The following is a 45,358-nucleotide window of genomic DNA, read 5'->3' on the forward strand; positions in this document are numbered from 1 at the left end:
CGGCCGCGACGAAGTCGTCGAAGGTGTGCTGCTTGTCTTCCAGCATGCCGGCCTCGTGCCACGGCTCGCCGTACTCGTACCCGCCGCGGGCGCACACGGCCGCGAACGCGCCGCCGTCCGCGAGGAACGGGAGCCGGAACCGCCCGAACGAGGGCGTGATGCTGTTGCGGAACCCGCCGTAGCCGTACAGCATGGTCGGACGGGCCCCGTCGACGGCGACGTCCTCGCGGTAGCAGACGAACACCGGTACCTCGGCGCCGCCCGTCGAGTCGACGAACCGCTGTTCGACGACGAGGTCGTCGGGGACGGGGAGGTCCACCGAGTCGATCTCCGTCGACGAGAGCGCGGGCGCGTCGCCGTCCTCGTCAACCGCGTCGCCCTCGCCCGCCGGTTCGTCGGCGAGGTCGAGTTCTCGGACCGCCGAGGGGCGGTCGAAGCCGGTCAGACCGAAAAACGCCTCGGGCGCGTCGCGGTTCCCGGAGACCCACGTGACCGAGCAGTACGACGGCAGCGAGACGTCGCGCAGATGGGTCCCGTCGCGGTCGTGGACCGAGAGTCGGGAGTGGGCGTCCCGCTGGCGGTGGACGAGGAGCCGCTCTGGCGTCGGCACGACCGACTGGAGGATCCCCTCGCCGCCGGGGATGACCTCGCGGCACTCCGCGAACGAGAGGTCCCCCTCGCGGAAGCGGTCGACGGAGCAGGCGAGCAGCCGCCGTCGAGGCGCGCCGTGGTCGGTCGAGACGAACGCCGTCCCGTCGTGGAACTGGACGGACGTCTCGGCGTCGGTGTCGGTTAGGACCGGCCGGAGGTCGCCGTCGACGTGGACGTACCACTCGGTCCCGCCGACCATCTCGGAGAAGGCGACCGCGAGCAGCCCCGAGTCGGGGTCGACGGTCACCCGCGGCCAGACGTGCTGGTCATCGTGTTCGAGCAGGACGGACTCCTCGTCGGGACCGTCGGCGAGCCGGAACCGACGGATCTCCTTGTCCATCTGCGCGCCGTCGGCCGCGCCGCCGGTGGCGACGTAGGCGAACCCGTCGCCGTCGGCCGTCCACGCGAGGCTCCCCGCGTTGACGCGGCCGCGCTCGGGGAGGACCGCGACCTCCTCGACGCCCGGGCCGTACCCTTCGGCCTCCGGTGACTCGACTCCGGAGTCGCTCGGATCGGGGACCGACAGCACCCGCACGTCGTAGTTCTCGTCGCCGCCCTCGGTGACGCCGACCGCGACGCGGTCGCCGTCGTGGGACGGGACGTACCACGCCATCGACCGAGGTGGCCGGTCGTCGTCGCGGTTCGCGGGCCACGCGTTCGGGTCGACGAGGACGCGGTCCTCGCCGTCGGGCGCGTCGCGGACGACGAGCCGGGCGTGGTCCGCGCCGGGTTCGCGGACCGTCGCGAAGTACCGCCCCTCGCGGACCGTGATCGGCCCGTAGTCGGCCACCTCGACGAGGTCCGCGAAGCGCGGCCGGAGCCGGTCGCGGAGCCCGTCGTCGAGCGCGGCGTCGACGTGGGCGTTCTGCTCGGCGGTCCACTCGCGGACCGCGTCGTCGTCGGCTTCGAGCCAGCGGTACGGGTCGTCGACGTCGACCCCGTGGAGGGTCTCCGTCACGACCTCGCGTCGGGTCTCCGGCGGCGACGGGGCCGGAGCGGATTGGCGCGACATACGTTCGACTGTGACCGATGACGCAAAACGGCTGGGGTCGCGGCGGCCGCGGCCGCCGCTCGGCTCACCTCGCGTCGGACGGATCGGCCGCTCCCGGCGACGCGAGCGTCACGGCCACAGCCCGGCGACGAACAGGAGGTTCCGCGCGGCGACCAAAAGCGAGAGGACGCCGACGCCGGCGCACATCAGCGTCGCGACGAACCGCCGCGTGCCGCCGGCGACCGCGACCGGGACCCCGATGACGGCCATGCCGACGACCTTCGTGAGGAGCATCCCGCCGAGGAGGCCGAACTGGGAGATGAACAGCCGGCCGACGGGCGACCCCTCGACGTACTCGCTCCCGGAGAGCGCGACGTACGTCGTCCCCACGTCGGCGGCGATGCCGACGAGCAGGAGACATCCGGCGACGGCGAGACGGGAAGGCACTGACCGGGCGAACGCGGTACGGAAGGATAAATCACCGGGCGCGCGGTCGGGCCGCGGCGATACCGCGACTCCGCACCGAGCGACCGGGGACCGACTGTGCTGGCTGGCCGGCGACCGCGCACAACACGCTTCAATTTAAACCGTCGGGAGCCGTATCGCTAGTAATGAGCTTGTCCGACGACGAGTACGAGATCGCAGTGGTCGGTGGCGGGCCGGCGGGGCTGACGACCGCGCTGTACGGTGCCCGCCTAGGGCACGAGACGGTGCTGATCGACCGCGGCGGGGGCCGCGCCGCGATGATGGCCGACACGCACAACGTGATCGGCGTCACGGAGGAGGTGTCCGGCAACGAACTGCTCGCGACCGGTCGCGAACAGGTCCAGTCGTACGGGGGCACCTTCGAGCGCGGCTTCGTCACCGACGTCGAGCGCACCGACGACGACCGGTTCCGTCTGTCGACGAACGACAACGAGATCCTCGCGGACCGCGTCGTCCTCGCCACCGGATTCTCCGACGAGCGCCCGGAGCCGCCGCTCCCGCGGAACGCGAAGGGGCTCCACTGGTGTCTCCACTGCGACGCCTACATGTTCGTCGACGAGCCGGTGTACGTGATGGGTCACGGCGAGGCCGCCGCCCACGTCGCGATGATCATGCTGAACATGACCGACGACGTGGACCTCCTGACGCGCGGCGCGGAGCCGACGTGGAGCGAGGAGACGGCGGCGCAGCTGGAGGCGCACCCCGTCGACGTGATCCACGAGGACGTGAGCGGGATCGAGAACGACCCCGACTCCGGCTGGCTCGACGCGATGGAGTTCGAGGACGGAAGCCGCCGCGAGTACCGGGGCGGCTTCCCGATGTACGGCTCGGACTACAACACCGCGCTCGCCGAGGGACTCGGCTGCGACCTGACCGACGGCGGGGAGATCGACGTCGACGACCACGGCCGCACCAGCGAGGACGGCGTGTTCGCTATCGGCGACATCACGCCCGGCCACAACCAGGTGCCCGTCGCGATGGGGCAGGGTGCGAAGGCCGGCATCGCGGTCCACAAGGAGCTCCGCGAGTTCCCACGCTCGAGCGAGGACATCGCTCAAGACGGGCCGGTCGAGGCGGACGAAGTACCCGCCATCCCGCCGCACCTCATGGCGACCGCCGTCGCCCACGAGGGGCACGCGGGCGGGCCGCGTGAGCCGCCGGAAACCGAGGGAACGGAGGCGCCGGCCGCGGACGACGACTAGGGTTCGCGTACGTTCGCGATCTTTCTCGCCTCAATCACCTCCATGCTGAGGGGAGCCAACGCTAACTGACGAGCTGAGTCAGAAGATGCGCCGGCCGGGACTCCCGCGAGCGAGCGCAGCGAGCGAGTGGGAGTACGGGCGGCGCACGAACGAAGTGAGTGCGCCGGCCGGGATTTGAATCAAAATCAGACGTGCTCGCTCACTCCGTTCGCTGCGCGCGACTGATAGGGTTCAAACCCGGCGGCGATTTCTCTCACTGCGTTCGAGAGTCAAGAGAGCGAAGCGGACGCTGAGTGACGGGGCCAGTCAGAAAATACGCCGGCCGGGACTCCCGCGAGCGAACGGAGTGAGCGAGTGGGAGTACGGGCGGCGCACGAACGAAGTGAGTGCGCCGGCCGGGATTTGAACCGAAATCAGACGTGCTCGCTCACTCCGTTCGCTGCGCGCGACTGATAGGGTTCAAATCCTCGGCGCATCCTCCCGCACGAACTCACTCGTCGCTATCGCTCCTCGTTCGTAGTGTGCGGGAGGATGCGCCGGCCGGGATTTGAACCCGGGCCATGAGCTTGGAAGGCTCAGGTCCTACCACTAGACCACCGGCGCTCGCGTCGGTTGATGACGCATCTACACGTAGGCGGAACGAGTTTCATAAGCGTTCCGTGTTCCGACAGATGACCGGGCGACGGCCCGACCGAGGCGGCAATCTGAAGGGCACGTGTATATAAAACGCCACGATACTGCGGGCGTCTCCCAACGCGTTAGAACGCTTTTCAGGCGGTTAGAACCCGCTACGGTACATATGTGTGTAGGCACCCGAGGTACATCTGTGAGGTGACACCGATGTCATACCAATCGAGCAATCCACTGGTCGGCGAGGTCGAGTTCGCCCTGGAGGGGCCGTGGGCGACGTACTGGATCGCGTTCCTGCGCGTCGTGACCGGGTGGTGGTTCTTCCACGCCGGGTTCACGAAGCTCCTGACAGACGGGCTCGCGTTCAGCTACGGCCCGGCGTACATGCAACAGATGAGCGGGACCGTCCTCGGCGGCATCCCGGTCTGGATGGGGAACAACCTCGCGTGGCTCATCGCGCCTGGGGTGCCCCTGTTCGAGACCCTCATCGGGCTCGCGCTCATCGCCGGCGCGCTGACCCGGCTCGCCGCGTTCGGCGGGGTCATCTTCATGTCCCTGTTCTGGATCGGCAACGCCGGGTTCGGGCACGGCGTCGTCAACAGCGACCTGATGGGACTCCTGCTGTTCCTGACGGTGATGGTGCTCGCAGCTGGTCGGTACTACGGCCTCGACGCGCTCATCGAACAGACGGAGCTCGTCAAGCAACACCCCAAGCTGCGGTACCTACTCGGCTGAGAGGTGACTCACAATGACTGACATCATCGACAAGGCGGCACGGGCGCTGAGCGCGGGACTGATGCTGTTCGGCATCGTGGTCCTCGGACTGATCGAGACGCTGGCCGGACAGCCGTTCGCTCCGGTCCCGATGACGAACGAGGCCGGCGACGTGGTCGCGACGCCGCTGATCTCCCCCGAGATCCGCACCGGCTTCGTGCTGGCGGGGATCGCCGTGATGGGCCTGTACGCGGCGTACCGGCTCGTGACGCCGATGCCCGAGGACAGCGACGTCCGCCACGAGACGATGGCGGACTGAACCGCACGGGAACCTCGGACTGCGACGCGACCGGTGCGACGCGTCGTCGCGAGCGACCACGACCACCCTTCTGTCGCGTGTCTACTCGTCGCGTGAGTGACTCGTATCGCTCTCGCCGTCGGCGTCCGAACTCACTGACTCGACCGCTCGGTCCGCGGTGCCGCCGTCCGTGCTGGCGGGGGCGGCCGAGTCGGAATCTGCGTCGGTGCCGAACGAGAACGCCGACCCGGTCGCGTCGGCGTCCGCCTCATCCGCCGAACCGACCTCGTCGGCCGCGTCTCCCTGCGCGTCGACCTCGAACTCCTCGGTCGTCTCTCGCAGACCGCGGGCGCGCTCGTGGAGGTCGTGCGCCTGGTCGGAGACCTCGTTGAGCGTGGCGGCCTGCTCCTCGGCGGCGGAGGCGACGGTGGTCGCCTCGGCGGTGGTCTCCTCGCTCACGCCGGCGAGGTCGTCGACCGCGCCCGTCACCTCGTTGACGGACTCCGCCTGAGCGTCCATCGCGCCGGAGATCTCCTGGACGCCGTCATCGGCCTCGCTCACGCGGTCGGCGACGTCCGCGAGCGCGTCCTCGGCGTCCTCGACGACGTCGACGCCGTCGTCGACGCCCGTCCGGATCGCGGCCATCTCGTCGACGCTCTCGTCGGTGCGCTCGCGCAGGCTCTCGATCAACGACTCCACCTCGGCGGCGGACTCCTGGGTCTCCTCGGCGAGCGACTTGACCTCCTCGGCCACGACCGCGAAGCCGGAGCCGGCCTCGCCGGCGCGGGCGGCCTCGATCGAGGCGTTGAGCGCGAGCAGGTTGGTCTGGTCGGCGATCTCCGAGATGGTCTCGACGATCTCGTCGACCTCGGCCATCTCGGCCTCGAGCCGCTCGATCGTCTCCGCGGCGGACTCGGAGCGCGCCTCGATGCCGTGGAGCTCCTCGACGGCGTCGGCGGCGGCCTCGCGGCCCTCCTCCGTGAGCGCGTCGGCCCGCCGGGAGGTGGTCGCCACCTCGTCCGCGGAGGCGGCGACCTCCTCGACGGTCGCCGACATGTCCTCCATCTCGCCGGCCACCTCCGCGAGCTGGCGGCTCTGTCGCTCCGCGCCGGCCGATATCTCGTCGACCGCGTCGCTCGTCTCCCGGCCGGCGGCCGCGGCCTCGTCGGTGCCGTCGGTGACCGCGTCGCTCCGCTCGGCCACCTCGACGGCGAAGGCGTCGACCTCCGCGATCGCGGCCTCCAGCTCGTCCATCGCGTCGTTGAACTCGTGGGCGATCGTACGGAGCGCCTCGGGGTCCTCGGGGTCGGCGCGCAGCCGGGCGGTGAGGTCGCCGTCGGCGCAGGCGGCCATCGTCCGCCCGAAGTCGTCCGCGCGGGACTCCAGCCGGTCGGCGAACGCCTCGCTCTCGGCCTTCGCCTCCTCGGCGCGCTCGCGCTGGTCCTCCACCGTCCGTATCTGTTCGCGCAGCGAGTCGCGCATGGTGGCGAACGCGCCGGAGAGGTCGCCGAACTCGTCGCGCCGGTCCGTGTGGAAGTCGACGTCGAGGTCGCCGTCGGCCAGCGCCGCGGCCCGCGCGCGGAGCTGGTTCAGTTCGACGACGGTCCCCCGGCCGAGCGTCACGCCGACGAGCCCGAGCCCGACGACCGCGACCCCGACGATGAGGAGCAGGTTCCGCCCGATCATCCCCGACAGGGCGTACGCCTCGGAGAGTGGGACCTGCGTGGCGACGTACCACTCCTCGGTCTCCAGCGGCGCGTACGCGACGAGGTACTCACCGCCGTCGGCGAACGTGAACGTCGCGGACGGGAGGAAGCCGACGGCGCGCTCCTCGCCGAACAGCGTCGACCGGACATCGGTGTCGTAGCGCACGCCGGCGACGTACTCGCCGTTGCTCGCGGCGATCCGCCCGTCGGGCTCGACGACGGTGGTGAACGCGCTCTCGGTCGGCTGCCGGAAGTCGGCGGCGGCCGGCACGAGCGAGACCTCCATCACGAGGTAGTCGCGCAGCGGCGTCGAGGTGATGTACGCGAACCGCCGCTCCCCGTTGACGGTGTACGTCTTGCTGGTGTACACCTCGTCGGAGAACAGGAGATCCTCACCGAACCAGGCTTGGGAGGTCACCGTCTCGCCCCCGTCCTCGTCGTCCGTGGTGGCGACGACGGCCCCCGTATCTCGGTCGACGAAGTGGAAGGCGGCGACGCCCTCGGGGGCCCGCGAGAGGTGCGACGCGAGGTAGCTGTCGACCTGGTCGGGCTCTTGCGAGAACGCGTGGTTGTCGGCGACGTCGCTGACGAACGTGCGACGTTCGCTCAGCCAGCCGTCGAGCTCCGTCGCGCTCAGCTCGGCGACGGCCGTGTAGTCGCCCTGAGCGTTCGATTCGAGCTGCTCCGTCGTCTCAGCGTAGGTGACCGCCCCGACGGCGCCGATCGCGATCACGACGACGACGAGGGCGACGACGAACTTCGCGAGGTAGCTCCGCGCCACGGCGTCGGGCGTGACGCGCCGCAACGCCCGTTCCAGAAGGGTATCGGCCATTACCATCAGGCGGTCGACACTGACTCTTTAATCCACCCCCGTCGATATCTCGCGTGATAATCAGCGCTCCCCGGACGCGACGACCGCGTAACAGTTGCCGCTCGAAATCTCCGAGCGGCGGAGTTCGAGAGCGCTCGCCGAGAGCTCCGCCGCGAACTCCGCGGGCGAGTAGATGTGATAGTAGCGCGGGACGGTCTCGCCGCCCGGCAGCGTCCAGTCGACGGTCGTGTCGAACCCCTCGTCGCGGTCGAACCGGTCGTGGGCCGTGCTCCACGCGCTGACGAGCGCGACGCCGCCGGGCGCGAGGACGCGCGCCAGCTCGTTCAGGCTCTCGACGCGGGCCGCCCGAGGCGAGAGGTGATGGAGCGTGGCGACGTACACGCCCAAATCGACGGCGTCGTCGGGCACCGGCAGCGCGGCCGCGTCCCCGTGGACGAACGCGCTCGCGTCGGCGACCCCCCGGTCACGAGCGCGCGCCGCCGCCTCGTCGAGCAGCCCGCGGCTGAGGTCCACTCCGACCGCGACCTCGGCGCGGGCCGCGAGCGCCTCCGTGTGGCGACCGTTCCCGCAGCCGACGTCGAGGGCGACCGTCCCCGACCGGTCCTCCAAGAACGACTCGACCTCGGGCCACGCGTACTCCCGCGTCTTCGAGAAGTGCGTCGCGATGCGGTCGTAGGTGCGCCGCGGGTCGCCCGACGGCGGATCGCCGCCCGCCGACCCCGACTCGCCTCCCGGATCCGAGTCCATACGCGACGGTCGACCGCGACCGGTTTAGCTCGTGCGACCGAGCCGGCAAGCGGTCGGGACCCTCGCGTCCCGGTCGGCCGCGTCACGCCAGCCCGATCCCGACGAACGCGAGGACGGTGAGCGTCAACAGCACCACGACGTGTTTTATGCCGTCGCGCACCGACCCCTCCCCGAGCTGTCCCGCGACGAGGCCGGAGCAGACCGCCTGGATCGACGCGGCGTGGAAGAACAGCTGCTCGTAGGCGACGACGTCGATGTCGCCGATCCCGTCGGTGATGCCGCCGGGACCGACGGGGGCGCCGCCGCCGGTCTCCGGGAGGCCCCCGCCGGTCCCCGGGACCCCGGCCGCCTCGATGGCCGGGATGAACGACACGGAGAGGGCCGCGATGATCCCGAGGAACACGAGGAAGGAGATGTAGATGACGATGAGGTACGTCAACATTACCTGCCGCCGCTCGCGCCGGAGCGACCACGTCGCGCGCGACTCGTCGGCCGCGATCCGGAGGACCGGCCCGACGTCGCCGCTCGCCCCGATCGCGTTGGTGACGAGCGCGACCGCCCGGGAGGTCATCGGCGACCTGACCCGGCGCTCCAGCCGGCGCAGCGCGGTGGAGACGTCTGCGCCCCAGTCGATATCGCGCTTGGTCCGACGGAGGTCCGCCGTCAGCGCCTCTAAGTTCGAGTCGGCGACGCGGCGGACGCTGCCGACCACGGCGGTTCCGGCCTCGTTAACGCTGGCGAGGCGGTCGAGGAAGTCCGGCACCGCGGACTCGACGCGCCGGAGCCGGCGCTTGTCGAACTCGTAGGCGACCGCGTAGCTCGCGAGCACGAAGGCAACCGCGACCACGATCGGGCGGTCGATCTGGTCGACCATCTCCACCGGCGTCCCGAGCGTGATCGGGAACGCGAAGATGAGCAGTCCGGCCACCGCGAGCGGGACTGCGACGAGGAGGACCGTCCGCGGCGAGGCCAACACCATCTCGGCCGGCGACGCGATCAGCCGTCGCACCCAACGGAGGCGGTCGTGGACCCGGAGCCGCTCGCGGCTCTCCGCCCAGCGGTCCGCGCCGCCTCTGGTCGCGCCGCCGTCGAACCGCGGGGCGTCGCTCTCGGCGCCTGCCTCGTCGCCCGCGTGTCGCACGCCGGTGACGGACGGGGTGTCCGGGTCGGCGAGCGACGACTCCGCGACTGCCTCCGTGCCGCCGACGCCCTGCGTCACGCTGTCGACGTAGACGACGAACCCGAAGGTGGCGAGCGGGACGCCGAGGTAGACGACGACGCGGAGGAGCGGGAGCGTGTCCTGTAAGACAAGCCCGATGACGACGAGGATGGTGATGAAGAACAGCGGGCCGGCGACCAGCGCCGTCACGTACGCCTCGGCGAACGTCGAGAGGAGTTCGAGGTACTGCTCCTGTTTCGCCTCCGCCTCCGCCTGGTACCGCTCGTACTGGTCGTTGAGGAACGTCGACACCGGCTGCCCGGTCCCAAGGACCGAGGCGAGGTTCTCCGAGAAGTCCGCCAGGTCGTCGCTGGGCGTCCGGCGGGAGATGCGCTGGAGCGCGGTGAGCGCGTCGGTGCCGAACGCGTTCATGTCGCGGACGGCCACCGACAGCTCGGTGGCGGCCTCGCCGTACACCGCCTCGTTCTCCGCGAGCGTGTCCATCACGCGCGGGAACGCCATGCCCGAGCGCGAGAGCGCGTACATGAACGCGACCGTCCGCGGCAGGGTGGCGTCGATCTCGGCCGCCCGCGCCGCGGCCCGCTGGTCGAGCAGCTGCCACCGGGCGACGTACGCGCCGAGCGCGAGCCCCGCGCCGACCGTCGCGGAGACGACCGCGAGGAGGACGAACAGCCGGAGGAGCCCGAGGTCGGCGAGCCGCGCGACGACCGCGACGAACTCGACCGCGCTGGGGAGCGCCCCGCGGATCGCCGCCTCGCCGACGTCGAGCGCGGCGAGCAGCCCGGCGGCCCCACACACGCCGATGACGCTGCCGGCGACGCCGAGGACCGCGGCGTACAGCAGCGTTCGGGAAGCGTACACGCGGTGCGTCGTCCCGGCAACGTGGGCCGCGCGCATCCGGTCGCGCTGGCTCCGCCGCCGCGCCTCGTTCTCGCCAACGTAGTCCCCGAACGCCGACAGCGCGACGCGGGTGACGAACAGGTCCGCCCGGTCGTCGACGAGCGGGAGCGCGAGGGCCAGACAGACCGCGACCGCGGCGACGAGCGGGAGGTACTCGATCATCGATCCGGCGCGTCGGATCCCCCGCTTCCGACGCCCGAACCGTCGGAGGCGGCGGGACCGCGGTCGGTTCGGCCGCCCTCGTCGGCGGCGAGGTCGGCGGCGGCGACGCCGTCGGCCGCGGCAGCGCGCTCGTCGAGCCGGTCCATCACGCGGTCGGGGTCCGCGTAGTACTCGTTGACGAGGGCGGTGAACGTGCGGTAGTCGTTGATGCCGAGCGCGGAGAGGAGCTCGAGGAAGCGCTCGCGCCGCCGGACCTCCTGGAGGAGCTCCGACCGCGACCAGCCGCGCTCGTCGGCGATCTCCTCCAGCAGCGACGAGTCGTTCCGCCGGAACGTGTCCGAGTCCGGCCGCCACTCGAACGCCGAGGAGTAGTCGAGCTCGCCGGTCCGCTGGTCGATGCCGCCGATCTCGCCGACCGTCTTCGCGCGGCGGACGCGCTCGTCGTCAGCGCGCGTGAGCGTCTGGACCGAGAGCATGTCGAGCGACTGGACCATCGCGCGCGGCACGTTGATCGGCTCGTTCTCCAGCCGGTTGATCACCGTCTCGATCGAGTCGGCGTGCATCGTCGAGAACGTAGTGTGACCCGTGTTCATCGCCTGGAACAGGGTGATCGCCTCCTCGCCGCGGACCTCGCCGACGATGATGTACTCGGGCCGGTGGCGCAGCGCCGAGCGCAGCAGGTCGTACATGTCGATGTCCGTCCCCTCGTACCGGCGCTCGCGGGTGACCGCGGAGAGCCAGTTGTCGTGGTACAAGGAGAGCTCGCGGGTGTCCTCGATGGTGAGCACCTTCGCCTGCGGCGGGACGAACATCGACACCGCGTTCATCGAGGTGGTCTTCCCGGAGGCGGTGCCGCCCGCGAAGATGAGACTCTTGTTGTGCTCGATACAGAGCCAGAAGTATGCCATCTGCTCGACGGAGAAGGTGCCGTACTCCACGAGGTCGACGGGCGTGAACGGGTCCTCCGCGTACTGGCGGATGGTGAACGCCGAGCCGCGGGGGGTCACCTCCTCGCCGAGTGCGAGCTCGGCGCGCGACCCGTCGGGGAGGGTCGTCTCGACGATGGGGTCGCCGACCGAGACGTGCCGGCCGGACTGCTGGGCGAGCCGGATCACGTAGCTGTCGAGCGCCTCCTGCCCGAAGGAGACGTTCGTCTCGATGTCGGTGTACTCGTCGTGGTAGACGAAGATCGGCAGGTCGTAGCCGTCACAGGAGACGTCCTCGATGTGCCGGTCGTTGAGCAGGGGGTCGACCTTCCCGTAGCCGCGGAAGTCGCGGTAGAGGTAGTACGCGAGCGCGTGGAACGTGTCCATTCCGACCTCGACGCCGTACCCCTCTAACAGCGTCTCCAGCTCGGCCCGGAGCGTCTCCTCGTCGGTCTTCCCGGCCCCTTCGCGGTACAGCAGCGGGTCGCGGATGTCTTCGACGACCCGGTTGAGGAGCTCGCGCTCGAACGCGTCGAGCCCGGGCTCGACCGCGTAGTAGCGGTGTTCGCTCTCGGGCTCGTCGTAGGTGATCACGACATACGCGTACGGCGCGTTCACCCAGTACCGGTCGACCTCGCGCTCGTCGGCCGGCACGCTGAACGACGCGAGCGGACCGTCGTCGCCCGGGCGGAACGGGCGGACGTCGAGCGTCGACCCTTGGAGCAGCTCCCACGCGTGGGAGAGTCGCCGCTGGAAGGCCTCGATCCGGTCGCCGAGGTCGCTCCCGCCGGCGTCACTCGCCATGGATACCGACGTGTAGAGCCGGGGGGAATTTAAACTACCCCCGACGATTATCACGAGCGACATCGACGGCGCCGGCGGCGCGGCCGCCCCGGACGCTCAGGTGTCGCGTCCATCTACGCGTCGCATCCGCCGGGGAGTCGTGCCGCTGCGCCGCCGATCCGCCCGTTACGTTGATACGGCCGGGCCGCAAAGCAGTGAATACGAAATGCGGCGTGACTACTTCGATTTGGCCGTCGAGGGCGTCGGAGACGGTGCCGACACCCGGTCGCCCCCGCTCGTGCGGATCGACTTCCACGGGCCGGAAGAGCTCCTCCGCGAGCGACTCTCGAGAGGCGAGAGCGACGGGGCCGACGATGGCGACCTGCTCGGTGCCGACCAGATAGACGTCGCCTTCCGGCTCCGCGAGCCGCTCGGCGAGGCGGACGATCCAGAGGGCGTCGTCGGCGTCACCAACCGGTTCACCGGCGACTTCGTCCTCGAACTCAACGAGACGGCGACGGACGTCCTCCCGTTCATCCACGCCGCGCGCGACGCGACCGACGATGGCGACGCGCAGTATCGCGTCGAGATCGACGTCGACGGCGCGCGTCTCGTCGACTACGACAAGGATACCTTCCTCGTGTACGACCACGAGGGGAACCTGCTCCGCAGCGAGAGCCTGATCCCCTCCGGCGTCGAACTGTAGCGGCCGTCCGCCGCGGGCGGGCCGTCTGCGGGACGCTCAGAGGCTGACGCTGTCGGGCACGAACCGCACCGCGTCGCCCGGCCGGAGGTCGAACGCGCCGTCGCCGCGGCCGTCGTTCACGTCACACTCCGCGTAGCCGTGGCTCCCGACGGTGACGAGCCGCTCCCCGGGGTCGACCGCGCCGAACGTCTCCGCGACCGGCGTGAGGTCGCCGTTCACGCGGAGCCAGTCGCGGTCGCGGACCAGGTCGCCGGGCACGTTGGTGATCACGTTCCCGAACCGGTCGATCGCGAGCACCTCGCCGTCGATGGCGATCGCGTCGCCGTCGTCGCGCTCGACCGAGGGCTCTGGAAAGTGGATGTCCACGGGATCGCTCGCGGGCGCGAGGTCGTCGAGCCCCGAGAGCGCCGCGGCGATCGCGTCGGCGTCGAGCGACCCGTCTCCCGCGGAATCGGCCGCTCCTGCTTCCGCCGACGCCGCCTCGTCGAGCGCCGTCCGGACGCGGGCCGCGGCCGGCGCGAACACGTCGCGGCCGTGGAACGTCTCGCTCGCGGGGTCGTCGACGGCGAGGGTCCAGACCTCGAAGTCCGACTCGTCGGTCGCCAATGCCCGCGCCGGCGGCATCGCGAGGCCGTTGTCCGGGGCGACGATGACGTGTTCGCCGGCGCGGACGACGAGGGCGTCACGGTCGGTCCCGACGCCGGGATCGACGACGGCGCAGTGGACCGCCGGAGGGAACTCCGGGAGGACGAATCGGAGCCAGAAGGCGGCGGCCCGGGGGTCCCCGCGCGGGAGGTCGTGCGCGACGTCGATCAGCTCGGCGTCCGTGTGCCGGCGGATCACTCCCTTCATCGCTGCGGGGTACGGCGAGCCGAAGTCCGAGGTGAGCGTGATCATGGCCGGAAAGGCGGTCGGCGGGCTGTTAAAACGACCGGGCGGCGACCGCGCGCTACGCGTCCGAGGGCTCTTTGCCTATCGAGTCGGTCTCGGCGATGCGGCGGATGCGGTCGACGCCGTCGACCTCCCGGATCACGTCGACGACGGCATCGGGGACGAGGCTCTCCCACTCGCGCCCCCGGATCATCCGCTCGCGGAGCTCGGTCCCCTCCAGCACGTCGCGGCGGAACATCGGGGACTGGCGCACCTCGACGCCCGCCTCCTCGAACAGGCGGACGACGAGCGGGTTGTTCGAGTAGGCGACGTCGAACCGCGGGGTCATGCTCCGGACGTGGCTCACCCACACCGAGTTCCGGTCGAGGTCCTCGATGGGGACCACGTAGGTAGTGACGTCGAGGTCCTCGACCGCCTTCGTCACCATCATCACGCGCTCGCCGGCGGTAAAGGGGTTCCGCGTGGTGTGCGAGTCGCCGGCGGAGCCGATCCCCAAGACCAGCTCGTCGACGTCCGCCGCGATCTCTTCCACCATGTGCTGGTGGCCGTCGTGGAACGGCTGATACCGGCCGATGTAAAACCCCCGCATGGATCCACGTACCGTCGCCGTCATTTATAAACCCCGTGGGAACGCTCGTGCGCCGAGATCGGCGACTATACGCCTTCTCGACCGCTTTTACTGCCACCGTGGTGGTGCCGCTGGGGGGAGAAAGTATATCAGTAGCCGACCCTTCGTTTTCGATAGCGAAACCCGATTCTATGAGCAACGAGAAGGATACGAACGACCCCACGGCCGACGACCCCGACGAACCGTCTCACGGCGGCGTCGACGACTCGAGTCCGGCGGGGAACGGCGAGGACGCCGCGCACGGCGACCCCGAGCCCGACGACGGTCCGCCGAACGAGCCCGGCGTCGACGAGAACCCGGCCACGGACTCCGGCGCGGAGTCAGCCGCGGACTCCGGCGACGAGCCCTGGGACGACGGCGTGGTGGTGGACGACGGGTTCGACGAGGCCGAGATCGTCGGTGACGGTCCCGACGAGGGCCGGAACGGCGACGGCGTCGGTCCGGCCGACGACGGCGGGATCGACGAGCTCGGCAGCACCGTCGAGGTCGAGGGAGCCGAGATAGACGAGGACCCCGACGAGGACGACCTCCTCGGCGGGCTCAAGATCGACACGACGGCCGAACTGGAGATCCCGGACCGGCTCGTCGACCAGGTTATCGGGCAGGAACACGCCCGCGACGTGATCATCAAGGCGGCGAAGCAGCGCCGCCACGTGATGATGATCGGCTCACCCGGGACCGGGAAGTCGATGCTCGCGAAGGCGATGTCCGAACTGCTCCCCAAGGAGGAGCTTCAGGACGTCCTGGTGTACCACAACCCCGAGGACGGCAACAAGCCGAAGACCCGGACGGTGCCGGCCGGCAAGGGCGACCAGATTGTCGAGGCGCACCGCGAGGAGGCGCGCAAGCGCAACCAGATGCGGTCGCTGCTGATGTGGATCATCATCGCCGTCGTGCTGGGCTACGCGCTCATCATCGTCGGCCAGATCCTCGTCGGCATCATCGCGGCCGGCGTGGTGTACCTCGTCTTCCGTTACCTCAACCGCGGGTCGGACGCGATGATCCCGAACCTGCTGGTGAACAACGGCGACACCAAGACCGCGCCGTTCCGCGACGCGACCGGTGCGCACGCCGGCGCGCTGCTCGGCGACGTGCGGCACGACCCGTTCCAGTCCGGCGGGATGGAGACGCCCAGCCACGACCGCGTCGAGGCGGGGGCCATCCACAAGGCGAACAAGGGCGTGCTGTTCATCGACGAGATCAACACGCTGGACATCCGCAGCCAGCAGCACCTCATGACGGCGATCCAGGAGGGCGAGTTCTCGATCACGGGCCAGTCCGAGCGCTCCTCGGGCGCGATGGTCCAGACCGAGCCCGTCCCGACGGACTTCGTCATGATCGCGGCCGGGAACCTCGACGCGATGGAGAACATGCACCCGGCGCTCCGGAGCCGTATCAAGGGGTACGGCTACGAGGTGTACATGGAGGACACCATCGAGGACACGCCGGAGATGCGCCGGAAGTACGTCCGGTTCATCGCTCAGGAGGTCGCGAAGGACGGCCGCCTGCCCGAGTTCTCGGCGGAGGCCGTCGAGGAGATCATCCTCGAGGCCAAGCGCCGCTCGGGCCGCAAGGGCCACCTCACCCTGAAGATGCGGAACCTCGGTGGGATGGTCCGCGTCGCGGGCGACATCGCCCGCGGCGAGGACGCGGACATCACGACCCGCGAGCACGTCCTTCAAGCGAAGGGCCGCTCCCGGTCCATCGAACAGCAGCTCGCCGACGACTACATCGAGCGCCGCAAGGACTACGAGCTCCAGGTCTCCGACGGCTACGTCGCCGGTCGCGTCAACGGCCTCGCCGTGATGGGCGAAGACTCCGGGATCATGCTCCCGGTGATGGCCGAGGTGACGCCGACCCAGGGCGGCGGGCAGGTGATCGCCACCGGCCAGCTCAAGGAGATGGCCGAGGAGTCGGTCCAGAACGTCTCGGCGATCATCAAGAAGTTCTCCGACGAGAACATCTCGGAGAAGGACATCCACATCCAGTTCATCCAGACGGGCCAGCAGGGCGTCGACGGCGACTCCGCGTCCATCACGGTCGCGACCGCCGTCATCTCCGCGCTGGAGAACGTCGGGGTCGACCAGAGCCTCGCGATGACGGGCTCGCTGTCGGTCCGCGGCGACGTGCTCCCCGTCGGCGGGGTCACCCACAAGATCGAGGCGGCCGCGAAGGCCGGCTGCGACCGGGTGATCATCCCCGCGGCCAACGAGCAGGACGTGATGATCGAAGACGAGTACGAGGAGATGATCGAGGTCATCCCGGTCTCGCACATCAGCGAGGTCCTGGACATCGCCCTCGAGGGCGAGGCCGAGAAGGACTCGCTCGTCTCCCGGCTGAAGTCGATCACGGGCTCCGCACTGAAGGACGGAAACGTCTCGAGCCCGTCCAACCCGAGCCCGCAGTAGGCGGCTCCGGGCTCCGCCGCCCGGGTTCTTTCACTTTTCGCTCCCCCCGAGCTACCGCACCGCGAGCAGTCGCGGGATTTCTGCCCGCCGCTCGGCGGCTAATTCGGTCTCGGCCGTTCGCCGGAGAGACTGTGTGGGTGCGTACCCTGTATTGCTAAATTACCACAATACCAACTCGCTAAATGGCAGCACAATCTGGTGAGCAGGGAGAAAGACGGCATAACGTCTACCGCTCTTCATACGCGTTAAATATCTCAAGAACCATCACATCCACTCCGCGTGTGGCGACAACCGTCAGTTCAGAGGAACTGAGAGGGTCGGAATACATAAGTTAGTATAGTGCGTACTGCGCAATACAGATGTCAGGAATCGCTATCATCGGCGGGGGACCGACCGGACTGAACGCCGCCATCTACACCGCCCGGGCGGACAGGCGAACGCTCGTGTTCGACGACGGCGGCGGGACCACCCGCGACGTCAACACGATGGAGAACATCTACGGGTTCCCGGACGGTGTCACGGGTCCGGAGCTCGTCGATCTGGGGCGAGAGCACGCGCGGAAGTACGGCGCCGAGATCGTCGAGGAGGAGGTCGTTCGGCTCGAATCCGACGGCGACCGCTACCGCGTCGAGACGACCGTCGACGAGTACGCCGTCGACGGGGTGATCATCGCGACGGGCGCGGACTACGAGCGGCCGGCCATCGCGGACGTCGAGGCGTACGAGGGCCACGGCGTCTCCTACTGCGTCGAGTGCGACGCGTACTTCTACCGCGACAGCCCAGTCGCGGTCGTCGGCGACGACAACTACGCCGCGACCGAGGCGCTGATGCTCCTCGATTACACCGACGACGTCCGGGTCCTCACTAACGGGTCGCCGTTCGAGCCCGACGAGGAGTTGCGGGACCGGGTCGACGAGGCGGGGATCCCGGTGATCACCGACGACCTCGACCGACTCGCCGGCGAGGAGGTCCTCGAAGCCGTCGTCACCCGAGAGGGCGACGAGATCCCGGTTGACGGGCTGTTCGTCGCGCTGGGTACGGCCGGCGGCACCGACCTCGCGGAGATGCTGGGCGTCCCCGTCGACGGGGGCGACATCGTCACCGACGGGGCGCAGTCGACGCCGGTGGACCGCGTGTACGCGGCGGGCGACGTCACCGGCGGCCACCAGCAGATCGCGACCTCCGTCGGAGAGGGGGCCCGCGCGGCCATCAACCTGCTTGAGGAGCTCCGCGGGGCGGACTACATCGACTACAAGAAGTTGGACTCGCAGCCGGCCTGATCGGCCGACCACCGACCGACGCCGGGGTCCTGGAGAGCGCAGTCGAGAGACGGTCCGGCGGTCGCGGATCAGTTCGTGTGCGGGCGTTTAGCGCGTCGCGAGCAGTTAGCCCGGACGGCGATCAAGAAGTCCGCTCGCCGACGCGTGTGCGAAGCCCGAGATAGACGAGCGAACTGATCCGCGCCGTTCGCTCCACCGGGGGTTATATAGGACCACATAATTTGCCGTGTCGCACAATACGCCCGTTGTTTTAGGTAGACCTAAATGATGGTCGCGCTGTCCGAGGTCCCGTCGGACGAGCGGGTCGAACTGGTAGACGTGCCGGACGACGAGTGCCGCGCTCGGCTGCTTCGGCTCGGCCTCCTAGACGGCAGCGTCGAGTGTCGCCGACGGATCCGCAACGGCCCGGTCGTCGTCCGGCGTCGCGGGACGGAGGTGGCGCTCGGGCGCTCGCTGGCCCGGGAGATCACCGTCGAGCGAGCGCCCCGTGGCGACGCGCCGCGATGAGGGCGACCGAGGGCGCGGACGGCGGGCTCGCGTCCGGCGACGCCGAGACATCGGTGGCGCTGGTCGGCGCGCCCAACGCGGGCAAGAGCGCGCTGTTCGGGAGACTTACGGCGGAGTACGCCGATGTGTCGAACTACCCCGGCACCACGGTCGAGACGACCGCGGCGGCCCTCGGGTCGCTCCGCCTGACCGACACTCCCGGAGTCCACGGGATCTCGTCGTTCGCCGAGGCGGAGCGGGTCACGAGGGCGGCGGTCCTCGAGGCGGACGCGGTCGTGAACGTCGTCGACGCCACGCGGCTCAGCCGGGACCTGTTCGTGACGCTCCAACTGTTGGACATGGGCGTCCCGACCGTCGTCGTGCTGAACATGATGGACGAGGTCGAGGCCGATGGCGTCGCGATCGACGTCGACGGGCTGGAGGCGGCCCTCGGTGTCCCCGTCGTGCCGACCGTCACCGTCACCGGCGCGGGCGTCGACGAACTGCGCGACCGCCTCCCGGAGGCGTCCGCCCCGGAGTCGACGCCGATCGACTCGTACTACGACGCGCTCCCCGACGGGGTCGACGCCACCCGAGCGGAGAAGACCCTCCTCGTCGAGGGCGACGAACCGACGGCCCGCCGCGTCGGCGCCTCCGGCCTCGCGGCCGACGGGGGCGACGCGCCGCTCGCCGCGGTCGAGGAGCGGGAGGCCGTCTACCGCGAGCGACGGACGCGCGTCCGGTCGATCGTCGACGATGTCGAACGCGTCGCCGCGTCCGAGCGGGCCCCCGAGGAGCGGCTCGGCGACCTGTTGCTGCGGCCGGCGACCGGGATCCCGATCGCGCTCGCGCTCCTCGCGGCGGTCTTCTACGTCATGGGGGTCGTCGTCGCGCAGCGGGTCGTCGGCTACGCGGAAGGGGTGCTCTTCGCCCGGTACTACACCCCCGCCGTCGAGGGGGTCGTCGCGGACCTGCTGCCGGCGAGCGGGTGGGCCGCCCCCGTCGAGTTCCTACTCGTCAACGACAACCTGGGGCTGGCGACGGTCACCGTTCGGTACACGCTCGGCGTCCTGCTCCCGCTGGTGGTCGCGTTCTACCTCGTGATCGGGACGCTCGAGGACGCCGGCGTCCTCCCGCGACTCGCAGTGGTGACCGACAGGGGGCTCGGCCGGATCGGGCTCAGCGGTCGCGCGGTCGTCCCGTTGATCGTCGGGATGGGCTGCGTGACGATGGCGGTCGTCTCCACGCGAATGGTCGGCTCGCGCCGAGAGCGGCTCATCACGACGGCCCTACTGGGGCTCGCGATCCCCTGTTCGGCGCAGATCGGCGTCATCGCGGGGGTGCTCGCCGAACTCGGCGTCGTCTGGTGGGGCGGCTACCTAGCGGTGCTGCTCGGGGTCCTCGGGACTGCCGGCATCGCCCTCGACCGGACGCTCCCCGGTCGACGGGACGCGCTGATCGAGCAACTGCCGCGACTCCGCCTCCCGCGTCCGACGAACGTCGCCCGGAAGACGGCGAACCGGACCGCCGCGTTCCTCGGGGAGGCGGCCCCGCTGTTCGGGGCCACCGCCGCGGCAGTGTCGACGCTCGACTACGTCGGCGCGCTCGACGCGGTGATCGGGGCGCTCCGGCCGCTGACCGCGGCGCTGGGCCTCCCGGCGTCGTTCGGCCGGGTGCTCGTGTTGGGGCTGATCCGCCGCGACTTCGCCGCCACCGGGATGACGGACCTGGCGCTGTCGGCGTCACAGACCTTCGTCGGACTGGTCGTCGTCACGCTGTTCGTCCCGTGCATCCTCACGATGGCGATGGTCCTCAGGGAGCGCGGCGCGCGGAGCGCGCTCCTCGTGTGGGTCGGCTCCTGGGCCACGGCGTTCGCCGTCGGCGGCGGCGTCGCGGCCGTCTTGGAGGTGATCGCGTGATCTGCCCCTGGTGTGAGTACGAGTTCGACCCGGCGAACGGGCTCGCGTGTCCGCGCTGCGGCGCCCCGGTGTCCTGTTCGGGGCGCTCCTGTGCCGAGTGCGGGGCCTGTTCCTCGCCCGTCGAACGCCTCCGGCGGCGGCTCGCGGAGCGACTGGCCGGCGAGCGGGGATCGGACGAGGACGGCGAAGCTTCTGACGAGTCCTGACGAACGTCGGCGCGAGACGACGCGGAGCGGGCCCGCCGCCTCACCCGACCGCCTCCCAGTTGCGGTACAGTCCCACGCCGAACGCGAGGACGACCCCGCCGACGCCGACCTGCCGGCCGACCGTCCCGAAGTCGCGTCGAGGCCGGCGACGACCGCTCTGCCGGCCATCACCAGCGTGACGAGCGCGACGAGCGCCAGCACGGCGTGTCGTGTCTCCATGGGTGAGCGGAGCCGCCGCGCCGCCCAAAGGCCTGGGTTGGCGCAGGCCAATCCGGCTCGACGCCGGGCGGCGGCGGACGCTCGCTCGTCGCTTGTCCTATGCCAACTCCGGGGTTATGCCGGAGCGGACCGCAGCGTTACACAGAGACCGCGACGGCGGCGCGCGCCGAAGCGACGCGCCGCTCCAACCCCACAACGACATGATCGATCCAGTACTCGCGAGCCGGTTCCAGTTCGCCCTAACGACCGTCGTCCACATCATCTTCCCGGTGATGAGCATGGGGCTCGCGCCCTTCCTCATCTACTTCACGTGGCGGGACGTGCGGGGCGGCGACCCGGTGTACGAGCAGCTGCGTCGCTTCTGGACGAAGGTCTTCGCCATCTCGTTCGTCGTCGGGACGGTCACCGGAATCGTCCTCGAGTTCGAGTTCGGGACGAACTTCGCGGCGTTCTCGACGACCGCCGGAGAGCTGTTCGGCGGTCCGCTCGCCGTCGAGGGGATGATGGCGTTCATGCTGGAGGCGACGTTCCTCGGTATCTTCGTGTTCGGTCGCGAGCGCGTCTCCGACCGCCTGTACCTGGTGTCCAGCCTCGCCGTCGGCGTCGGGACGTGGCTGTCGGCCATCTGGATCCTGATCGCGAACTCGTGGATGCAGATGCCGCGCGGCTACGAGCTGGTGAGCGAGAACGGCGACGAGGTGGTCCACCTCGTCGACCCGCTCGCGGCGTACCTGACCCCGCGGTTCGGCTACATGTACGTCCATATGCAAAACGCCGCCGTCGAGTCGGTGGCGCTGTTCATGGCCGCCGTCTCCGCTTACTACGTCTACCGACACCACGTCCGGGGCGAGGAGACGGAACACATCGCGTTCTGGCACAAGACGCTGAAGATCGCGTTAGTCGCGCTGCTGATCACGGCCCCGCTCCAGGTGCTCCAGGGCGACCTGTACGCGCGGCACGTCTACGAGACGCAGCCGCAGAAGTTCGCCGCCATGGAGGCGGTCTGGGACACCGAGGCGTACGTCCCGGAGTACATCTTCGCGATCCCGACCGACCTGAGCCAGTTCACCGACCCGCGCGCGAAGGAGCTGTTCGGCATCGGCATCCCGGGCGGGGCGTCGTGGCTCGCGAGCGGGGGCGACGCGACCGCGGAGATTCGGGGGCTGAACACGTTCGAGGCGGAGGCGCCCCCCGTCGCCGTCGTGTTCTGGTCGTTCCGCGCGATGGTCGGGATGGGGTTCTGGTTCATCCTGCTCGCGTTCTGGGGCGGCTACCGGTGGTACACCGGCGAGCTGTTCGAGGACGGACTGCTGCATAAGGCGCTGATGGCGTCCGGCCTGCTCGGCTTCGTCGCGGTCGAGCTCGGGTGGGTTGTCACGGAGGTCGGCCGCCAGCCCTGGGTGATCCAGGGCGTGTTGAAAACGAGCGAGGGGGTGTCGCCCGGCCTCACCGGCGCGGAGGCGCTGGTCACGCTCGCGGGGTTCGTCGGGGTCTACGCCGGCATCCTCGCGCTGTACGTGTACGTCGTCTCGCGGGTGATCCGGGACGGCCCCCCGAGCGGGCGCGAGCTGCGGTCCACCGCCGAGCGCGACGCCGCGCCGACGGAGGTGCCCGACGATGACTAACGCCGTCGACGCGCTCGCGGCGGGCCCGGTGCTCGGCCTGCCGCTCCCGGAGCTGTGGTTCGCGCTCGTGTTCGCCCTGCTCGGGACGTTCCTGTTCCTCGACGGCTTCGACTTCGGCGCGGGCGCCATCTTCGCGAGGCTCCCCGACGACGAGGGCCGCGAGGCGGTGCTGTCGGCGATCGGGCCGTTCTGGGACGGCAACGAGGTGTGGCTCGTCGTCTTCGGCGGGGCGCTGTTCGCCGCGTTCCCATCGGTGTACGCGGGGCTGTTCAGCCGCCACTACCTGCTGATGTTCGGCATCCTCGGCGCCCTCATCCTCCGGGGGCTGGCCCCGGAGATGTACGAGCAGCGCCACGACGCGCGGTGGCAGCGGTGGTGGGGTCGGTCGTTCGTCGCCGGCAGCGTCCTCGCCCCCTTCCTCCTCGGCGCGTTCGCGGGGAACTGGCTCGTCGGGAGCCCCCGGTCGCTCACGCTCGTCGGCGTCGTCACCGGGGTCGCCGTCACGGCGCTGACGGTCGTCTCGGGCGCCGCGTTCCTCCGACTGAAGGCCCGGGAGGCGCTCCCCGAGACGGTGACGGAGATCGGCGTCGCGGCCGTCGCGGCGTACCTCCTCGCGGTCGTTGCGACCCTCGGCGTCCTGGCGACTCGCCTCCCGGCCGGCGTCGACGCGCTGCTGTCGCCGCCGGTGACCGTGCTGGTCGCCGCCTCCGTCGGGCTCGGAGCCGGCTACGCCGCGGCGCTTCGGCGCGGGGCGAACCTCGTCGCGCTCGCGGCGGCCGGGGGGCTGACCTACGGCCTGATCGCCGTGGTCGGGCTGCTCATGTACCCGCGCATCGACCCGGCGACGGGGACGACGGTCGGGGAGGCCGCCGTCTCGACGCTGCCGCTGAATCTCATGTCGATCGGCGCGGCCCTGCTGTTGCCGCTGGTCGTCACGTACTTCGCCGTCCTGTACTCGGCGTTCAGCGGCCCGATCACGGCCGAGGAGGCGTACTGAGATGAGCGAGGGTTCCGAGGCGAGCGCCCCGGCTCGGCGCTCGGCGGTCGGGACGTCGCTGCTCTCGCGCGTGCTCGTCACGTGGGCGGAGCTCGTCGCCGTCGGGTTCGGCGGGGCGGTCGCGGGCGGGGCCGCGTCCGGGCCGCCGCAGCTCGTCGTATACTTCGCGACGGTCCTCGCCGCAGTCGCCGTGTTCATGTTCAATGTCGACCGGCTCGTCGCGGCCCGCGTTCGGGAGGCGACGTGAGCGGAGCGCGTCGCGCGATGCGTCAGTCCGGTCCTCGGCGCGACGGTCCGAACGGGCCGACACCGCGGCGCTTGGCGGCGATGCCGAACAGCAGCGCGGCGCTCGGGAGGAACAGCAGCGCGCCGAGCGCGGTGACGGTATCGTCGTGGGCGAGTCCGAAGGCGATCCCTCCGATCCCGGCGGCAAGCGCGACGGCCGCCGGGATCAGGAGCCGGTTTCGGAGCGCGGTCGGCACCCCGCGCCCGGAACGTGAGGTTCCCATACGAGACAAGGTAAGTGCGTCGCGCCCGTATCAGACGCGTTGTCGAAGGACAAGATCCCGCCGCGCCGCGACCGGCCGCGACCGCTCGGGCGGCTCCGGAGCCGCCGACCCCGCGAACCGCGACCCCACGACCGAACCAGTCCACCGCCAGATGTACGACTTCAGCTTCGAGATAACGTACGAACCCGGCGTCGACGAGTACGTCGACCTGTTCATCGACCACGGCTCCCTCCAGTCGGAGGCGACCTACTCGTGTCTCGACCCGGCGGAGCTGTGGAAGCTCGAATCGGTCACCGGCGACGCGGCCGACCTCGCGGCCGTCGACGAGCTGCTCTTGGACGAGTCCGTGGACCGCGAGTCGATCAGCGGTCGGACGTGTCGCGCGGCCCGCACGACGAGCCTGCTCACCGACGAGCGCCGGCGGCGGGTGACGTACACCTACCTCACCGACGTGGACTACTGCGAGTCCGTCCCGCTCATCGCGGCGAAGTACGTCGACGGCGGCGCGCTCTTCGAGCAGACGCGCTCGGGAGACACCGTCCGATGGCGCGTGCTGGTCCAGGACGACTCGAAGATCGGGCTGTTGTACGACACGCTGTCCGCGCGGCTCGGCGAGGGGCGCTCGTTCTCCTTCGAGCACCTGACGGAGGTCGACCGCTGGGAGAGCGAGCTGCTCTCCCGACCGGACGTCCGCGCCGAACAGCGCGAGACGCTGTTGCTCGCGGTCGAGCGCGGCTACTTCGAGACGCCGCGCGAGGCGACGCTCGACGAGCTCGCGGCGGAGCTCGACGAGCCGCGTTCGACGGTGTCGTACCGGCTCCGACGCGCGACCGCGGAGCTCGCGAAGCAGTTCGCCGACCAACGATCATGACCCCCGACACTCCCACCGACGACGAGCAGCGAACGCCGGCGGACGCCGCCGGAGGCGACGGGTATCCGACCGACGTGCTCGTCGGGCCCAACTGGGTGGAGGCACGGCTCGACCGGTTCCGCGCCGACGCGCCCGACCTGCGGCTCCTCGAGGTCGACGTCAACGCCTCGTTCTACGAGGAGGGTCACGCGCCCGGTGCCGTCGGCGTCGACTGGCGCACCGAACTCCGGTCGACGGAGGTACACGACATCCTCTCCCCGGACGAGATGACCGCCTTCCTCGAATCGAGCGGGATCACCGAAGAGACGACCGTCGTCATCTACGGCGACAACCGGAACTGGTTCGCGGCCCACCTGTACTGGCAGCTCACCTACTACGGCCACCTGGACGTCCGGATCATGGACGGCGGCCGCGAGTACTGGACGGAACACGACTACCCGACCACGACCGAGCCCGTCGACCCGCCCGCGGTGACGTACGGCGACGCGCCGGACGCCCCGGCCAGGCCGGAGGTCCGAGCCGACCGCACCGAGGTGCGGGCGGCGATCGGCGGCGACACGGAGTTCGTCGACGTGCGCCTGCCCGAGGAGTTCCGTGGGGAAGTCACGAAGCCGCCCGGCAGCGACGAGGGGGCGATGCGGGGCGGCCACGTCCCCGGGGCGACGAACGTGTTCTGGGCCGAGAACGTGCGTCCCAGCGGCCTGTTCAAACCGCCCGCAGAGCTCGCCGACGTGTACGAGTCACAGGGAATCGCCGACGACGAAGACGTGATCGTCTATTGTCGGATCGGGGAGCGGTCCTCGGTCACGTGGTTCGTCCTCGAGGAACTGCTCGGGTACGACCACGTGCGGCACTACGACGGCTCCTGGACCGAGTGGGGGAACATGATCGGCGTCCCCATCGAGGTCGGCGAGGCGGACGGCGGCGACTGAGTCCGCCCCCGAAATCGAGGCCGAACGCCGGCGGTTGTACCACGACAAACGGGCACACTAGCTGCTGTGCCCGCAATCGTGCGTAATGAGCGGTCCTCACGCCGAACTGGCGGCGAAACGCACGGGAGACCGAAACGGAGGCCGGCGCGGCGACCTCGCGCCACCGGACGGTCGCGATGAGTGACGCCGGCTCGACGGTCGACGGGTCGCGGTTCGCCCGGCGGCTCCTCGACGCCCTGAGCGAGGAGACGAACCGGACGATCCTGTCGCTGCTCGACGAGCCGGCCTCGGTCGCCGAGGTCGTCGAGCGGTGCGACATCCCGATGTCGACGGTGTATCGGCGCCTGGACACGCTCAGCGAGCTGGACCTGGTGACGGAACACGTCGCGATAGACGCTGAGCGGGGGAAGTACCGGCGCTACGAGCGGAACGTGCGCCGCGTCTCGGTCTCCGTCGGCGAGGATGGCCGACTCAGGGCCCGAGTCGAGCGCGCGAAGGGGGAGCCCGACGAGGAGGTGACGTGGGAGCCGACCGGGAGGTAGCGCCGGTCGCCCGCCGGACGCGGCTCCCGCTCTCCCGCCCTCTTTTATCCCGGGGGCGTCTACGGCGAACGATGAGCGGGAAACCGACGGTCGGGGAGTACATGACCCGCGAAGTGGAGACGGTCAGCCCGGACGAGACGGTGGCGACCGTCGCGCGGCGGATGGCCGACAGCGACGGGCACAACGGGTTCCCGGTGACGCAGGGCCGCACCGTCGAGGGGTTCGTCTCGGCCGGGGACCTGCTGCTCGCGGACGACGACGCCCCCGTGTTCACGGTGATGACGGAGGACCTGATCGTCGCGCACCCGGACATGAAGGTGACCGACGCCGCGCGGGTGATCCTCCGGTCGGGCATCCAGCGGCTCCCCGTCGTCGACGACGCCGACAACCTCGTCGGGATCATCTCGAACACCGACGTGGTCCGCTCGCAGATCGAGCGGGCGACGCCGGGCAAGGTCGGGAAGCTGATGCGCACCCTCTCGCAGATCCACGGCGTCAACCTCGACGAGGAGCGCCGCGAGGTGGAGATCGCGGCCCTGACGCCGACGCAGGCGCGGGTGTACGCGGACGAGCTGGAGGGCCGACAGTACGAGCTCCAACACGGCCTCGCCGAGCCCCTCGTCGTTATCGACAACGGCGGCACCCTCTACCTCGCCGACGGCCACCACCGTGCGATGGCCGCCCGCGAGGCCGGCATCGAGACGATGGACGCCTACGTGATCGTCCCGCGGACGCCGGTCGAGCTGGGGATGGCGAAGACCGCCGAGAAGGAGGGGCTCCGCGTCGTCGACGACATCGAGATCGTCGACTACGCGCGACACCCCCTGATGGAGACGACCAAGCGGCTCCAGTGACGGAACGGCGCGCCGCCGTCGAGCGGTCGTCGGGGTCGAGCGCGGGAGGTAAGTTTTTGTGAACTGACAGAGATCGGGCGCCCATGGGATCACGCATACGACGCGCACTCTCTCGGGCGGTACTCGCCGCGGTCGGCGCGGCCGCCGGGGCCGCGGTCGGCGGACTGATCAGCCGGCAGGCCGCCTCCAGCGGCGGCGCGCTTGGCGCGCTCGCGGGGGCGACGCTCGCGGACGTGCGCTCGGAGTCCGACAGCTTCTTCGACGCGCTCCGGTCCGGCGGGGACGACGACGCGCCCGAAGGAGCGGAGGAGGCGTCGGCCGCCGAGTGAGGCGTTCCCCCGGCCGTCGACCCCGCGTCGGCGTTCGGGAACGCCTATACGACGGGGCCGAGTAGCGACGGCCAATGACCGACACCGACGCCGACGCGGGCTGGTTCTCCCCGCTCGCCGCGGACGAGGAGGCCGGACGCGACGGAACGGACACCGCCCGCGAACGGATCGCGGACGGGGAGGCCGACCGACCGCTGGACTGGCCGCGCCGCGCCGTCGAGGCCGGCTTCGCCGACTCGACCGAGGACTACTACGACCGACTCAAGGACGCGACGACGCGCGCCACCCGCAAGGCGGTCCGGGAGCGCGAGCGCGCCGACGACGCGCAGCTCATCCACGCGGTCCGCGCCATGGACGACGCCGAGCGCGTCGCCAACGAGCTGGCCGAGCGCGCCGTTGAGTGGGCGGGGACGCTCTTCGACGACGTCGACTCCGGGATCGACGGGGCGCGAGACGTCGCGGCGCGCGAACCCGAGAGCGAGGTCGAGCGGCGGGCCGTCTCCCTCGCGGCCCGCGCCGCGGAACTCGACGACGAGCGCGCGGCGCTCGCGGAGACGATTGCGCGGGTCGCGCCCGCGGTGGCACCTAATCTCGCCGAGATGGCCGGACCGGAGCTCGCGGCACGGCTGATCGCGCTCGCCGGCGGGCTGGAGCCGCTCGCGAAGAAGCCGTCGGGCACGGTCCAGGTGCTCGGCGCCGAGGATGCGCTGTTCGCGCACCTCTCCGGGCGAGCCCCCTCGCCGAAACACGGGATCATCTACACGCACGAGTACGTCCGCGGGACGCGGCCCGAGGACCGCGGCTCCGCGGCGCGCGCGCTCGCCGGTAAGCTGACGCTCGCGGCCCGCGCCGACCACTACGCCGGCGAGCGCCGGGCGCAGCTCCACGACGACCTCCGCGAGCGGATGGCGACGATCCGCGCGCGGGCGGACGACGACGAGTCGGACGCCCCGGAGGCCGGCGATGAGTGACGCCGGCCTCCCCGACGGCGTCGAGCGACGCGAGATCGACGGCGAGCGACGGCTGGCGACCCGCGGCGAGCCGGTGTACGGCGAGCCGACCGCCGACGGGTGGCGCGCGTGGGACCCCGAACGGTCGAAGCTCGGTGGCATGCTCGAACTCGGGCTGGAGACCGGCCTCTCGGGCGGCGAGACGGTCCTCTACCTCGGTGCCGCGAGCGGGACGACGGTCAGCCACGTCGCCGACTTCGCGGGCCCGACGTACGCCGTGGAGTTCGCGCCCCGCCCGACGCGCGACCTGCTCGACGCGGCGGCGCCGCGCGACCGGCTGTTTCCGCTGCTCAAGGACGCGCGGAACCCGGAGACGTACGCGCATGTCGTCGAGGCCGACGTCGACGCGATCGTCCAGGACGTCGCCACCCGGGGGCAGGCCGAGGTGGCCGTCCGCAACGCGCGGTTCCTGGCCGACGACGGGCGGCTGCTGCTAGCGATCAAGGCGCGTAGCGAGGACGTGACCGCCGAGCCGGACACGGTGTTCGAGGGCGCGCTCGACCGGCTCCGGGAGGCGTACGAGGTCCTAGAGACGCGGCGGCTCGACCGGTACCACGAGGATCACCTCGGCGTCGTCGCGACGCCGCGGTAGCACTCGTCGGCTGCGGGCCGCCGGCGCGGACGCGGCGATCAGTCCTCGGGGTCGAACAGGTCCTCGATCCGACAGTCGAAGTGGGCGGCCAAGTCGAAGGCCAACTCCAGCGAGGGGTCGTAGCGCTCGCGCTCGATCGCGTTGATCGTCTGGCGGGTGACCCCGACAGCGGCGGCGAGGTCGGCTTGGCTCTCGTCCGTCTCCGCGCGCCGCTCGCTGATGTCGTTTCTCATGTGCGGTACTTCTCGTAGCCGACGGCCGCGCCGTAGACGACGTATATCGCGAACAGCGTCCACGTCGCGCCGTAGAACTCCCCGGGGAGGGTGATCGCCCCCGTCTCGGCGAGCACCAGCCCGCCCGGCAGGCCGAGGACGAAGACGTACCCGAAGAGCTTCAGCGTGCTCTGGCTGGCCCGGCGCTCGATGGTGGTGTCGCGCTCGTCGTACAGCTCGACGGGGCTGAACCGCTGGACGACCCCCATACCGACGCCGCCGGCCCAGTAGCAGGCGACGCCGAGGACGAACCGGTCGAGGGCGATCCCGAGCCACAGCGCGGCGATGCCGGCGCCGAGCAGTCCGTAGGCGATACGTTTGTACCGTTTCCGCGTGGAGGGCCGAACCGTCGCGGGGGTAGTGTGTTCGCTCATGGCGATCGCAAAGCGAGCGTGCGTCGGATGTAAAACTCGCTTTACAGTAAAGGAAACTTTACACTCGATATTAAATCTGTCGCCGCCGAGTGGTCCGAGCGTATCGAAGCTCGAAAGGGTGGGACTTCTCGGTCCCGACGTTCACCACGACGGGGGCGAGAAGCCGGCGTCCTCGAGAATGGGCTTCCATCGCTTCTGGACCGAGAGGCGCGAGACGTCCATCGCGTCGGCGACGGCCGACTGCGACCGTTCCTCGCCACGGATCAGTCCGGCGGCGTAGAGGCTGGCCGCGGCCGTGACGCGCTTGCCGCGATCGTCGTCGGGCGCGCGGGAGAGGAAGAGGTCGACCGCGGTCGAGCGGGTCTCCTCGTCGAGGTCGAGCGCGGCGCACGCCTCGTCGAGCAGCTTGATCCACGTCTCGTTGTCGACCCGATCGCTCGCCCGGTACACACCGTCACGTAGTCGAGGCGGGCATATAAACGACCGCGTCCATCGGGGCGTTCCGGGGCAGTCAGAGCCCCGTCGGCCGGGCCAGTCCGCGTCGGAAGCGCCCGGACCCGGCCGGCGGAGCCGGCCGCGGCCGCCGCCCTGAAGTCGCCCGCGGACGTAGCGCGCGTATGTCGACGCAGACGTGGGACGAGACGCGGGTCCGGGCGCTCCACGACGACCTCGTGGCGCTGTACGAGCCGGTCGATCGGGTGGCCGAACACGGGGCGAACCCGACCGCCGAGCCGGGCGAGGGCGTCCGTCAGCTGGTGACGACGATCCTCTCGCAGAACGTCGCCGACGAGAACACCCGCCGCGCGTCGGAGGCGTTATTCGACCGGTACGACGACTTCGCCGCGATCGAGGCCGCCGACCACGAGGAGCTGCGGGAGACGATCCGCGTGGCGGGCCTCCCGGACCAGAAAGCGGCGCGCATCCAGCGCGCGCTGACCGCGATCCGCGAGGAGACCGGCGGCGCGTACTCGCTCGCGTTCCTCGACGCGATGGCGACCGACGACGCGAAGGCGTGGCTCACGGAGATCAAAGGCGTGGGGCCGAAGACCGCGAGCGTCGTGTTGAACTTCCACTTCGGGAAGCCGACGATGGCGGTCGACACCCACGTCGAGCGCGTCTCCAAGCGGTTCGGGCTGGTCCCGGAGTCCGCGTCGAACGAGCGCGCCCACGACGTCTTGGACGAACACGTCCCCGACGAGCTGATCTACCCGCTCCACGTGCTCCTGATCCGACACGGTCGAGAACACTGCTCGGCCCGCAACGCGGACTGCGATAATCCCGTCTGCGAGGCGTACTGCGGCTGCGAGTTCTGCGAGTGAGGCCGTGAGCCGCCTCTCCGGATCGTGCCGGGCGAAGCAAACCATTAGCGGCTCCCGGACGAAGCGCCGGTATGGCACCCACGACCGTCGTCGCGGGAGTCGGTCCGGGGCTCGGCTCCTCCGTGGCCCGCCGGTTCGCCGCCGCCGGGGACGATGTCGCGTTGTTCGCCAGATCGAGCGACTACCTCTCGGCGATCGCCGACGAGATCCAGGCGGAAACGCCCGGGACCACCCTTCCGGTCGAGACCGACGTCGCTGACCCGACCGCGGTCGCGTCGAGTTTCGAGACCGTGCGAGACGCGTTTTCCCCGGTCGACCGCTTGGTGTTCACCAGCGGGTCCCCCTCCGCAGGCGGCGGGATCGTAGACGTGGACCCCGCCGAGTTCCGCGACGCGCTCGACACGCGTCTGCGCGGCGCGTTCCGCTGCGTGCGCGAGGCGGTCGACGATATGGTCGCCGACGGCGGTGGGACCGTCGTCGTGACCAACTCCGGCCAGTCGCGGCGCCCGTCCGCGGACGTCGCCTACGCGGCGAGTCGCCACGGGACTCGCGGGCTCGTCCGCTCTCTCGCCGCCGACCCGCGGCTCGGAGAGGCCGACGTACAGGCGGTTCACCTGATCGTCGACGGCTGGATCGACAAGCCGTCGCTCCGCGACCGGTATCCGGACCACGAGCGCTGGATGGACCCCGACCAGATTGCCGAGCGAATCTACGATATCGCGACGACGCCGGAGACGGTTCACGCGAGCGAGATTGACCTGCGACACCCGCGGGACGAGCCGTCGTTCTGACCGGTCGGCGTTCCCCGCGACGGTCGCACCCGGCGAACCCGTAACGACAGGTATTTTTTACGTAGCCGGTTTATGAACTATCGCGCGCGGGTTGCCGAGCCAGGCCAAAGGCGTAGCGCTTAGGACGCTATCCCGTAGGGGTCCGCCGGTTCGAATCCGGTCCCGCGCATTCGTCTCCGAGCAGGATACTAAACTGATCTCAGAGAAACAACTCGTCAATTCCACTTTCGGCGCTGGTCTCTACTTGTCCCATCGGCCTCCCACGTATGATGCTATACAATATAATCGGGGATCCGAGGCCCTCGTCAGAAGTTAGTCTTCTCTATGTGATAGAGTCCGACTGCGCCAGCGCTGACGACCGACATGACGAGCGCTTCGAAGCCGATTGACGTAATCGATTTCCAGAGTTGGTATCCCTACTCACCCGGCTGCGGAGCGAGTCCTAACGCGGCGGCTTCAGAGAATATCACAACGAGGATGAGGACTATTAGAGCGCTCCCGACAATCTCCCACCCCAATTCTAGATCGTTCATCGGAGACTCGCGAGCATCGCGATGATCACGAAGCCGAAGCCACCGAGGAGACTGATCCCGAGGACGATTGCCGTGGACCAGCCATCAAGCAACGCAATCGCACTTGGACGGAGTGGACCGTCAGGTAACGAGTAGATGGAGACGAGCCGGCCCATGACTGCTATCCCCACCAACGCGATGATAGAGATGACGACAGTCGTGATGACCTGCGTCTACGGCGCCCATACACGAGCGAAAGTTCTGTCTGTTGATTAGTCTATGGGGAGATATATCCCTGTAAGCAATTCGTGAGGGGGGCGGCCCGACGCCGTTTTAGTTTACACCGAGCGAAGCGACGGCGCTCACCACACGCTTCCCCGGTGCGAGAACTGGACGTGGTCGGCCGTCTCCGGCGGGATCCCCATCGCCTCGAACATCTCTCGGAAGGCGGCGCGGACGGCGTCCTCCTCGAACTCTCGGGACGCGCGCGTCTGTGCGTCGACCGCCACGCCGCCGTGGTAGTCGACGTGAACGCGGTAGGTGTATCCGTCGACCTCGTGCGTCACGGTCGCGCGGGAGAGGACGAACTCGGCGCTGCCGAGTCGCTCGTCGCCGGCGTAGTACACGCGCTCGTGCCAGCCCGACCCGGGCGTGGAGGTCGCGTCGACCGCGGTCGCGCGCGCCGTCAGCTCGTCGTAGGCGGGCCGGAAGGCGACCGGTTCGTCGACCTCGACGCTCGGCGTGCTCGCGCCGGGTTCGGTCGGGTCGCCCGTGCTCACCGCCGTCTCGAACTCATCGACGTACGCTGCGGCGGTCGCGTCGTCCATCTCGAACAGCAGCGTGAGTCGGTCGACGAGCCACTCCTCGGGCGGGAGCTCCTCGACGGTGAGGTCCGCGCCGGCGTCGTCAGCGAACAGCGTCACGACGGTGACCCCCTCCTCGGCGTAGAACGTCGCCCACAGTCGCGTCGACGCCGAGTGGTCGAACGTGACCCTGAACGCCTCGTACTCGGGCCCGAGGTCGGCGTCGAGTTCGTCGATCCCCGCGGGGTGGAAGCCGCTCGATCTGACGCGCTCGACATCGTAGCCGGCCGCGTCGGCCCCATCCAGCGCGTCCTCGTACGCGAGGTCCGACACGGTCACGCCATCCGCGGTGTACGTCGCCACGTCGGCCCCGATCAGCGCCCCGGCGAAGATCGCGTACGCGGCGACGACCGCGGCGACGGTCCCGACGACGGCGACGGCGACCAGTCGCACTTTCTTCATACTACTGATACGTTCCGTGAGGAGATAGCTGTGCCGTCGTTTCCGGTGAACTGCGATCGCCGTTTACGACATTCGACCGCGGTTCACAGCGGGCCGTCGTCGACGAACCGAGCCGGGACCACCCGGCGGAGTAGCCGGGACGGCGTCCCGGAGAGCCCGCTGACGAGGAGGAACCCGACGAAAATGACGCCGAAGCCGGCGAGCGACTGTACCGAGAGCGTCTCCCCGAGCAGCGCCCAGCCGCCGACCGCGGAGACGACGGGGACGAAGTAGAACAGGAGGTTCGCGCGCGTCGCGTCGGTCTCGTCGATCAGCGCGAAGTACGCGAGGTACGCGATCGCCCCGGAGAAGACGCCGACGTACAGCAGCGCCGCGACCGCGACGGGCGGCACCGACAGCCCGGAGACGGACTCCCCGGCGCCGAGGCTCATCGCGTGCGTGAGGACGGCGGCCAGCGGGACGCCCCAGACGGTGCGGGCCGTGCTCGACAGCGTCGCGTCCACGCGGCGGATCAGCACCGCGCCGAGCGCGCTCGTCACGGCGGCCACGAACAGTAGCGGGACGCCGACGCCGCCGCCGAGGAGCGCCGCGGGGTCGGGGTCGGCGACGAGCGCGACGCCGAACAGCCCGAGGGCCATGCCGGCGAAGCCGCGGGCCGAGAGCCTGTCCTGGCTGAGCAGGACCGCGGCGAACACCGGGGTCAGGATCGGGTTCAGGCTGAAGACGACGGCGGCGACGCCGCTCGTCACGTACTGCTGGCCGACGAACAGCAGCGCGTTCGTCAGTCCGATGACGAGCACGCCGGTCGCGACGATGCCGACGACGTCCCCGCGGGTCCGCGGGCGCAGCTCCGCCCGGGAGAGCCGCGTCGCCGCGAACGCCGCGAGGACCACCGCGCCGATGTCGAACCGGACGGCGACGAAGAACAGCGGCGGGAGGTGGGCCAGTCCGGCCTTCGCGGCGACGAAGGTACCGCCGAAGAGGACCGCCGAGACGAGAAGCAGCGCGCCGGTGCGTCGGGTGAACACGTTACCGCGACACCCCGGCTACGGTTTCGGACGAACGGTCGGCTTGGAACGAGTTTCTCGCCACGATTCTATGTAACAGTCGGACGCTCATAACGGATTCCGGAAAATATTCCACGCGGAGAAACGCGCCACACGCCGTGCCGATCGCGCACGCCGTGAAACGCAGCAGGCGAGCGAAGCCGGTTTATTCCGGTGGCCGCTGGATCCCGTATGGAGGCCCCGCTCGAGGAGATCGAGTTTCTCGCCCGCTCGACGAACCGCGTCGAGGTGCTACAGCTGCTGGCGTCGGCGCCGCGCACGCGGCGGGACCTCGCGGCCGCGACCGGCGCGTCGCAGGCGACGCTGGGGCGGATCCTCGAGGACTTCGCGGAGCGGTCGTGGGTCGCCCGCGAGGGGAGCGAGTACGTCGCCACCGCGACCGGCGAGCTGGTGGCGGACGGGGTCGAGGAGCTCGTCTCCGTCCTCGAGACGGAGGCCAAGCTGCGCGACGTCGTGGCGTTCCTCCCGACGGCCGAGCTCGGGTTCGACCTCCGGCGGCTCGCCGACGCGACCGTGACGGTGCCGAGCCGCACGCGGCCGAGCGCGCCGCTCCAGCGCGTGCTCGACGCGATGGAGGGCGCGACGACGCTGCGCGCGTTCTCGCACACGCTCAACGAGCAGAGCCTCGCGACCGCCCGAGACCAGGTGGCCGAGGGGAGACAGAGGTTCGAGGCTGTCCTCTCGACCGACGCCATCGAGGCGCTCGCGGGCGACGACGCTCTCTGGAAACAGTTGCGGACGCTGGCCGAAAACGACGACGCGGAGATCCGCGTCCGCCGCGAGCCGCTCCCGCTCGCGGTCACCGTCGCCGACGGCACTGTCTACCTCCTCGTCCGGGACGAGGGCGGAATCCTCCGGGCGTCGCTCCACACCGACGACCCGGCGGTCCGCGAGTGGGCCGACGAGACGTTCTCAGGGTACTGGGAGGCGGCCGATCCATTCGATCCGACGGCGTTCGAGGAGTGAGTCTGTTCCGGGCAAAACCCACTTGTCCGCGGTCCACGTACGCCTGTCAATGTCTTCTCGCGACGCGGAAGTGATCATCGAAACGTGGCAGTTCAGGGACCGCGAACTGCCCCGCGTCCCGCCGGCGGGGTGGGCGACAACCGACCGGCTCCGCGAGGCGGTGTGTCTCGCGGTGACGTGTTCGGTGGAGGGCGTCGAGCGCGTCGAACCCTTCGAGGGACCGGCGAGCGAGCGCGAGCGGTTCGAGGCCACCGTGACCGCGGAGTCGATCGACGACGAGCTCGTGCGGCTGGTGCCCCCGGCGTCGGAGCGCGACGGGGAGGAGAAAGAATTCAGCGAGTCGACGGAGCAGTTCGACTTGGACGAGGCCCTCGACCGCCTCTGACGGGATCGGTTCGGTGGCTATGTGTCGTCCGGACCGGACACCCGCACCACCTGTTTACCGATGTTGTCGCCCGAGAACAGCCCGAGGAACGCGTCGGGGGCATTCTCCAATCCTTCCACGACGGTCTCGCGGTGTTCGAGGTCGCCGCTCGTGACCCACTGCCCGAGGCGCTCGCTCGCCTCGCCGAATCGGGTCGCGAAGTCGCCGACGAGCAGTCCCTCGATTTTGGCTCGCACGGGAATGATCTGCGGGAGCTTCCGCGGGCCGGTCGGGACCGACTCGTCGTTGTAATGGGCGATCTGCCCGCAGACCGCGACTCGCGCGTCGAGGTTCAGACGCGTGAACACCGCGTCGGTGATCGGCCCGCCGACGTTGTCGAAGTAGATGTCGACGCCGTCGGGCGCGGCCTCGTCGAGCGCGGCGCGGTAGTCGTCAGTCGTCTTGTAGTTGATCGCGGCGTCGAAGCCGAGGTCGTCGGTGAGCCACGCGGTCTTCTCGTCGCTGCCGGCGAAGCCGACCACGCGGCAGCCGTTGCGCTTCGCGATCTGGCCGACGACGGAGCCGACCGCGCCCGCCGCGCCGGAGACGACGACCGTGTCGCCGGGCTTCGGCTCGCCGACTTCGAGCAGGCCGAAGTAAGCGGTCCGCCCGGGCATGCCGAGGACGCCGAGGTACGCCTCGGGGTCGGCGACGCTGGGGTCGACCGGGGCGACGTCGTCGGCGTCGAGCGTCGCGTAGTCGGCCCAGCGGCCCTCGCCGGTCACGAGGTCGCCCGCGTCGTACGCGTCGCTCTGACTCTCGACCACCTCGCCGACGACGCCGCCCTTGAGCGCGTCGCCGACGTCCCACGGCTCGGCGTACGACTCGGCGTCGCGCATCCGGCCGCGCATGTACGGGTCGACGGAGAGGAACAGGGTGCGGATGAGGAGTTCGCCCGGTGCGGGGATGGGAACGTCCGTCTCGCGCAGTTCGAAGCTGTTGGCGTCGGGCTCCCCGCTCGGCCGCTCGGCGAGAAGCCACTCGCGGTTGGTGTTCGTCACGGTCCCGGTTGGCGCATGGAACGCAATAGGGTTTGGACCCCAGCAGCCGCCGTGGGGATTCGAAAGTCGCGGCCCGCGTGGGGGATCGGAACTGAGACAGCGACGGGCGCGCGTCGAAAAGCGGGCAGCGAACGGCGTTACGCGACGGCGACGCCGTTGCGGGTGAGGTAGTCGCTCGCGGCTTTGATCTCGACCGGGCTCCCGATGATCCGGTACTGTTCCGCCGTCTCGACGACGGTGACGGTGAACCGGTCCTCGAGGCACTCTCGGTGCCCGTCGAGCGCGTGGTGCGGGAGGACAATTTGCGTGCTGTCTCGGAGGCTCGACGGATCTGGCATTCGGCGTGCGTAGCCATTATTCGTCGCCGATATAACCGTGTCGAAGTATCGGCGCACCAACCACTCTCGCGGCGGAGAGTCGCCGATTCGCAGTCGGCCGACGGGCGCTCGGTCGCCGCAGTCGGACCGGCGGTTCGAAGGAACAACTTTAACGAGCCGACCGGCCGAGAGACGGGTAATGGGACTGGAGGAGGAGATCGAAGACCTCCGCGAGGAGATCGCCGAGACGCCATACAACAAGTCCACCGAGGCGCACATCGGGCGGCTGAAGGCGAAGCTCGCGGAGAAGAAGGAGAAACTAGAGAACCAGTCCTCCGCCGGCGGCGGCCACGGCTACGCGGTCGAGAAGCACGGCGATGCCACGGTGGCGCTTGTCGGGTTCCCGAGCGTCGGCAAGTCGACCCTCATCAACGCGCTCACCAACGCCGACAGCGAGGTCGGCTCCTACGAGTTCACGACGCTCGACGTCAACCCGGGCATGCTGCAGTACCGCGGCGCGAACATCCAGATCCTCGACGTGCCGGGGCTGATCGAGGGCGCGGCCGGCGGGCGCGGCGGCGGGAAAGAGGTCCTCTCGGTCGTGCGGACCGCGGACCTGGTCGTGTTCATGCTCTCGGTGTTCGAGATCGAGCAGTACGACCGGCTCCGCGAGGAGCTGTACGCGACGAACATCCGCCTCGACACCGAGCCGCCGAACATCAACATCCGGAAGACGCACAAAGACGGGCTCGGCGTGACGATGAGCGACGACGTGAGCTTAGCGGAGGACACGATCAAGCAAGTCCTCCGCGAGTACGGCTACGTCAACGCGAAGGTCACCATCCCCCACGACCTCACGATCGACGAGCTTGTCGACGCCGTGATGGACAACCGCGAGTACCTCCCCTCGATGGTGACGGTGAACAAGGCGGACCTCATCGACAAGAGCTACCTCCCGACCGTGAAAGAGGAGCTGCGCGAGCGCGACCTGAACCCCGAGGACGTGCTCTTCATCTCGGCCGAGAAGGAGCTCGGTCTCGACGGGCTCAAAGAGCGGCTCTGGGAGGAGCTGGGCGTCATCCGCATCTACATGGACAAGCCGGGGCGCGGCGTCGACTACGAGGAGCCCCTCATCCTGTTCGAGGGGGACACCGTGGGCGACGCCTGTACGAAGATCGGCGGCGAGTTCGACGAGCGATTTAAATTCGCGCGCGTCTCGGGCGAGAGCGCCAAACACGACGACCAGCAGGTCGGGAAGGGCCACGAGCTCGCCGACGAGGACGTGCTCCGAATCGTCGCGCGGAAGTGACCGCTCGGACACCGGGCCGAATCTCGGTCTCGTCGCCGCGTCCGACCGAAAGGCGCTTTTCGCGGGGCCGCGACCGTCGGGTATGCTCACGGTCGCGCTCGCGGGCAAGCCGAACGCCGGCAAGTCCACCTTCTACACCGCCGCCACGATGGCCGACGTCGACGTCGCGAACTACCCGTTCACGACAATCGACGCCAACCGCGGAGTGACCCACGTCCGCACGCGCTGCCCGTGTCTCGACCGCGACGAGCGCTGCGGAAACGAGAACTGCCATGACGGGAAACGCTACGTCCCGATCGAACTCCTCGACGTGGCGGGACTGGTCCCCGGCGCACACGAGGGCAAGGGGCTCGGCAACCAGTTCCTCGACGAGCTGACGAACGCGGACGTCGTCCTCAACGTCGTCGACGCCTCGGGGGCCACGAACGCCGAGGGCGAGCCCGTCGAGGTCGGGAGCCACGACCCCCGCGACGACGTGGACTTCATCGAGGAGGAGATGGACCTGTGGCTCGCCGGCATCGTCGACCGCAACTGGGAGAGCGTCGAGCGGAAGTCGCGCTCGCCGGACTTCGACCTCGACGCCGCGCTCTCGGACATGCTCACCGGGTTCGGCGCGACCGAGTACGACGTGACCGCGGTGCTGCGCGGCCTGGAGTACCCCGACGACCCGAAGGCGTGGAGCGACGACGACCGCGAGGCGCTCGCCCGGGCGGTCCGCCGGCGCACCAAGCCCATCGTCGTCGTCGCGAACAAGGTCGACGCGGCCCCCGACGACGCGGTCGACCGCATCCGCGAGGGGACCGACAAGCCGGTGATCCCGGCGACCGCCGACGGCGAACTCGCCTTACGGCGCGCCGCCGACGCCGGCGTCGTCGACTACGACCCGGGCGACGAGTCGTTCGAGATCGTCGGCGACGTCTCCGACGACCAGCGCGCCGGCCTCGACGTCCTCGGCGAGTCGATGGCGGCTCACGAGGGCACGGGCGTCCAGTCGGCGCTGAACGCGGCCGTCTACGACCTGCTCGACCGGATCACGGCCTACCCGGTCCAGGACGCCGGCAAGTGGACGGACGGCACCGGCAACGTCCTCCCGGACGCGTTCCTGCTGTCCGCGGGGGCGACCCCCCGGGACCTCGCGTACGCAGTACACTCCGACATCGGCGACGGCTACCTCCACGCCGTCGACGCCCGGGCCTCGCGCCGGATCGGCGAGGACCACGAGCTGACCGAGGGCGACGTGGTGAAGATCGTCTCGACCGCCGGGCCCTGACCGGGGGCGGGACGGGCCCCCTGGACTCGTGCCCTTTACTCCAGCGACCGCGCGTACGTCACCTGCTTCGGCTCGAAGCCCGCGTCGCGGTAGAACCGCCGCGCGCCCTCGTTTTCCCACTCGCACGAGACCGTGAGGTAGTCGCGGTCCGCCTCGCGGGCCATCGCCGCCACGCGCTCGACGACCGCCGTGCCGTACCCTCGGTCGCGGTGTTCCTCATCGACCTCGAGGTTCACGATATCGAGGTATCGGCCCCGCTCCCGGGAGGGGCGGGTGCCCGTCTCGACGGTGACGAATCCGGCCGTCTCGCCGTCGACGACGACGAGGTAGTCGGTCACCGACGGGTCGTCGAGGTGCGCGCGGAAGCCGTCGTCCGGGACCGCCGCCGCGTCCGCGTAGCGTATCTCGTTCAGCGGCGAGTACTCCTCCATCGCCGTCGCGAGGTCGTACCACCTGTCGACGAGCGCGTCGAGGTCGCCCTCGTCGGCTTCGACGAGTTCCATGTCGGCCCGGCGTGGCGGGGTGACTTCAGCCTTCCCTCGGTGTGCGACGACGTCGCGTCCCGCAGTCGCCCCCGCCGTGCGACCGACAGGCACATGCGGGTCGCCCGAGACGGATGGATAGAGACCGGTCATGCTCGGGCTCGAACACGACTTCCGGATCGTCGACACCCGCGCGACCCTCGACCCCGACGAGTCGTCGGTCGCCACCCACGGGCGGGACATCTCGCCGGAGCGGCTGGAACGCGAGATGCTCCAGGCGGGGATCGTCCGCGCGGTCGCGAGCCCCGGGCAGCGCGCCGCCGGCCGGAGCTACCTCCGCGCGAACAACGCCGTCGCGCGCCTGTCGATCGACCGCCCGTTCGTCGCGTTCGCGCGGCTCAACGGCCCCCGCGACCCGGGAACCGGCCCCGTGTCGGCGGTGCGGAATCTCCGCGCCGAGCGCGACGACCACCACACCCGGCCGGACGACGTCGAGCAGTACTCCTACGACGACCGCTTCCACGGCTTCACGCTGGCGCCCCACGTCGACGGACTGCCGAACGAGGACGTGCTGGAGCGCCTGGCGGCCGCGGACCTCCCCCTCTTCGTCCACGCCGGGCATGAGTTCCCGCCCGAGGCGGTCGAGACGGAGCTGCTCGGCTACGACCTCCCGGTCGTCCTCGGAAGCTTCGGCGGCTATCCGCTGGACGCCGACATGATGAACGAGACGCTCGACCTCCTCGACGAGCACGACCGCGCGTACGTCGACACGAGCGCGGTCCGGTACCGCGAGGTGCTCGAACGCGGCGTGTTGGAACACCCCGACCGGGTGCTCTTCGGCTCCGGCGCGCCCGACGTCCACCCGAACGTCGGCGTCATGGAGGTGCTCACCCTCGACGTCTCCGAGGACCTGATGCGCCGCGTGCTCGCGAAGAACCCCGCTCGTCTCGTTCCCGCGCTTGCCGAGGGAGCGGACGTCTGAGGCGGCGCGCGGATCCGAAGCGACGGCCACTTGTCGCGCCGGGGCCGACCGCAGACGATGAGCGACGAGCCCGACGACCCCCACGTCGAAGTCGTCCGCGCGACCGGCCACGAGAACGTCACCGCCGAGCACGCGAGCACGTTCGAACTCACGACCGACGACTGGCTCACGCCCGCCGGCAACTGTATCGTCGGCGTCGAGGCCGACCGGACGCCGCGCGACTTTTCGACCGCGTTCCGCGAGGCGTGCCGCGACGCGGACGCGACGATCGAGGCGACGCTCACCGTCGACGCTGGCGACGAGACGCTCACGGAGACGATCACCGGGCGAGGTGACCCGGAGCTCGCCCTGCTCGACGACCGCTCGATGGTCGGCCGCACGAGCGGCTACACCGACGACGAGCGGACGATCCTCGTCGGCGGCGACGGCGCCGCCGGCGACCTCGACCGTGACATCGTCGCCGCGCTGGCCGACGGGGCTGACCTCACGCTGCGGCTCGAAGTCGAGCCGGCGGAGTGACGCGGCCGGGGATCGGTTCGTCCGCGAGTAGCTAGATCGGGAGCTCGGCGTCCGCCCCGACCACGCGGTCGGGTTCGGCGGGTGCGCGCCAGTCGGTCGTCCGCTCCAGCAGTTGGACGACCATCCGACCCGTCACGCCCCAGACGGTGTAGCCGTCGACGTGGAAGAAGTGAACGCGGTGGTCGCCGTAGTCCGGGTGGTCGACGCGGCGCTCGGACTCGTAGTTCGCGGGGTCGGTGAGCGCGTCGACCGAGAGCACCGCCACCTCCGCGACCTCCGACTCGTCGGGGACGTACTCGCGGTCGGGCGCGACGCCGACGAACGGGCGCACCGCGTACTGCGACGAGGTGCGCGTGTCGTCGAGCCGCCCGATCACGTCGACCTCCGACGACCGCATCCCGACCTCCTCGTCGGCCTCGCGCAGCGCGGTGTCCGTCAGCGTCCGGTCGATCGGTTCGCGGCCGCCACCGGGGAAGCTCATCTGTCCGGGGTGCTCGCCGAGGTGTGCGGCGCGCTTGGTGAACAGGAGGTGCGCGTCGCCGTCGCGCGCGATCACCGGCGCGAGCACCGCCGCCTCTCGACGCCCGGCGAGCGACTGCGGCGCGTGGCGGCGCAGCCCCGACAGGTCCATACTCGAAGTAGGCGACGCGAGGCGGTTAACGTTTCCGTGGGTTCCAGTCGCGCGGGACGTGAACGTGTGACAGTACCGTCGCCGGCGGCGACTCGGCGGGGGCGGCGGGACGGTCGCTCACGCCGGGGCGACCGCTCACACCGGCGCGGCCCGCCCGATGACCGTCCCGACGAGCGCCGAGAGGCCGACGATGGCGGCCGGGAGCAGCAGGATCCGAGTCGCCTGTGACATAGGCGCGGCGAGGGCGGGCAGGGACAAATACTGGGGCGACGCTGGATTCGGCTTCGAGCCATTTTCGCCCGTTTTAGACCGGCAATGACTCCTTACCGGGCGGGTCGGTCCGTGCCCGGCAGCTGGTCGCGTCGCGTCCGACGAGCGCGGCGCGGCGGTCGGGTTCGGACCTTTTAAGCCCGCGACACCCGCTTTCGAGAGTAATGAGCGACGACGACCAGGAGCTCGGGATCACCGAGTCAAAGACGCACAACACGGGCGAGTGGTACGCCGAGGTCGTACGGAAGGCCGGGCTGGCCGACTACGGGCCGGACGGGATGAGCGGGTTCATCGTCACCCGCCCGCGGGCGTACGCGGTCTGGGAGCGGCTCCAGGGGTTCCTCGACACGAAGTTCAAGGACACTGGGGTCCAGAACGCCTACTTCCCGCTGTTCATCCCCGAGTCGTACCTCGAACGGGAGAAGGACATCGTTGAGGGGTTCGACCCCGAGGTGGCGTGGGTCGACGAAGCGGGTAACAAGGAGCTCGAAGAGCGGCTCGCGGTCCGGCCCACCTCGGAGTCGATCATCACGCCGTACATCTCGCAGTGGGTGCGGAGCCACCGCGACCTCCCGCTGCGCGTGAACCAGTGGTGCTCGGTCGTGCGCTGGGAGGCGACCGAGACGAAGCCGTTCTTCCGTACGAAAGAGTTCCTCTGGCAGGAGGGCCACACCGCGCACGCGACGCGCGAGGACGCGTGGGAAGAGACGCTGACGCGCCTCGACCAGTACGAGTCCGTCTACGACGACCTGCTGGCGATGCCCGTGTTGAAGGGCCAGAAGCCGGACCACGACAAGTTCCCCGGCGCGGACACGACGACGACCGTCGAGGCGCTGATGCCCGACGGGAAGTCGGTCCAGGCCGGCACCTCCCACCACCTCGGCCAGTCGTTCGCCGAGGCGTTCGACATCACCTACTCCGACGAGGACGAGGAGGAGCGGACCGCTCACACCACCTCGTGGGGACTCTCGTGGCGCGCGCTGGGCGCGCTGATCATGACCCACTCCGACGAGCAAGGGCTCGTCTTGCCCCACACGGTCGCGCCCACGCAGGTCGTCGTCGTCCCCATCTGGCAGGAGGACACGAAGGCGGACGTCCTCGAGTACGCCAAGGGCGTGGCCGACGACCTCGAAGACGCCGGCGTCCGTGTCGAACTCGACGACCGCGACGAGCGCAACCCCGGGTTCAAGTTCAACGAACACGAGCTGAACGGGATCCCGCTCCGGATCGAGATCGGCCCCCACGAGGTCGACGACGCGGAACTCACGCTGGTCCACCGGCCCGACGGGGAGAGCGTCGAGGTCGACCGCGAGGGCGTCGCCGAGACCGTCCGCGAACAGTTCGACGAGATCTACGCCAAGCTGTACGCGACCGCCGAGGAGACCCTCGACGACGGCGTGCGCGAGGCCGACGACCGCGCCGAGATCCTCGGGACGCTCGGCCAGCACGGCGGCTACGTGAATGCGCCGTGGTGCGGCGACGAGGCCTGCGAGGAGCCGATCAAGGAGCCGCTGGCCGCCGAGATTGTGATGGTCCCCTTCGACGACGAGGACCCGCTCGCCGACGGTGACCACGACGAGACGTGCGCGATGTGCGACGAGACCGCCGAGCGAACGGCGTACTTCGCGAAGACGTACTGACGCCGCGAGGGCGACCCGCGGTCGTCGCCGTTTCTCCGGAATTCGCCCACCCCCGTTGAGTCCGGCGATTAAACCGCGTTGATCCGGCTTAACGGAGTTTCGGGTATATAGGATCGGAGCGCGTACGGGCAGGTAATGAACCGCTGGATTGCGGGCTTCGTCGTCGCGGCCGTCGCCGCTGTCCTGATCGTCGGGGCCGCGGCCGCTGCGCCGGCGGGCGTGGTGACGGCACAGACCGAACCGGGTAACGGGAGCGGCGCGGACTCGGGCGGCGCCGAGAACGCGACGACCGACCTCGCGCCCGGCGAGCGCTTCGCCGGGGTCGTCGGGGTTCAGGGCGCGGAGATCGAAGGCGAGGTCGAGTCGCGCGCCTTCGAGGTCGCGCTCCGGGAGTCGGAGACCAACGAGAGCCGCGCCGCCGTCGTCGCGGACCGGGTGAACCGGACCGAAGAGCGGCTCGCAGAGCTGGAGCGGCGACAGGAGGAGCTCCGCGAGCGCCGCGAGGCCGGAGAGCTGAGCCAGGGCGCGTACGCCGCGCGGATGGCGACGACCACCGCCCGGATCGAGACGCTCTCACGGGGGCTGAACCGGAGCGCGAACGTCGCCGCGGAGCTCCCCACCGCCGTCCGGAACGAGACGGGCGTCGACGGCGAGCGACTGGCGACGCTGCGGGAACGCGCGAACGAGCTCAGCGGTCCCGAGGTCGCCGCCCTCTCTCGCGGCGTGGCCGGCGAG

47 protein-coding genes, 2 tRNA genes and 2 pseudogenes (1 of these 51 only partly in view) are annotated in these 45,358 nt (G+C 70.1%); 30 read left to right on the forward strand and 21 right to left on the reverse strand.

The window, feature by feature from the left end; genetic code table 11:
- Positions 1 to 1,663, reverse strand: partial view of a prolyl oligopeptidase family serine peptidase gene (locus ABNG04_RS11895; protein ID WP_371162627.1) — the 5' portion only. The gene continues 548 nt to the left of window position 1, outside the view; the window shows 1,663 of its 2,211 coding nt (coding positions 1-1,663); its start codon is at positions 1,661 to 1,663; its stop codon lies beyond the left edge, outside the window.
- A gap of 108 nt (positions 1,664 to 1,771) precedes the next feature.
- Positions 1,772 to 2,089 (reverse strand): hypothetical protein, encoded by a 318-nt coding sequence (locus ABNG04_RS11900; protein ID WP_297885151.1) that lies wholly within the window; start codon positions 2,087 to 2,089, stop codon positions 1,772 to 1,774.
- A gap of 164 nt (positions 2,090 to 2,253) precedes the next feature.
- Here ABNG04_RS11900 and ABNG04_RS11905 point away from each other — a divergent pair, with 164 nt between their 5' ends.
- Positions 2,254 to 3,330, forward strand: coding sequence for an NAD(P)/FAD-dependent oxidoreductase (locus tag ABNG04_RS11905; RefSeq protein WP_371162628.1), 1,077 nt, complete (start codon positions 2,254 to 2,256; stop codon positions 3,328 to 3,330).
- A 532-nt stretch (positions 3,331 to 3,862) separates the two neighbouring features.
- Here the strand turns inward: ABNG04_RS11905 and ABNG04_RS11910 are convergent.
- Positions 3,863 to 3,933 (reverse strand) — tRNA-Gly (locus tag ABNG04_RS11910).
- A 237-nt stretch (positions 3,934 to 4,170) separates the two neighbouring features.
- On the opposite strand from ABNG04_RS11910, the gene ABNG04_RS11915 reads away from it, so the two are divergent.
- Both ABNG04_RS11915 and ABNG04_RS11920 read left to right on the forward strand, forming a co-directional pair.
- Complete coding sequence (locus ABNG04_RS11915; RefSeq protein ID WP_371162629.1) at positions 4,171 to 4,695, forward strand: DoxX family protein; 525 nt, start codon at positions 4,171 to 4,173, stop codon at positions 4,693 to 4,695.
- Positions 4,696 to 4,708: 13 nt separating this feature from the next.
- Entirely contained in the window at positions 4,709 to 4,993 is a 285-nt protein-coding gene (locus tag ABNG04_RS11920) for a hypothetical protein (protein ID WP_371162630.1), read from the forward strand.
- 81 nt (positions 4,994 to 5,074) lie between these two features.
- Here ABNG04_RS11920 and ABNG04_RS11925 read toward each other — a convergent pair whose 3' ends face one another.
- The 4 genes from ABNG04_RS11925 to ABNG04_RS11940 form a co-directional block, all read right to left on the reverse strand.
- Positions 5,075 to 7,510 carry a methyl-accepting chemotaxis protein gene (locus ABNG04_RS11925; RefSeq protein WP_371162631.1) on the reverse strand — a complete coding sequence of 812 codons (2,436 nt, stop codon included), beginning with the start codon at positions 7,508 to 7,510 and terminating at the stop codon, positions 5,075 to 5,077.
- Between the two features lie 60 nt (positions 7,511 to 7,570).
- A complete protein-coding gene (locus ABNG04_RS11930; RefSeq protein ID WP_371162632.1) occupies positions 7,571 to 8,257 on the reverse strand; it encodes a class I SAM-dependent methyltransferase in 687 nt (228 codons plus the stop codon).
- A gap of 82 nt (positions 8,258 to 8,339) precedes the next feature.
- On the reverse strand, positions 8,340 to 10,499 hold the full coding sequence (locus ABNG04_RS11935; protein ID WP_371162633.1) for a type II secretion system F family protein: 2,160 nt from the start codon (positions 10,497 to 10,499) through the stop codon (positions 8,340 to 8,342).
- Complete coding sequence (locus ABNG04_RS11940) at positions 10,496 to 12,229, reverse strand: type II/IV secretion system ATPase subunit (RefSeq protein WP_371162634.1); 1,734 nt, start codon at positions 12,227 to 12,229, stop codon at positions 10,496 to 10,498. The genes ABNG04_RS11935 and ABNG04_RS11940 overlap by 4 nt, the downstream gene beginning before the upstream one ends.
- Before the next feature lie 205 nt (positions 12,230 to 12,434).
- Between ABNG04_RS11940 and ABNG04_RS11945 the strand changes: the two genes are divergently transcribed.
- A complete protein-coding gene (locus ABNG04_RS11945) occupies positions 12,435 to 12,914 on the forward strand; it encodes a DUF5793 family protein (RefSeq protein WP_371162635.1) in 480 nt (159 codons plus the stop codon).
- A gap of 36 nt (positions 12,915 to 12,950) precedes the next feature.
- Here the strand turns inward: ABNG04_RS11945 and ABNG04_RS11950 are convergent, their stop codons facing one another.
- Together ABNG04_RS11950 and ABNG04_RS11955 are read right to left on the reverse strand one after the other, a co-directional pair.
- Positions 12,951 to 13,811, reverse strand: coding sequence for an SAM hydrolase/SAM-dependent halogenase family protein (locus ABNG04_RS11950; RefSeq protein WP_371162636.1), 861 nt, complete (start codon positions 13,809 to 13,811; stop codon positions 12,951 to 12,953).
- 52 nt (positions 13,812 to 13,863) lie between these two features.
- Positions 13,864 to 14,394 (reverse strand): nicotinamide-nucleotide adenylyltransferase, encoded by a 531-nt coding sequence (locus tag ABNG04_RS11955; protein WP_371162637.1) that lies wholly within the window; start codon positions 14,392 to 14,394, stop codon positions 13,864 to 13,866.
- Between the two features lie 170 nt (positions 14,395 to 14,564).
- Here ABNG04_RS11955 and lonB point away from each other — a divergent pair, with 170 nt between their 5' ends.
- From lonB to ABNG04_RS11980, 5 genes are all read left to right on the forward strand, one after another.
- Positions 14,565 to 16,841 carry an ATP-dependent protease LonB gene (gene lonB / locus ABNG04_RS11960; RefSeq protein WP_371162638.1) on the forward strand — a complete coding sequence of 759 codons (2,277 nt, stop codon included), beginning with the start codon at positions 14,565 to 14,567 and terminating at the stop codon, positions 16,839 to 16,841.
- 359 nt (positions 16,842 to 17,200) lie between these two features.
- Positions 17,201 to 18,121, forward strand: a complete 921-nt coding sequence (locus ABNG04_RS11965) for an NAD(P)/FAD-dependent oxidoreductase (protein ID WP_371162639.1) — start codon at positions 17,201 to 17,203, stop codon at positions 18,119 to 18,121.
- Between the two features lie 264 nt (positions 18,122 to 18,385).
- Positions 18,386 to 18,628, forward strand: a complete 243-nt coding sequence (locus ABNG04_RS11970) for a FeoA domain-containing protein (protein WP_371162640.1) — start codon at positions 18,386 to 18,388, stop codon at positions 18,626 to 18,628.
- Positions 18,625 to 20,526 carry a ferrous iron transport protein B gene (gene feoB, locus ABNG04_RS11975; protein ID WP_371162641.1) on the forward strand — a complete coding sequence of 634 codons (1,902 nt, stop codon included), beginning with the start codon at positions 18,625 to 18,627 and terminating at the stop codon, positions 20,524 to 20,526. The genes ABNG04_RS11970 and feoB overlap by 4 nt, the downstream gene beginning before the upstream one ends.
- On the forward strand, positions 20,523 to 20,732 hold the full coding sequence (locus ABNG04_RS11980; protein WP_371162642.1) for a hypothetical protein: 210 nt from the start codon (positions 20,523 to 20,525) through the stop codon (positions 20,730 to 20,732). Before feoB ends, ABNG04_RS11980 begins: the two co-directional genes overlap by 4 nt.
- A gap of 40 nt (positions 20,733 to 20,772) precedes the next feature.
- Here ABNG04_RS11980 and ABNG04_RS18160 read toward each other — a convergent pair.
- A pseudogene (locus ABNG04_RS18160) lies at positions 20,773 to 20,951 on the reverse strand (DUF8073 family membrane protein).
- A gap of 200 nt (positions 20,952 to 21,151) precedes the next feature.
- Here ABNG04_RS18160 and ABNG04_RS11985 point away from each other — a divergent pair.
- From ABNG04_RS11985 to ABNG04_RS11995, 3 genes are read left to right on the forward strand one after another with little or no spacing between them, the layout of a single operon-like run.
- Entirely contained in the window at positions 21,152 to 22,576 is a 1,425-nt protein-coding gene (locus ABNG04_RS11985) for a cytochrome ubiquinol oxidase subunit I (protein ID WP_371162643.1), read from the forward strand.
- Complete coding sequence (locus tag ABNG04_RS11990; protein WP_371162644.1) at positions 22,569 to 23,573, forward strand: cytochrome d ubiquinol oxidase subunit II; 1,005 nt, start codon at positions 22,569 to 22,571, stop codon at positions 23,571 to 23,573. Before ABNG04_RS11985 ends, ABNG04_RS11990 begins: the two co-directional genes overlap by 8 nt.
- Position 23,574: 1 nt before the next feature.
- Positions 23,575 to 23,820 (forward strand): hypothetical protein, encoded by a 246-nt coding sequence (locus tag ABNG04_RS11995; RefSeq protein WP_371162645.1) that lies wholly within the window; start codon positions 23,575 to 23,577, stop codon positions 23,818 to 23,820.
- Between the two features lie 22 nt (positions 23,821 to 23,842).
- On the opposite strand, the gene ABNG04_RS12000 is transcribed toward ABNG04_RS11995, so the two are convergent.
- On the reverse strand, positions 23,843 to 24,082 hold the full coding sequence (locus ABNG04_RS12000) for a hypothetical protein (RefSeq protein ID WP_371162646.1): 240 nt from the start codon (positions 24,080 to 24,082) through the stop codon (positions 23,843 to 23,845).
- A gap of 151 nt (positions 24,083 to 24,233) precedes the next feature.
- On the opposite strand from ABNG04_RS12000, the gene ABNG04_RS12005 reads away from it, so the two are divergent.
- The 7 genes from ABNG04_RS12005 to ABNG04_RS12035 all read left to right on the forward strand — a co-directional run bounded on the left by ABNG04_RS12005 (position 24,234) and on the right by ABNG04_RS12035 (position 29,212).
- Positions 24,234 to 24,953: a helix-turn-helix domain-containing protein gene (locus ABNG04_RS12005; RefSeq protein WP_371162647.1), complete on the forward strand. Its 720-nt coding sequence runs from the start codon at positions 24,234 to 24,236 to the stop codon at positions 24,951 to 24,953.
- Positions 24,950 to 25,885 (forward strand): sulfurtransferase, encoded by a 936-nt coding sequence (locus ABNG04_RS12010; protein WP_371162648.1) that lies wholly within the window; start codon positions 24,950 to 24,952, stop codon positions 25,883 to 25,885. The genes ABNG04_RS12005 and ABNG04_RS12010 overlap by 4 nt, the downstream gene beginning before the upstream one ends.
- Positions 25,886 to 26,061: 176 nt before the next feature.
- Positions 26,062 to 26,427, forward strand: a complete 366-nt coding sequence (locus tag ABNG04_RS12015; protein WP_371162649.1) for a winged helix-turn-helix domain-containing protein — start codon at positions 26,062 to 26,064, stop codon at positions 26,425 to 26,427.
- A gap of 71 nt (positions 26,428 to 26,498) precedes the next feature.
- Positions 26,499 to 27,281, forward strand: coding sequence for a CBS domain-containing protein (locus tag ABNG04_RS12020; RefSeq protein WP_371162650.1), 783 nt, complete (start codon positions 26,499 to 26,501; stop codon positions 27,279 to 27,281).
- Between the two features lie 83 nt (positions 27,282 to 27,364).
- Positions 27,365 to 27,610, forward strand: coding sequence for a hypothetical protein (locus ABNG04_RS12025; RefSeq protein ID WP_371162651.1), 246 nt, complete (start codon positions 27,365 to 27,367; stop codon positions 27,608 to 27,610).
- Between the two features lie 74 nt (positions 27,611 to 27,684).
- Positions 27,685 to 28,581, forward strand: a complete 897-nt coding sequence (locus ABNG04_RS12030; RefSeq protein ID WP_371162652.1) for an NOP5/NOP56 family protein — start codon at positions 27,685 to 27,687, stop codon at positions 28,579 to 28,581.
- On the forward strand, positions 28,574 to 29,212 hold the full coding sequence (locus ABNG04_RS12035) for a fibrillarin-like rRNA/tRNA 2'-O-methyltransferase (RefSeq protein ID WP_371162653.1): 639 nt from the start codon (positions 28,574 to 28,576) through the stop codon (positions 29,210 to 29,212). Before ABNG04_RS12030 ends, ABNG04_RS12035 begins: the two co-directional genes overlap by 8 nt.
- Positions 29,213 to 29,250: 38 nt before the next feature.
- Here the strand turns inward: ABNG04_RS12035 and ABNG04_RS12040 are convergent, their stop codons facing one another.
- The 3 genes from ABNG04_RS12040 to ABNG04_RS12050 form a co-directional block, all read right to left on the reverse strand.
- Positions 29,251 to 29,445: a helix-turn-helix transcriptional regulator gene (locus ABNG04_RS12040; RefSeq protein ID WP_371162654.1), complete on the reverse strand. Its 195-nt coding sequence runs from the start codon at positions 29,443 to 29,445 to the stop codon at positions 29,251 to 29,253.
- Complete coding sequence (locus ABNG04_RS12045) at positions 29,442 to 29,858, reverse strand: DUF2178 domain-containing protein (protein WP_371162655.1); 417 nt, start codon at positions 29,856 to 29,858, stop codon at positions 29,442 to 29,444. Before ABNG04_RS12045 ends, ABNG04_RS12040 begins: the two co-directional genes overlap by 4 nt.
- A gap of 141 nt (positions 29,859 to 29,999) precedes the next feature.
- Positions 30,000 to 30,308, reverse strand: a complete 309-nt coding sequence (locus ABNG04_RS12050) for a cyclin family protein (RefSeq protein WP_371162656.1) — start codon at positions 30,306 to 30,308, stop codon at positions 30,000 to 30,002.
- A 167-nt stretch (positions 30,309 to 30,475) separates the two neighbouring features.
- On the opposite strand from ABNG04_RS12050, the gene ABNG04_RS12055 reads away from it, so the two are divergent.
- From ABNG04_RS12055 to ABNG04_RS12065, 3 genes are all read left to right on the forward strand, one after another.
- Positions 30,476 to 31,177: an endonuclease III domain-containing protein gene (locus tag ABNG04_RS12055; RefSeq protein WP_371162657.1), complete on the forward strand. Its 702-nt coding sequence runs from the start codon at positions 30,476 to 30,478 to the stop codon at positions 31,175 to 31,177.
- Between the two features lie 71 nt (positions 31,178 to 31,248).
- On the forward strand, positions 31,249 to 31,968 hold the full coding sequence (locus ABNG04_RS12060) for an SDR family NAD(P)-dependent oxidoreductase (protein WP_371162658.1): 720 nt from the start codon (positions 31,249 to 31,251) through the stop codon (positions 31,966 to 31,968).
- Between the two features lie 84 nt (positions 31,969 to 32,052).
- Positions 32,053 to 32,137 (forward strand) — tRNA-Leu (locus ABNG04_RS12065).
- 360 nt (positions 32,138 to 32,497) lie between these two features.
- Here ABNG04_RS12065 and ABNG04_RS12070 read toward each other — a convergent pair.
- The 3 genes from ABNG04_RS12070 to ABNG04_RS12080 form a co-directional block, all read right to left on the reverse strand.
- Entirely contained in the window at positions 32,498 to 32,656 is a 159-nt protein-coding gene (locus tag ABNG04_RS12070) for a hypothetical protein (protein WP_371162659.1), read from the reverse strand.
- A 186-nt stretch (positions 32,657 to 32,842) separates the two neighbouring features.
- On the reverse strand, positions 32,843 to 33,745 hold the full coding sequence (locus tag ABNG04_RS12075) for a hypothetical protein (RefSeq protein WP_371162660.1): 903 nt from the start codon (positions 33,743 to 33,745) through the stop codon (positions 32,843 to 32,845).
- An 83-nt stretch (positions 33,746 to 33,828) separates the two neighbouring features.
- Positions 33,829 to 34,773, reverse strand: a complete 945-nt coding sequence (locus tag ABNG04_RS12080) for a DMT family transporter (protein WP_371162661.1) — start codon at positions 34,771 to 34,773, stop codon at positions 33,829 to 33,831.
- Positions 34,774 to 34,983: 210 nt separating this feature from the next.
- On the opposite strand from ABNG04_RS12080, the gene ABNG04_RS12085 reads away from it, so the two are divergent.
- Entirely contained in the window at positions 34,984 to 35,778 is a 795-nt protein-coding gene (locus ABNG04_RS12085) for a helix-turn-helix transcriptional regulator (protein ID WP_371162662.1), read from the forward strand.
- A gap of 49 nt (positions 35,779 to 35,827) precedes the next feature.
- A complete protein-coding gene (locus tag ABNG04_RS12090) occupies positions 35,828 to 36,163 on the forward strand; it encodes a hypothetical protein (RefSeq protein ID WP_371162663.1) in 336 nt (111 codons plus the stop codon).
- 17 nt (positions 36,164 to 36,180) lie between these two features.
- Here ABNG04_RS12090 and ABNG04_RS12095 read toward each other — a convergent pair whose 3' ends face one another.
- Positions 36,181 to 37,203, reverse strand: a complete 1,023-nt coding sequence (locus ABNG04_RS12095) for an NADP-dependent oxidoreductase (protein WP_371162664.1) — start codon at positions 37,201 to 37,203, stop codon at positions 36,181 to 36,183.
- A 137-nt stretch (positions 37,204 to 37,340) separates the two neighbouring features.
- Positions 37,341 to 37,541 (reverse strand): VNG_1110C family protein, encoded by a 201-nt coding sequence (locus ABNG04_RS12100; protein WP_297884751.1) that lies wholly within the window; start codon positions 37,539 to 37,541, stop codon positions 37,341 to 37,343.
- Between the two features lie 178 nt (positions 37,542 to 37,719).
- On the opposite strand from ABNG04_RS12100, the gene ABNG04_RS12105 reads away from it, so the two are divergent.
- Both ABNG04_RS12105 and ABNG04_RS12110 read left to right on the forward strand, forming a co-directional pair.
- A complete protein-coding gene (locus ABNG04_RS12105) occupies positions 37,720 to 38,829 on the forward strand; it encodes an OBG GTPase family GTP-binding protein (protein WP_371162665.1) in 1,110 nt (369 codons plus the stop codon).
- An 82-nt stretch (positions 38,830 to 38,911) separates the two neighbouring features.
- Positions 38,912 to 40,099 carry a redox-regulated ATPase YchF gene (locus ABNG04_RS12110; protein WP_371162666.1) on the forward strand — a complete coding sequence of 396 codons (1,188 nt, stop codon included), beginning with the start codon at positions 38,912 to 38,914 and terminating at the stop codon, positions 40,097 to 40,099.
- Positions 40,100 to 40,134: 35 nt separating this feature from the next.
- Here the strand turns inward: ABNG04_RS12110 and ABNG04_RS12115 are convergent, their stop codons facing one another.
- The gene (locus tag ABNG04_RS12115; RefSeq protein WP_371162667.1) at positions 40,135 to 40,602 is read right to left on the reverse strand and encodes a GNAT family N-acetyltransferase; all 468 of its coding nucleotides are present in this window, start codon (positions 40,600 to 40,602) and stop codon (positions 40,135 to 40,137) included.
- Between the two features lie 130 nt (positions 40,603 to 40,732).
- Here ABNG04_RS12115 and ABNG04_RS12120 point away from each other — a divergent pair, with 130 nt between their 5' ends.
- Together ABNG04_RS12120 and ABNG04_RS12125 are read left to right on the forward strand one after the other, a co-directional pair.
- Positions 40,733 to 41,563, forward strand: coding sequence for an amidohydrolase family protein (locus ABNG04_RS12120; RefSeq protein WP_371162668.1), 831 nt, complete (start codon positions 40,733 to 40,735; stop codon positions 41,561 to 41,563).
- Between the two features lie 57 nt (positions 41,564 to 41,620).
- Entirely contained in the window at positions 41,621 to 42,082 is a 462-nt protein-coding gene (locus ABNG04_RS12125) for a DUF371 domain-containing protein (RefSeq protein WP_371162669.1), read from the forward strand.
- 31 nt (positions 42,083 to 42,113) lie between these two features.
- On the opposite strand, the gene ABNG04_RS12130 is transcribed toward ABNG04_RS12125, so the two are convergent.
- Positions 42,114 to 42,713 carry an NUDIX hydrolase gene (locus ABNG04_RS12130; RefSeq protein WP_371162670.1) on the reverse strand — a complete coding sequence of 200 codons (600 nt, stop codon included), beginning with the start codon at positions 42,711 to 42,713 and terminating at the stop codon, positions 42,114 to 42,116.
- A 434-nt stretch (positions 42,714 to 43,147) separates the two neighbouring features.
- On the opposite strand from ABNG04_RS12130, the gene proS reads away from it, so the two are divergent.
- Entirely contained in the window at positions 43,148 to 44,623 is a 1,476-nt protein-coding gene (gene proS, locus ABNG04_RS12135; protein WP_371162671.1) for a proline--tRNA ligase, read from the forward strand.
- 135 nt (positions 44,624 to 44,758) lie between these two features.
- Positions 44,759 to 45,358, forward strand: a pseudogene (locus ABNG04_RS12140) (hypothetical protein); the annotation flags it as partial.

This window comes from Halorubrum miltondacostae, assembly GCF_041379815.1.
Classification (GTDB): Archaea; Halobacteriota; Halobacteria; order Halobacteriales; family Haloferacaceae; genus Halorubrum; species Halorubrum miltondacostae.

Coding starts and splice junctions, on each gene's coding strand:
- ABNG04_RS11905 (WP_371162628.1), top strand. CDS start 2,254: ATGAGCTTGTCCGACGACGAGTACGAGATCGCAGTGGTCGGTGGCGGG.
- ABNG04_RS11915 (WP_371162629.1), top strand. CDS start 4,171: ATGTCATACCAATCGAGCAATCCACTGGTCGGCGAGGTCGAGTTCGCC.
- ABNG04_RS11920 (WP_371162630.1), top strand. CDS start 4,709: ATGACTGACATCATCGACAAGGCGGCACGGGCGCTGAGCGCGGGACTG.
- ABNG04_RS11925 (WP_371162631.1), bottom strand. CDS start 7,510: ATGGCCGATACCCTTCTGGAACGGGCGTTGCGGCGCGTCACGCCCGAC.
- ABNG04_RS11930 (WP_371162632.1), bottom strand. CDS start 8,257: ATGGACTCGGATCCGGGAGGCGAGTCGGGGTCGGCGGGCGGCGATCCG.
- ABNG04_RS11935 (WP_371162633.1), bottom strand. CDS start 10,499: ATGATCGAGTACCTCCCGCTCGTCGCCGCGGTCGCGGTCTGTCTGGCC.
- ABNG04_RS11940 (WP_371162634.1), bottom strand. CDS start 12,229: ATGGCGAGTGACGCCGGCGGGAGCGACCTCGGCGACCGGATCGAGGCC.
- ABNG04_RS11945 (WP_371162635.1), top strand. CDS start 12,435: ATGCGGCGTGACTACTTCGATTTGGCCGTCGAGGGCGTCGGAGACGGT.
- ABNG04_RS11950 (WP_371162636.1), bottom strand. CDS start 13,811: ATGATCACGCTCACCTCGGACTTCGGCTCGCCGTACCCCGCAGCGATG.
- ABNG04_RS11955 (WP_371162637.1), bottom strand. CDS start 14,394: ATGCGGGGGTTTTACATCGGCCGGTATCAGCCGTTCCACGACGGCCAC.
- lonB (WP_371162638.1), top strand. CDS start 14,565: ATGAGCAACGAGAAGGATACGAACGACCCCACGGCCGACGACCCCGAC.
- ABNG04_RS11965 (WP_371162639.1), top strand. CDS start 17,201: ATGTCAGGAATCGCTATCATCGGCGGGGGACCGACCGGACTGAACGCC.
- ABNG04_RS11970 (WP_371162640.1), top strand. CDS start 18,386: ATGATGGTCGCGCTGTCCGAGGTCCCGTCGGACGAGCGGGTCGAACTG.
- feoB (WP_371162641.1), top strand. CDS start 18,625: ATGAGGGCGACCGAGGGCGCGGACGGCGGGCTCGCGTCCGGCGACGCC.
- ABNG04_RS11985 (WP_371162643.1), top strand. CDS start 21,152: ATGATCGATCCAGTACTCGCGAGCCGGTTCCAGTTCGCCCTAACGACC.
- ABNG04_RS11990 (WP_371162644.1), top strand. CDS start 22,569: ATGACTAACGCCGTCGACGCGCTCGCGGCGGGCCCGGTGCTCGGCCTG.
- ABNG04_RS11995 (WP_371162645.1), top strand. CDS start 23,575: ATGAGCGAGGGTTCCGAGGCGAGCGCCCCGGCTCGGCGCTCGGCGGTC.
- ABNG04_RS12000 (WP_371162646.1), bottom strand. CDS start 24,082: ATGGGAACCTCACGTTCCGGGCGCGGGGTGCCGACCGCGCTCCGAAAC.
- ABNG04_RS12005 (WP_371162647.1), top strand. CDS start 24,234: ATGTACGACTTCAGCTTCGAGATAACGTACGAACCCGGCGTCGACGAG.
- ABNG04_RS12010 (WP_371162648.1), top strand. CDS start 24,950: ATGACCCCCGACACTCCCACCGACGACGAGCAGCGAACGCCGGCGGAC.
- ABNG04_RS12015 (WP_371162649.1), top strand. CDS start 26,062: ATGAGTGACGCCGGCTCGACGGTCGACGGGTCGCGGTTCGCCCGGCGG.
- ABNG04_RS12020 (WP_371162650.1), top strand. CDS start 26,499: ATGAGCGGGAAACCGACGGTCGGGGAGTACATGACCCGCGAAGTGGAG.
- ABNG04_RS12025 (WP_371162651.1), top strand. CDS start 27,365: ATGGGATCACGCATACGACGCGCACTCTCTCGGGCGGTACTCGCCGCG.
- ABNG04_RS12030 (WP_371162652.1), top strand. CDS start 27,685: ATGACCGACACCGACGCCGACGCGGGCTGGTTCTCCCCGCTCGCCGCG.
- ABNG04_RS12035 (WP_371162653.1), top strand. CDS start 28,574: ATGAGTGACGCCGGCCTCCCCGACGGCGTCGAGCGACGCGAGATCGAC.
- ABNG04_RS12040 (WP_371162654.1), bottom strand. CDS start 29,445: ATGAGAAACGACATCAGCGAGCGGCGCGCGGAGACGGACGAGAGCCAA.
- ABNG04_RS12045 (WP_371162655.1), bottom strand. CDS start 29,858: ATGAGCGAACACACTACCCCCGCGACGGTTCGGCCCTCCACGCGGAAA.
- ABNG04_RS12055 (WP_371162657.1), top strand. CDS start 30,476: ATGTCGACGCAGACGTGGGACGAGACGCGGGTCCGGGCGCTCCACGAC.
- ABNG04_RS12060 (WP_371162658.1), top strand. CDS start 31,249: ATGGCACCCACGACCGTCGTCGCGGGAGTCGGTCCGGGGCTCGGCTCC.
- ABNG04_RS12070 (WP_371162659.1), bottom strand. CDS start 32,656: ATGGGCCGGCTCGTCTCCATCTACTCGTTACCTGACGGTCCACTCCGT.
- ABNG04_RS12075 (WP_371162660.1), bottom strand. CDS start 33,745: ATGAAGAAAGTGCGACTGGTCGCCGTCGCCGTCGTCGGGACCGTCGCC.
- ABNG04_RS12085 (WP_371162662.1), top strand. CDS start 34,984: ATGGAGGCCCCGCTCGAGGAGATCGAGTTTCTCGCCCGCTCGACGAAC.
- ABNG04_RS12090 (WP_371162663.1), top strand. CDS start 35,828: ATGTCTTCTCGCGACGCGGAAGTGATCATCGAAACGTGGCAGTTCAGG.
- ABNG04_RS12100 (WP_297884751.1), bottom strand. CDS start 37,541: ATGCCAGATCCGTCGAGCCTCCGAGACAGCACGCAAATTGTCCTCCCG.
- ABNG04_RS12105 (WP_371162665.1), top strand. CDS start 37,720: ATGGGACTGGAGGAGGAGATCGAAGACCTCCGCGAGGAGATCGCCGAG.
- ABNG04_RS12110 (WP_371162666.1), top strand. CDS start 38,912: ATGCTCACGGTCGCGCTCGCGGGCAAGCCGAACGCCGGCAAGTCCACC.
- ABNG04_RS12115 (WP_371162667.1), bottom strand. CDS start 40,602: ATGGAACTCGTCGAAGCCGACGAGGGCGACCTCGACGCGCTCGTCGAC.
- ABNG04_RS12120 (WP_371162668.1), top strand. CDS start 40,733: ATGCTCGGGCTCGAACACGACTTCCGGATCGTCGACACCCGCGCGACC.
- ABNG04_RS12125 (WP_371162669.1), top strand. CDS start 41,621: ATGAGCGACGAGCCCGACGACCCCCACGTCGAAGTCGTCCGCGCGACC.
- ABNG04_RS12130 (WP_371162670.1), bottom strand. CDS start 42,713: ATGGACCTGTCGGGGCTGCGCCGCCACGCGCCGCAGTCGCTCGCCGGG.
- proS (WP_371162671.1), top strand. CDS start 43,148: ATGAGCGACGACGACCAGGAGCTCGGGATCACCGAGTCAAAGACGCAC.